Below are 57671 nucleotides of genomic sequence, written 5' to 3' on the forward strand. Positions count from 1 at the left end.
CGCTCAGTCAGATTACCGCCCATAAGTTCACACCGAGCGAACTCCAGGAGGCGGTCGATGAACTCAACCGCGATTACGAGGCGACCGGCAGAACCTTTCGCATTCACGCCATCGCTGGCGGTTACCGTTTTCTCACCGAACCGGAATTCGCCGACCTCGTCCGCCAGCTGCTCGCGCCGGTGATCCAGCGGCGTCTTTCCCGATCCATGCTCGAAGTGCTCGCCGTGGTGGCCTGGCACCAGCCCGTCACCAAGGGCGAAATCCAGCAGATCAGGGGTGCGAGTCCCGACTACTCCATCGATCGTCTGCTTGCGCGCGGGCTCATTGAGGTGCGTGGCAGGGCCGATTCTCCCGGCAGGCCGTTGCAGTACGGTACGACAGAAGTATTTCTCGACCTGTTTCATCTGCCGAGTCTGAAAGACCTGCCCAAGTTGCGAGAAATCAAGGAGATTCTGCAGGAGCACGAGGAGCAGCAATACCTGGCTGCTGACGGCGATTTGCCGGTGGCCGCCGATGAAGATGAAAAACCACGAATGGAGAGGATTGAATGAAGAAACAGGTGCAGGAAGAGAAGGTCAGGATCAATAAATATCTCGCCATGTGCGGCGTGGCATCGCGCAGGGCCGCCGACCAGCTTGTGCTCGAAGGCAAGGTGAGCGTCAACGGCCATATCGCCGACGAACCGGGGTTCAAGGTCGATCCTCGCAATGACGAGGTGATCGTCGATGGGCGACTCATGGCAACACCCGAGGCCAGAAAGGTTTACATTCTGTTCAACAAGCCCCGGAACGTCATTACCACCAACCACGACGAGCGCGATCGCCAGCAGATTCTCGATTTCATCGATGTTCCCGAGCGGGTATTCCCGGTCGGACGCCTCGACCGGAAGAGCACCGGTTTGCTGCTGCTGACTAACGACGGCACACTGGCCCACCGCCTGATGCACCCGTCGTCACAGGTGCAGAAAGAGTACCTCGCTGCGCTCGACGCGAAGTTTCCGCCTGCGATGCTCCAGAAGCTGACCGGTGGCATGAGGCTCAAGGACACCGGCGAGAAGGTGAGTCCCTGCAGAGCCAAAATCCTCGATGATGGCATGAGCGTGCTCGTGAGCATTCACGAGGGCAAGAACCACCAGGTGCGGCGCATGTTCAGCACGCTCGGCTTCGAGGTCAAGCGCCTCGATCGCGTGGCCTACGCGGGCCTGACCCTCGGAGAACTCCGGCGCGGCGAGTGGCGCTTTCTCTCTCGCAATGAGGTGGAAAAACTCTATCGTTTGTGTGGCGGTCACTGATTATATTTAACAAGTCCCGTTCGACGTAACGGGCTTATCGCTTTTTTTCTCTCCAATTTTCATCGACCCCTTGCGATGAAACCGACATACACTACCTGGCTGCGCCGCATGACGGCGTCGGCTATGCTTTTGGCATCTGTGGCCTCACCGGTTCCGGCGCTGGCTTTCGACTCTTTCGAAGAGCTTCTCGACCGTTCCGATTCGATGGGAAATGCCGATGAGCTGTTCAGCGACCTCGAAGAGTTGCGCCGGAACAAAATCCCGGTCAATCGCGCCACCGAAGAGCAACTGCTCAAACTGCCGCTGCTGAGTGCCGCCGATGCTGCGAAAATCATCGAGTGGCGGGAGCAGCGCGGACCAATCGGTTCCGTCGCCGAACTCGAAGCGGTGATCGGCAAGGACACTGCCCGCCGTTTCGCCGCATACCTTTCATTCGAATTGCCCCCTGAGGTGAAGAAAAAAGCGCTGCCCGAAAGAGTCAAGGGCAGCGTGATCGGGCGGGTGTTCTGGGAGGATCCGCCACGTGCAGGGGTCACAAACGGCAAGTATGCCGGAGGCAACCGGCATGTCTACAGCCGCTTCCAGGCAGCTACGCCGCACTACGGCGTGCATCTCCTGTCAGACAGCGATGTCGGCGAGCCGGATATCGATGATTTTCTCTCGTTCAACGTTCATGCTGAAGGCATCGGCATGCTGACGCAGGCGGTTATCGGAAATTACCGGCTGAGTTTCGGGCAGGGGTTGGTTTTCGGCCAGGGGCGCTACTTTTTTAAAGGCTCGGACGCCGTCGATGGCGTACTGCTCTTCGCGCCGGCGCTTCGTCCCTACATCTCGGCGGGCGAGGACAACTTCTTGCAAGGCGTGGCCGCGACGCTTGCGCCGGGGCCGTTCGAGTTGACGGCGTTCACTTCAAGCAACAAGGTCGATGCGACCATCAAGAACGATGTGGTCACGAGTATTGCAACCACTGGCTATCATCGCACGGCCACAGAGCTTAACAAAAAGGACAACCTCACTCAGGAGGTCAAGGGCGTGAATCTCCGGTACCGCTATCGCGCCGGAGAGTTGAGCACCGCCATTGGCGCGACGTGGGCGAAATACAGATACGGACTTCCGCTCTCATGGCTCGATGACGGCAAAAATGGCGGCCAGCTCGGATCGGTCGAAGCGAGCGCCGTGTATCGAAACACACAGGTTTTCGGCGAGGCTGCATACGCAACCGAGCCCGGCGCCCTGTCATGGATATGCGGCGTTCAGTCCGATCTGGCAAAGGGAATTACCGGTGTTGTCTCGATGCGTGACTATGCTTTCGAATACTACTCTCCGTTTGCCGGAGCATTCGCCGAGCGGGGCGACAACGCATCGAACGAGTCGGGCCTTTATCTGGGCCTGAAGGCAAAAGTGCGTGATAACCTGACCCTTGCCGGTTTGTACGACAGGTTCAGATTTCCGGTGCTCGACAAGCGATATTACGTCTACCCGTCATCCGGCTACGAGGCGCGGTTCTACGCGACCTGGAAGCAGAACCGCTGGATGACCTGGGACGCTATGTATCAGCACAAGGAGAAGGAGGAGGCCAAAAAGCAGTTCGATAGCAACATCGGAACATCGCGTTACATACCGGTGCCCAAAATTACCAACCGGGTGCAGCTCGGTCTGGTAGTCGAATGCTCTCCAGGCATCACGCTGAAATCGCGAGCCGCATTCAAGAGTCTCCGGAGCCACTTTGTCACCGGAGCCGAGAGCGAAGAGGGGTGGCTGTTGTACCAGCAAATCAATCTGAAGCGAGGCCCCTTTACCCTCAAGACCCGCCTTGCCCGTTTCGATACCGACAGTTACGATGTTGCCCTCTACGCCTACGAAGACGACTTGCCGCTGGTTTATATGCTCAACGCTTACTATGGCCGGGGCAAAGCGTGGTTTATTGTGCTCGATTTCGAGCCGGTGAAAAACTTCAATCTGACCGCCAAATACGAAACGACATGGTACGACGACCGCGACGTTTACAGCAGCGGCAACGACCTGCGCAATACCTCGTCACCGGGTTCGTACCACGTGGGGTGTATGCTGAAGTTTTGAGAGGCGGAGATTGACAGAATTGTTGGGTCGAGGGGGTTGGATGGAAGGATTCTGCCGGGCTATTGTCATTCTGAAGCGATGGCGGAATGCTTACATTGTCGGGAAAGCATGGGTTGAATGATAATGGGGAAAGCTCATTTCTTTTTTTGTAGAACGTTTTGGGATTTTTCCTGTTAACCCGGCAAGAACGGAGTAGAGAATGGCAAATTTGTGGATTCACGCACTTACGGTGTTCATGGGGTTTTTCGCGATTATGAACCCCATCGCCAACGTGCCGATTTTTCTGAGTCTGACGGAGGGCGACGATAAAAAGACGACGGCGATGGTAGCATCCCGAGCGCTGCTGCTGGCGTTTCTGATCGTGACGATCTTTTCGGTGGCCGGAAAACTTATCTTCGATCTGTTCGGCATCACGTTGCCCGCGTTTCAGATCACGGGCGGCCTGCTGGTTTTTCTGATCGGCTTTCACATGCTGCAAGGCGACCAGTCAAGCGTGCAGCACCCGAGTGAAACGGGCAAGAAAAAATCGCCCGAAGCGGCCCTCAGCGTAACGGTCTCCCCGCTGGCGATGCCGATCCTCGCCGGGCCGGGCACCATCGCCACGGCAATGAACTTCTCGACGGGCGAGAATTTTATGGAGATGGCCGTGACCATCGTAGTGTTCGGCGTGCTGTGTCTCATCACCTACGTGCTGTTCGTTTCGGGCGAAAAGTTCGTCACCTACATTGGAGCCAGCGCGTTGGGAGTCATTACCCGAATGATGGGCCTGATCCTCGCCGTCATCGGAGCGCAGATGGTGATTGCCGGAATCCACGGAGCGTTCGGGCTGGGTGCTGGGTGAGTTTGTTGGCAGCGGTTATCTTTAGCAATGTTTTAACAGCATTTTCATTGATTGGTTCGTTCAAACATATGACGATATGTGTTGGCTCCCGGAAGAATATATCTCTGTGAGAAGGGATGCTTGTTTTCAAGCAGACAGCTTCATAAAGGCAAACGGGAACCCCTGTGTACGGCCAATCGGTCATGCTGGTTAAACTTCACCAGAACGGGCGGGCAACACCGGCGATCCGTTGGGCAATTCAGAGCTCCAGCCTGTCAGCAAGTCAGCTGGCGGCCAGGCATGGCTGCTCTTGGCTCTCGATGAGCTTCTGGCCATCGTTCGCGAATGCATCAACCCAAAGGTCTCGCGTTCCGGACTCGACCGCTGTCTGCGCCGGCATGGTCGAGCGCTTTAACGGCCGGAGAGAGGAGATTCCCAGCGCCAACGAGCTTGCCACAATGATCGGGCACTGTGCAAAGCTCTCTGACGCCGGACTCCGCAGACCATGTCAGGCCATCGTATACCGCGGGATACCTTGCAAGCATGGCGTAAAGAGCGTCCGGATTTGTTTGTTAACAATAAACATAATCTGGCGGGACCTGATAGCTACCGGTGAAGGGTGGGATGGTAAGGCGTTGAGATTGACGAAGGTTCTGCCCTCAAAGACGTATTGAGTTTTTCGTGACGCATCAGTTTCGTCCACCTGCTCTTCACCATTCCGCTCCTGAGATTGGCATTCCCCATTCTGCGCCCCTCGCCTGAATTGCGTATATTGCCCGTCGAAAAAGCGTTATCCATCAACCTTATCCGAGCAATCAATGAAGAAAGTGCTTGTGGCCGGAGCGACCGGTTACCTTGGCCGGTATGCGGTGCAGGAGTTCAAGAATCGCGGGTACTGGGTGCGCGCGCTGGTGCGCAATCCCGAGAAGTTCAAAAAGCCGGGGCCGTTTTTCGCGCCAGAGATCGACACGCTCGTTGACGATGTGGTGTTCGGCGACGCTACCAAGCCGGAAACCATCGCCGGGCTGTGCGACGGCATCGACGTGGTTTTTTCGTCGCTCGGCATGATCAAGCCCGACTTCGAGCACGACAACTTCGACGTGGATTATCAGGGCAACATGAACATTCTCGCCGAGGCGCTGAAGGCCGGGGTGAAGAAGTTCGTGTACGTTTCGGTCTTCGACGCGCATCGCATGATGAACATCCCGAACGTGCAGGCGCACGAAAAGTTCGTCCGCGAGTTGCAGGCCGCGAAGATTGAGAGCACAATCATCCGTCCGAACGGCTTCTTTTCGGAAATCGGCCAGTTCGTGGCCCGTGCTCGCCGCGGCTTCATGCTGTGGATTGGCGACGGCTACAACCGTCAGAACCCCATCCACGGCGCCGACCTGGCCAAAGTGTGCGCCGATGCGGTGGACAGCAGCGAAAAAGAGATCGAAGTCGGCGGCCCGGAGGTGTTCACTTACCGTGAAATGGTCGATCTGGCTATCGAAATCGCCGGAACGCAGCCCGTACAGGTTTCACTGCCCTTCTGGCTGGCTGACGGCATCGTCGGCGTGCTGGGCCTCTTCAATCGCGATGTGCACGATGTCGCACTGTTTGCCACCACGCTCAGCAAGATGGATTTCGTTTCGCCGAAGTACGGCACCCACCGTCTGCGCGACTTCTTCAACGAGTGCAAATTGCTACCGCTGTAAGGCACCGGTTGTTATACGCGAGTGAAGCCGGATAGCCGCCGGCTTCATTTATCCGCCTTTCAACTCTTTTCAATTTGAGTCGCAAGATGCGGCAGCAGTTGACGTTAAGAGGAACCTCTTGTCATAAAACGAGGTTGCTCTGAGCAGAACGTTGATTCGTCTAATAGAAGTTGATGGCCTGCAACCGGGCCTTCGACATTTGATGAGGACCCCGCCTTTGCTTGCCCTGATCATCACCGGCTTTGCCGTTTCGGCAGCTGCTCCATATCTCTATCGTTTGCTGAAGGCCCGTTTTGTCTGGTTCGGAGTTGCCTTTCCGCTAGCTCTGTTCGCGAGCTTCATGCTCCGCTATCCGCAGGCGGCCTCCGGCGTGCCGGTGCGCGAGCGCTGGAGCTGGGTGCCGTCGCTCGGTCTTGACCTGAGCTTCGTGCTCGACGGGCTGAGCCTGACCTTCGTGATGCTGGTGACGCTTATCGGTGCGGCGGTGTTTCTGTACGCTTCGGTCTACCTGCGCCACCATGAAGAGGCCGACCGCTTTTTTGGCTTCATTGGCATGTTCATGACCTGGATGCTCGGCGTGGTACTGGCCGATAACATGCTGCTGCTGTTTCTCTTCTGGGAGCTGACCAGCATCAGCTCGTTCCTCCTGATCGGCTTCAACCACCATGCGGCTTCGTCGCGCGCTTCAGCGCTGAAGGCGCTGCTCGTGACCGGGGCGGGCGGCCTCCTGGCGCTGTTGGCCGGAATGCTGCTGTTGGGGAACGTGACCGGCAGCTTCGAGATTTCCTCGTTCTACGCGATGAACGATCTCATCACCTCGCATCGCCTCTATCCGGCCATTGTCGCGCTGATTCTTGTCGGCGCGTTCACCCAATCGGTGCAGTTTCCGTTCCACTTCTGGCTTCCCGACGCCATGGCCGCGCCTTCGCCGGTGAGCGCCTACCTGCACTCGGCCACGATGGTCAAGGCGGGCATCTATCTCATCGCGCGGTTCAACCACGAAATCGGCAGCACCGCGCTCTGGCAGGATACGATCCTCTTTACCGGCGCAGCCACCATGATTTTCGCAGGCTTGCTCTTCTACCGCCAGAGCGACCTGAAAAGGTTGCTGCCACTTCATCTGCCTGGTCTCGTCAAGCCATCGATCTGGTACGAAGAGGCGCTGTCGGGGATGCTGCGGTTTGCCGCCTGGCTCACCTCGGTGTTGCAGAACGGCGATTTGCGACGCTATCTCGCGGTCATCATCTTCTCGGCGCTCATTCCGGTTTCACTGATGCTTTTCAGCTCTGGCGGTTTTTCGGTAACGCTGCCCGCCGATCTTTCGGTCGCGTCGTATGAGGTCGCGCTTGCCCTGATTATAGTGCTGGCGACCGCCCTCTTGCTAACGAGCGATTCGCGCCTGAAGGCGATTGTGTCGATGGGCGTGCTCGGCTTTGGTGTTGGTATGATCTTCATCATCTACGGCGCGCCCGACGTGGCGCTGACCACTTTTGTTGCCATCGAGACGCTGAACGTCATTCTCTTTGTGCTGGTGCTGGCCCATCTGCCGAAGTTCACCTCTCGTTCGCGCACCACCGGGCGGATTCGCGCTGCTCAAACTCAGAACCGGTAAAACGGATTGTTAGGCGGACAATCACAAATCATAAGGAGATAAACATGAAAGAGTACAAAGTTCTCACACAGAAGGACCGCTTCTTCGGCGGCACGTTCGATCCCGAAAAACTCGAAAAGGCAATTAATTCGTACGCAACCGAGGGATGGGTTGTCGTCTCTGTTGCTACAGCCAGCATCCCGTCTCTAACAGGCGCACGCGAAGAAATGATTGTCGTGATGGAGAGAGAGAAGTAACCATGGAGAACCGCTTTGGAGTGAAGGGTAGCTTGTGTAATAGCCGCCGAGTCTCTCTCATGAAGATCGGCGAGGCCGATCCGAAGATGTTGACAGGCTAGCTCGAGCTGCTCGCCCGCGAAAGGGGTTACACCAAGGTTTTTGCAAAGTTGCTGAAAGGCCCGGAAAGGGAGTTTGTCGCGAATGGCTGCCGCGCCGCATCGCCGGACGCCGCCGAGATCGCTCGCATCGCCAAGCATGCGTCCGGCAAGCCAGCTTCTGCGCCGCCGCCGCTTCCGGCGGAGTTTATGCTTCGCGTCTGCACGCGCGACGACGTTGAGGCGATGGCTGGAATCTATCGCGAAGTGTTTTCCACCTATCCCTTTCCGATCCACGATTCTGTCTGGCTGCTCGAAACGATGCAGAGAGCCATATCGACTACTTCGGCCTCGAGCACGAAGGTCGTCTCGTCGCGCTGGCCTCCTCGGAGATGGAAGCATGAACGTTTGGCACAAGCGTCTGGGGTGAAAGCCGGCCTGTTCAGCGTTGCTGATTCTGTGCCGTTCTGATTCGAACCGGAATGGCTGGCGTTTCGTGCAAAGATTCCTGATGTTGTCTAATCCTGGGTGACAAATTCCAGAGCCTTGACCGGAAGTCAGCGTTGCCAACTCATATCCTGAATCGAACACAAGCTTGTTATATTCCGGTTACGGCTGTTTTTTAGCCGACTATCACGTATGTTCCCATTACGACAAATGGTGAAGTACTGAAAATGAAACTATCCATAGTAGCATGAAAAGCTTTATAGCCGCCATTCGTAACGGAGAAACGGGATTTGTCGTTCACAACTCCGTGTTTCTTCCTTTTCACTGCGAAATAATCAGAATCTGGATCGGCAAGGAGATGTCGCTTCTTTCGGTGCCTGACGAGATCACCGATCTTGGTGATGCCGACGTCATTTTCATCAGAGAGGGGGAGTCCTATACCAATCTTGTGTTCAGGAAATGGGGCGATCTGTCGAGGGAACTCGGCAATCACAAGGGGCACATCATCCTTCGCGCAGCCGAGAAGGGTGATGATATCTTCAAAAGCGAAAACCTCCATTACATAAAAATCGGTTTTCATGACCATCGAAAGGAGCTCTCTTTCGAGATTATCAACAATCCGTTCGATTTGTAGGAGGCTTCACGGAAGTTTTCCGGCACTTTCCCTGGTTTGTTTTGATTTCGGGATGCCGTGCCAGCCGCCGGTTTGATCAACTATCCTGTTAGCCATGCTTAAATCTTTGCTGCGTATTCTCAGCCTGCGTCAGGATGCGGAGGCATTCGATGCCATCCACAACGCGGTCGAGGCTGATATCATGTTCAGCGGGGCGCGCATCTGGGTGCTGATTTCTGCCATTATCCTCGCCTCGGTCGGCCTCAACATGAACTCCAGCGCGGTTATCATTGGCGCCATGCTGATTTCGCCGCTCATGGGCCCGATCAACGGCATGGGCTACAGCATCGCGACCTATGATTTCCCGTTGCTCCGGAAGTCTTTCAAGAACTTCTCTTTTGCGGTGATTTCGAGTCTGGTCGCTTCAACCCTCTATTTTGCCATCACTCCGGTATCCAGCGCTCATTCGGAGTTGCTTGCCCGCACGAGTCCCACCATCTATGATGTACTGGTCGCGCTGTTTGGCGGCTTGGCCGGGGCGATCTCCCTGACCACGAAACTCAAGGGCAACGTGGTACCGGGTGTGGCGATTGCCACGGCGCTCATGCCACCGCTCTGCACGGCGGGCTATGGCTTGGCGACCGGCCACTTCACCTTCTTTTTTGGTGCGCTCTACCTTTTTACAATCAATAGCGTTTTCATCGGACTTGCCAATGTCGGTTTCGCGCGAGTGATGCGGATTCCGCTACGAAGCTCTCTTCCGGAAGAGAAAAGAACCGGTATCAACCGTATCATCACGGCGGTCATTCTGGTTACACTGATCCCGAGCGTCTATTTCGGCTATGTGCTTGTCAAGAAGGAGCATTTTATTGAAACCGCCACAAGGTTTGTTCAAACGGTCAGCCTTTTCAAAGGGAATTTTCTGCTTCGCTATGACATTGATGGCGATAGCCGCACGATTTCAATGATTTATGCCGGCGAACCGCTGACCAGTGACGACAAGGTGGAATTGGGCAGGCGAGCGGAAAAATTCGGCCTCGAGCAGGTCACCCTGAAGTTCGAACAGGGGCTGGTAATCAGTAAAGACAAGGAATTTCAGGATAAGCTGAGTCAAATGGTAGAGACGGATCGTCAGAAAATTGAAATCGCTCGTCTCAATGCGGCGTTGCAAGCCAATCAAAGGCAGCAAGATAGTCTCCGTCAGGTCAAATACACCGGCCTGAAACTTCTCAATGAACTCAAGCCGTTGTTTCCGCAGATTACGAGCTGCCTTTATGCTGAGTCCTATCTTTTTTCAGACAGCACGGGCAAGAAACCTCTGCACAGAAGTTACGTTCTCCTTTCGGCGGCAAAACCCATCAGCCGGGTTGACCGCACGAAAATGGAGAACTGGCTCAAAGCCCGGTTGCAGAACGACAGCCTGCGGGTGGTGTTCGAGTGAATGTCAGCGCTTGATGGCCGCCTGGCTCTTTTTATCCGCGCTGTTTTCTTGATTGATGGAGCTGTGGGGAGGATTAACCGCAGTATTCTTTCTTCTCTTGTTATGGTTTTTTTTAGAAGAGTTTTAACAATAGTTAATATCTTGCTTAAGACTTGTCGGCTATTATTTGAATAGAGCAGAGCAGTTAACGTCAGGATGGCCCGCTGAAGCGGATGGTGGAAACGCTGGCCTGTTTTTGACAAACAAATCCGGACGCTCTTTACGCCATGCCCGCAAGGTATCCAGCAGTGTACGATGGCCTGACAAGGTCTGCGAGTCCGGGCGTCAGCGAGCTTTGCACAGTGCCCGATCGTTGTGGCAAGCTCGTTGGCGCCGGCAAATCTGGTCTGCCTGAGCATCTCCTCTATCCGACCGTTAAAGCGCTCGACCATGCCGGCGCAGACAGCGGTCGAGTCCGGAACGCGAGACCTTTGGGTTGATGCATTCGCGAACGATGGCCAGAAGCTCATCGAGAGCCAAGAGCAGCCATGCCTGGCCGCCAGCTGACTTGCCGACAGGCTGGAGCTCTGAATTGCCCAACGGATCGCCGGTGTTGCCCGCCCGTTCTGGTGAAGTTTAACCAGCATGACCGATTGGCCGTACACAGGGAGGGGTTCCGGTTCGCCTTCATGAAGCTGTCTGCTTGAAAACAAGCATCCCTTTTCACAGGTATATATTCTTCCGGGAGCCAACATTTAGGTAAAAAAAGTTCGTCGAATTTGTGGGCATCTGATCCATGTAAACAGGGCTTTTTCGTCTTAAACTTCTCTAAGTATTTGTCTTCTGAGTTGTGAAAATTGCCCAGCGCAAACTTTCTCGTATTGTCATTTGAACTGAATAGGAAATGAGAACCCTGATAAAAGAGCTTTCGCGTCTGATGGTCTTGGTCGTTCCAGTTGACAGCTGAAAGGTCCTCGTCAAAAGGTATTTGCCACGAAACTTTGACGGTTTTCCCTCAAGTACTTGTATTGCAGCGTTGTAGTCTACAACGGCATTCATCATCCCAATAAAGATGTCAGAGTGTTTTTGAAATCTTACGTGCTGCTCTTTGAGTTTATTGCCAAGTGCTTCCAAGTTGCGGCGAGTGACTGGCCATTTTTCATCTGGAGTGGCAGGGGCACCATCGGCTGAGAACTTTAGCTCTCGAAGAAAATCCTCTTCAATCGTTTCCGTCGGAACTGAGTCGGAGAAAAGGATGTGAAAATTGGCTCTCTTGTCGCGGTTTTTCCCTCAATATCAACATGCCGTACAATCGTAGAGGAGCGAAATTCTATGTTCGGCAAGACGAGTAGCTGTTTGGCGTAGTCGGCATATGGTGGATTGAGGAGAGCGTTCAGCCTTGAATCGTCGTTGATCAGCTCAATCAATCGTTTGTAACTGTTGATGAGAAAATAATCCGTGATTCCGACACAAGCGATGCCATAATCTTTCGCCTTGACGAGCAATTCCTCTTTGTGTAGGTGTCAAAGACTGAACCAAATCCATTGTTGAGTTCAGAGTATGGAGAGTGCACATGGAGGTCCCAGCGCCTCCAATAAGAACCTCTTGGATCATTCATGGTTGCTGTCTTACCAGTTTTAGAAAATGAACTGCGAGCTTAAGCTCCATAGCATTCGAGTGAATGACCATTTCCTTTTGCTCGATCAAATAGCGTTTAGGTCAAGGAACCCTTTCAGTCGAGCGGCACTGATATTGCTCTGCCTGTCTGCACGTGTAGCTGTTGATTACGCAAATACTCAATAATGTCAATGATTACATGCTTTTTTCGGCGTTTCTGCGCACAAAATCACGACGAGATGGCAATTGGGTGGGGTAAAGGGGATGGGAGTAAAAACCCATCCCTTTTTGTCTTTCTCAGGATTTGGGGGACAGGGGGGCGAGCGTCTTCTCCATCACCTCCCCCAGCATCCGGTAGCAATCCATCGTCGCCCCAGCTTTCAAATCTTCAATAAACTGCGGCACCCAGCGGGTCACGTGCTGCTGCATAAATGCTTTCGAGGCTTTGCTGGCGTTCTCGCTTACAGTGTTGTCCAGCGATTCTGCCGATGCGAGGAAGGCGAGGAATTCGAGTTCGGTGGCGAGGTGGTCGATGAGGCCTGGTTCGACCGATATCTCCCATTCGGTGTAAGCGGCGGCGACGGACACGGCGGCGTCACCGTGCATCCGCTTTTCGAGATAGACTGACTCATACGGCGGGCAGATGGTGTGCGGGTAGCCGTTGAGGAAAAGGCGGGTGTACTCGGCCTGTAGCGGTTCTGTCTCCTCCCGTTCGAATGCGGCGACGAGCGTTTGCCGCGGGTCGCGGTCGGCGTCGATCTTCTCCAGCACTTCGTTGAGAGCTGGGATGAACGCCTCGTTCGGATAAGCTAGGCACTGGCTCAGGAATTTGTAGCGGTAGGCTTTCTGGAGCGGCGTCATGATTGGTCGAACGATGGACGCCCGGTGATCCGTTTGAAGGCCGGGCGTCGGGGTTGTCGGTTCTGGCTCGCTTACCAGGGGTACTGGAACATGCCGGCTTTGAGTACGTAGATACGCAGGAGGTAGCCGCCGACAAGCACCAGAGCGCTGGCGAGCAGCATCGTCAGCTTCGGTTTGTCCTTCTCCGAATGGCCGCCGAAGAAGATGCCCCAGCTTTCAATGGCGAGCGGCACCAAAAGACCAGCCACGAAGAAGCCGACGATGAAGACCGGGCTGTGGAACAGGAACTCCGCCGAGGCGCGCGCGCTGGTGGGCAGGAACATGGCGAAGTTGAAGTATGCACCGAGAATAATAAGTTCTGTGACGATCAGTATGGCGTCGAGCTGTTCGAGCTTGGCGCTGATAGCCTGTGCGCCGGGGTTGCTGGAGAGCATCGAGAGCAGGAGCAGCCAGGCCGCGCCGGTCGAGAAGCCGGAGATCACGAAGAGCAGCGGCAATGCCGGGGTGTTCCAGAAGTTGATCGCTGGAGCGGCCGAGATCAACAGGCCGGTGTAGATCGCCACGAGGAATCCGGCTGCCGAGCCGCCGAGGGCGACCAGCTTGTTGAAGCGTTCGAGCAGGCCGAGGATCGGCGCGGGGATTTTCTGTATGATTGGCTGTAGCATCGGCCACTCTTCGAGCAGCGGAATCACATAGGCGATGGCTGCGACGAAGTAGGCGTTGATGAAGACCACACCCCAGAAAATCCACGAGCGCGGATTGGTCAGGGCATAGATTGCTTTCAGCGGCTGAAGCATGTCGGCGAGCAGGAACACAGTGCCGATGACCAGAAACGCTATCGACGACATGACGGCCACGGAAAGCATTTTGCGGTCGCACCCCTCGAAGAGGTGAAGCACCGCGCTGATGGCGAACGTCGCGCCGCCCAGACCGCCCAGAAACAGGTAGGTTGCGATCTGCCAGTGCCATACTTCCTGATGTACAAAGGTCATAATGAGTGCCCTCCTTTATGATGGGATGTAGAATACTTTCGGCGAGGTGCCGAGGCCCTGGTTGAGCGCCTGCGCCTTGCCGCTCGCGGCGAGCTTGTGCACCTCGCTCTTGCGGTCATCGAGGTCGCCGAAGATGCGCGTGTGGGTCGGGCAGGTGGCGACGCAGGCCGGTTCGAGTTTTTCCGACAGGCGCTGCACGCAGAAGGTGCATTTGTCCACATGTGGCACGTCGTGCGTGACCAGTTTGCCGTACAGTTCGCGCTCCTTCTGGACATCCTCGCTGTCGTAGGCGTAGCGGGCGTCGTACGGGCAGGCGATGCAGCAGGCGTAGCAGCCGATGCAACGGTCATAGTTGACCAGCACGATGCCGTCCTTGTTCATATGGGTCGCCCCGGTCGGGCAGGCCGACAGGCAGGGGGTGTTTTCGCAGTGCATGCAGAGGCGCGGAAGCTGCACCCGGCGTACATCGGGGAAGGCTCCTGTCTCCTTGTCCTCCACATGCGTCCGAAACTTCTCGCTCCAGAACGGGGTCTGGTTTTCGGTCGAACACGCCGCCATGCAGGCCTGACAGCCGACGCAGGTACGCATATCCATTACCATTCCATAACGGGCCATAGATACTTACTCCTCCAGTTAACTGTTTACAGGCTTGACGCTTACGGTGAACTCCTGCGACATGAACGACGCTGCGATCGGCTCGATGCTGTACGGCATCAGTTCGTTCAGGGCGGTGCCCTTGCCTCCGGCGATGCTGAGTTTTTTGTTCTTGCTGCCGTAAGCTGAGGGCAGGAACACCGTGTCGGGCCGGATCATTTCGGTGGTGAAGAGCGTCGCTTTCACCTTCGGACCGTAGCGCAGGTTGGTCACTTCGACCTCCTGGCCGTTCGAGAGGCCGAGCGTTTTCGCTTTCGCAGCGTTCATCCACAGACCCATGAACTGTCCTTTTTTCGGTTCAGTGACTGCGGCGAGCAGCGCGTTATTGCTGTTGGTCGAGGCGTGCGACACCACCGGCACCTTGCCGTAAGTGAAGTAGAACTCGTCCGCGCTGAGGTCGTTCTTGTCGCCCTGATTCGTGAGGACGCGCGGCACGTAGCCGAGCACCGGATTGAAGAGCGGCTGCTGGCCAGCCTGCTGTGCGAACGATTCGAGAATCGGGCTGAACAGCTCCAGACGTCCAGACATGGTCGGCACGGGAAGCTTGCGCGGCAGGTTCATCTCCTTAACCACCTCGTCGGCGTTTTTGAGCAGGAGCAGCCCTTTGTCCCTTATGGTCGCCTCGACCTGCGCGCCGGTCATCTCCTTGCCGGTGAGCTTGCCGGAGAATTTACCTATCGCCACGTAAGCGGTTTTGAGGAACGCCTCGTTGAGCGGCTTTTTCGCCCGTTGAGCGGCGGCCACTTCGTTCCGCAACAATTGCGGATCGAGGCCCGCGTACTCGGCGATGCCATCGAGGTACGGCTCCAGCCTGCCCATGCGGCGGGCGATTTCGCAGAGGATGTCGGTGGTGTCGCGCGTGTCGTAGAGCGGCTCGATGGCCCGCAGGCGCGTCGTGTAGCCGATACCCGTTTCGGGGCCGAGCGGGTAGAGCAGTGGCTCGTTGCGTTCGAGATAGGTGTGGTTTGGCAGAATCACATCGGCGTAGAGCGTCGTGTCCGAAGGCAGTACGTCGATGGCCACGACCAGGTCGAGATTGTCGTTGGTGAGAATCTCCTCCCACCGTTTGGCCGGGAAGTAGTGGCGCATCGGGTTGGCCGCGTTCATGATGAGCGCCTTCATTCGGTAGGGTTCGCCATTGAAAGTCAGCTCGCCCTTGACCGCTTCCAGCAGGCCGGTGTCGGCCATTGCGGGCAGGAAGGCCGAGGGCTTGCCCTGCTTCTGCTGCTCCATCGCCCAGGCGAACGACAGAGCCGGTTTGCCATGTTCCCACGCCTTCGGGTTGGCGAAGATGTCGAGCAGGGCGTGTGCGAAGCCCATGCCGGGGCGCTCGACCGGCGGCTCGTGGCTGCTGTCGATGCCGTGCTGCATGTTGTGCCATGCCTTTTCGGAGCGGTGGTGGTACTCGCCGCTCATCATCCAGCCGCCCGGCTTGTCGATGCCGCCGACGAGCGTCTGGATGATCGCCTGCAAGCGGCGCTGGCCGATGAGGTGGTGGTAACGTGCGCCCATCCAGCCTGGATCGACCATTGCGGGCCGTGCCTGGCCGAACTCGATGGCGATACGCCGGATCGTTTCAGCAGGCACGTCGGTGATGGCTGCGGCCCATTCGGGGGTAAAGGGTTCGGACTCCTCGATGAACATGTCGAACACCGTCTTGACCGCGTGGCCTTTCCATGTCAGCCCCGCCGGAGCGTTGAGCGCGGGCTGGATGCGTCCGCCGCCCGCTGCTTTCTCGTTGGTGTTGATGTAGCCCGGAACCGCGCGGACTCCTCCGCTGATCGAATCGAGCACGTAATATGATGATGGCTTGCCCCCGCTCATATCGGCGGCCAGATGTACCGCGCCATTTTTGTCCTTGTACGCCAGAAACGGCGCGTTGGTGTGCTTCGAGACGAAATCGGCGTCGTAGAGCTTTTCGCGAAGCAGCGTGTGCAGCATTGCGAGGAAGAAGGCGTGGTCGGTGCCGGGCTTGACCGGAATCCACTCGTCTGCCTTCGAGGCCAGCTCGCCCATGCGCGGGTCGAGGCAGACAACCTTCGCGCCGTTTTTCTTCGCCTGGCCGAAACGTACGGCGCGGGCGGTCGAAATCGCAGCCACCGAGGCATTGTTCAGACTGAAGAGAATGTATCGTGCGTTCTCGAAATCGGCGAGGATTTCGTCGTGCACGTTGAAATTGCCAGTCACGAGGTCGGTGCCGAGGTGTCCCGCTGTCACGCAGTGCTGGAGCGGCGAGGCGACGATGTTGGGAATCTGCATGGTCTGGCAGAAGGGGAGGCTGAAGTGCATGTACGATACACAGGCCGTCCAGCCGCCGATGAGGCTCGCTTCCCACGGGTTGATCTTCTGGAGACGGCTGACGATGTAGCTGTACGCCTCGTCCCATGTGGCCGCGCGGAAGTTCCACTCACCGCGCTTGCTGCCCGCGACTCGGATCAGCGGCTGCTTGAGTCGGTCAGGATCGTAGGTCTGGCGCAGCCCCGCCTGGCCGCGAGCGCAGATGCGTCCGCGATTCAGCGGGCTTTCGGTGTTGCCGTCGATTTTGACGATCCGGCGCACGCCATCGCTCTCTCTGGTCTGCACCTTGATGTCGCAGAACGAAGAGCAGAAGTTGCAGATGCTTGGCACCCAGGTGGTCGCGCCGCCTGCCGCCGTGCTTTCCGAAGTCGAGGCTGTCGCCAGACCCCAGATTGGCCGCAACAGCGACATACCGCCGAGTACACCAGCCGCCGCGAGAAACTGACGGCGTGAAATGATTTTTTTATGCATAAAACGTCCCTTCAGACAGATGGTTAATGCCGTAATTCCCTCACGGGAAACAAGAAGATAGCTGGATAGGGATGGTATATCCGCCGGGTATACTCCAAAGCAGACGAGTACTTAATATAGCGTCAGGTGGAAAAGGTTACAAAATTTATTTTCCCGTTAACTGTTTTTATAACAATTGTTTATTGGTTTTTTGTGTCGGTATTGAAGTGTGCCGTGCGGTGATTGTTAAGTCAACAATCGTTATAGTTCTGGTAGCAAAACCGGCATGATCGCTATATCTTTTTATGTATAACGGTGGCTGCTATTTCTAAAAATGAAAACAGCATAGACGAAACGATTTTCATGCGCTTATGGTGATGCCAATACGGTGATTTCTGGTTTGAAACGAGCGGCTGAAACAAAGACGCCGCCCGGTAAAAGGCGGCGTCGTGATGAACATGTTGTATGGAAGGATTATTTCGAAAGCGGAGTCTCGGAATTTTTGTCGAGCCTGATGCCGCAGTAGCCCTCGACACCCATTTCAGGAATGTCGAGACCGTCGAGTTCATCATCCGGGTTGACGCGGTTGCCGATGGTGACGTCGATCAGCTTGAAGACTACCCAGCCGATAGCTCCGACGTAGATGATGTTGGCGAGCACGCCGATCACTTCCGCATAGAACTGTCCGGGGTTGCCGTAGAACAGGCCGGTGACCGGACCGGCAACGCCGTTCCATCCGTCGCCGTAGGTGCCGTCAGCGAACAGACCGAGCGCCAGACAGCCCCACGCGCCGTTCACGCCGTGCACGGCGACCGCGCCGACCGGGTCGTCAATCTTGAGCACCTTCTCGATGAAGAAGGCCGCTTCGATCACCAGCACGCCGGAGATCAGGCCGATGAGCGCCGCCGCCTGCACGTTGACGAAAGCCGATGGAGCGGTGATCGCCACCAGACCGGCGAGCAAGCCGTTGATCATCATGGTCGGGTCGGGCTTTTTCGTTTTGAAAAGCCACATGTAGAGCATCGAGGCCGCCGCGCCGGTCGCCGAGGCGATCATGGTGTTGACCGCCACCACGCTGATGCGCAGGTCAGTGCCCGCGAGCGTCGAGCCAGGGTTGAAGCCGAACCAGCCGAAAGCGAGAATGAACGCGCCGACGATGGCCATCGGAATGTTGTGGCCGGGAATCGCGTTGGGCGAGCCGTCCTTGTTGTACTTGCCGATGCGGGGGCCGATGATGATCGCGCCGACCAGAGCCAGCACGCCGCCAGTCATGTGCACCACCGAGGAGCCTGCAAAGTCAACGTGGCCGTGACCAAGGCCGAAATTCGAGCCGAGCGTGGCCAGCCAGCCGCCGCCCCAAACCCAGTTGCCGTAAAGCGGATAGATGATGGTGCCAACGAAAATGCCGTAGATCGCGAAGGCCGAGAACTTCCAGCGCTCAGCCATCGAGCCGGTCGGGATGGTGGCGGTGGTGTCCATGAAGACCATCTGGAAGAGGAAGAGCGCGAACACGCCGACATCATACACATTGTTCAGAAAGAAACCTTTCATGCCGAACAGGCCGATGGTGTGCCCGAACAGGTTGATGGCGAACTCCTGATTGAGTCCCTCATAACCGCCCAGCGTTCCGAGCGTTCCGAGGCCGCCGAACATGATGGCGAAACCGCTCACGAAAAAGCCGAGCATACCGATTGGATAGATCATCATGTTCATCGACATGGTGTGCGCGGCGTTCTTGGCCCTGGTCAGGCCCGCCTCTACCATCGCGAATCCGGCCTGCATGAACATGACGAGGAAGCCGGTGATGAGCACCCACACCATGTTGATCGAGACCTTGTTCTTGCCGATCTGGTCGGTGATTTCTGCGGCGGTTGGCTTTCCCGGATTTGCCGCCGAGATGTCGGCGGTCACGCCGACCTTGGCTCCCGACGGATCGGGCTGCGTGTAGGCATGGAGATCACCCCCCATCGCAATGCCCAGCATCAGGAGGACTCCGGTCAATATGAAAATCAGTTTTTGTACCATGGTGGTTGTTGACTTACATGAATTGGTGATAATTTTTTTGTGTTTTAATCCTAGTCCTTGTTGTACAGCGATTCGTCGCCGCTCTCTCCCGTTCGGATCCGGTAGGACTGCTCGATGTCCGAAACGAAAATTTTTCCGTCTCCCACCTCACCCGTCCGGGCGTTTTTGATCAGGCAATCGACCGTTTTCTGGAGATTGACGTCGCGAACGACAATCGACAGGTAGCGGCGCGAGATGTACGAGGTGTCCCTGACGGTGCCCCGGTAGATCTCGGTGCGGTGCTTCTTGTCGTTGCCCTGCCCAGTCACGTCCCACCAGGTGAAGAAATCGATGTCGATCTCATGCAGGGCTTTTTTGACCGCTTCGTACTGGCTTGTGCGAATGATGGCTTCTATTTTTTTCATGGGTTTAAAGACTGCGTTAATTGTTTGATAGTAGAACGAAATGGCTCGGTAGCGAGCCGCGTTGGCAAGGTTGTTCAATCGTACTTCATAGGTCTCCTCCACATTGAGTGTTAAGTTGCTGTCTGATTTTAATATTTAAGGTATAATTCAAATTTAATCAGAATAATTTAGGTATAAAAATTAAATTTCAGTAAAAAATAAATTTTTGATATAAGTGTTTTTGCTGAATAACCAGAGTATTGCCAGTGTGTCGCAGGGTAAATCATGGAAATATTGTACCGGGGACGAACGAGGCTTCTGCGCGCAAGGTGTTCAGCGCATTTTTTCTGCGAAAGATCCGTTTTTGACCGACGTGATTTGGCGGATCGAAATGCGTAAAAAGGTGATTAGATTGTCTCTGAATTCATCTGCCTCGAACGCTCGAAAAACGGTAAGGCCGGTGAATTGTTATAACCATTCGGTACAGAAAATCAGGGGACCATTGATTCACAACTTCAAGGGCGGCCTCAGAGCCGTGTCGATATTCGAGGCCGGAAAGGGGATTCTGGTTTTGTCGCTGGCGCTGCTGCTGTCTACTTTCGTTTCCCGCGATCTTCCCGGTATTATTGCCGAGATCAAAACGCGATGGAATGTCGATCCGTCAAGTCACATGCCGCATTTGGCCAAGATGCTCATGCAGGACTTGACCGGAGCGCGGCTTCACTTTCTGATAATGCTGGCCGCCATCTATGCGCTCATGCGCTTTATCGAGGCGTATGGACTCTGGTTCGCGAGACGTTGGGCCGAGTGGTTCGCGCTGGTGAGCGGCGGGGTCTATCTGCCGATTGAGCTCTATGAGCTTGCCAAAGGCTTCAGCTGGTTGAAAATGGGGATTCTGACCATCAACCTCATTATCGTTGCCTACATGGCTTGGCTGCTGATTCGCGGCAAGAGCGTGCTGAAGAGCGATGAGGGCGACGCGTGACCCCGGTTGACCTGTATTGAAAAGATGGTGTGCCCGGAAGGTTCGGTTTTTAAGAAATGTTCAATGCAAAATGGCAGGTTTTTCAGTCAATAGTCCCAAAGCGAGAAAGAGCGACCAGGAACTGGTAGCCGGAGTGCTTGAAGACAAAAAGCAGTTCGCTGCAATTGTGCAGCGCTACGAGGAGCCGCTGTTCCGCTATATCGTCCGCCAGGGAGCCCGTGACAGGGAACTGGCCAGGGATATCCTGCAGGAGGTGTTCATCAAGGTTTACCTTCACCTCAATGATTACGATGCTTCTTTGCCCTTTTCCTCATGGATATACAGGATCGCTCACAACGAAACCATCACCCATTTCAGAAAGGAAAAGAATCGCCCGCTCGTATTGGATAAAGGGGACGATGACGAGTTTTTCGGAAAAATCGTTGACGATCTCGAACTCTCCCGGGCCGACGGTCAATATGATGTCTCCGACATTCAGACCGTCCTGGAAAGACTCGAGCCACGCTATCGGGATATTCTTGTCTTGAAGTTTTTTGAGGACAAGTCCTACGAGGAGATATCCGACATTCTCCAGATGCCTCAAGGTACGGTGGCAACGCTCATCAATCGGGCAAAAAAGAAAGTAAAGGCCTCTCTCGAAAAGAATTAGTTCTGAACAGTCATGCCGAATATCAGTTCTGACAAGATCATCGATGAAATCGAAAAAAGGAAGCTCGTTCCGATTCCGCGCTGGCATTTCATCCTGAAACGCTCCGTTTTCTGGGCCTTGGCCCTGATTTCGGTCATCACAGGGGCCGTGTCGATGGCTACGGCCATCTATGTGTTTTTCGATAACGATTACATTACCGATCGCGCCGGTATCCAGAAACTCTTCGAGCAGCGTCCGCTTGTTGAGGTGATCGTGCAGAGCATTCCCTACGTCTGGCTGTTTGCGCTCTTCTTGTTTATCGTGGCCGCTTTTTACGGATTTCGCCACACCCGCAAAGGGTACCGTTACCCGATGTTCCGCGTTATCGGCGGTTCGCTTCTGGTCAGTTTCCTGCTGTGCGGTTTGCTCAATGTTTTCGATATCGGAAAGTACGTGCACCGCTATCTTATTGATAACGTAGAGGGTTACGGTAGTCTGGTCTATACCAATGACGTGCTCTGGGCGCAGCAGGAGAAAGGGTTGCTTGGCGGCAAGGTGGTGCGCTACACGCCTGGCGACAGCACGCTGGTCATCAGGGACTACCGGCACCATTTCTGGACGGTCGATCTTTCTCGCGCCAGGGCGCGTCCCGGCACGAAGATAGTGACCGGTAAATATCTGAAAATCACCGGCCTCAAAACCGGCCAGAGCACATTCAAGGCCCTAACGATCCGACCCTGGGTCAAAAAGAGCCACCATCGTCATCCGAAAGCTCCGAAGCCGACACCCGTGAAAAAGAGTTCGGCAAGCGGCAAGCCCGCGTCACCGCTATCTCCCGCTCAGCAACTGAAGTGAAACGGCGGCAAGGAGCGTCGTCGTGACTGGCGTGCGTTATTCCTGACACCCCATCGGGGTCGCCCACCTGAATGTTCCTTCCATTCGGGCAGAGCGAAGTCTTTATCTCATTCAAATTCAATTGTTTAATGGATTTTTTCCCTGTGCGCGTCTTTGCTTTCGTGTGCTGTTTCAAAACAATTTTTGCGTCGGGAGAAAAATTTTGAAAGAAAACTTTCAGGCCCGCGTATCAACAAACAGGAAGGCAACAAAGAGGCTTCCGAAAAACGCAATAAAAAAACAAAATCCAAATAAGGAAAAACAATGAAAAAGCATTTCATCATCAGCATGATCGTCGCTCTTGGCATGGCTGGTTTCACCGGTGTCACCTTCGCTGCTGACGCACCTGCTGCAAAGCCTGCTGCTACCGCACCTGCTGGCGAAAAGAAAGCCGAGGCTCCGAAGGCCGAAGCCAAAAAGAAGGCTGTGAAGAAAAAGAAAGCCGCCAAGAAAAAGGTTGCCAAGAAGGCTGAGGAAAAGAAAGCTGAAGAGGCAAAGTAACCTTGACGCTTCAGCCGCTGATAGACCGGATGCAGTGATGAAAAGTGTTGTATGGTTATGGTTATGAGCATCCGGGTTTTTTGGACTGCGGCAAATTGAAGGAGAGGCCCCTGAGTATGAGGGGCCTCTCCTTTTATATTTAATAGTGATGCAAGCTTCTTTTCGGGAAGGTCGCTTTTTGTTACAGACGCAAGGCGCTGGGCAATCGATGTTATGATGCCTGACACCTTTCAGTAAAGGATCAATAAGCGAAAGCATCGGGTTGTTAAGGGATTTTTTGGCAAACTGAGTGTTTGCATCTTTTCGCATGCCAAACGGTAGAATGGTATGGAAAGGAGCAAACATATCGCGCTGATTCCGCTCGGACTAGGCACCTTCGAGCTTACCTGGTCAGTATGGGGACGAAGGTCGAAACCGCCTTGATGGCGACGCTGCTCTTGCGAGGTGTTACCGTCTGGATTCCTGTGATCCCGGGCCTGCTCCTGACCAGAAGGGCGTTGCGATGATAGCTGTTTTTGTTATTAAAACAACCCGGCGAGAACAGGTCGGTCAGTGAACGGGCGTCGTCGAAAATATTATGGGTAACTCGCGTTTCGCAAGGTGTAACAATTAAATATGCTGGAAAAGGTTGTCATTTTGTTAAATTCAAAGCCTGTTTTTCACTCCCGTTCCTGTATGGCCGGACCAAAGGCCGAGACTGCCAGGTAACAATACCGGGCAATATTCGTAAATTGCATCCATGTCAACAGTACCGGCGCGATGGCGTTTTGCGTTCTGGATTGTGACGAGCAGAGGAGTTATTCCCGTAACATCGTGAATAGATTTGTACCAATCTTTCAATTGTAATTGAGTGGCAAGACAACGTAAGACTACCAAAACACGTCCCGAGAAGAAAAAGAAAAACAGACCGGCCCGGCAGGATGGCACGGAAAAGGTGCGGGCGAACGATCATATTCTGATCAACGAATTTCTTTTCAGGCGCGGTGAAACTTCGCTTGGCGCCGAGATCATTTCATTTCTGACTGACCACGAAGGCGAGCGTTTCCGCTCGGTGGAGCTTGCCCGCAAAATGGGCTACGGCGAGTCTCGCCAGCTTCCCGGCTTCTGGTATGTCCTGCACAAGTTGCAGGAAGAAGGCGTCATCGACAAGGACAGCGACCGCTGCTACGGTTGGGCTGGTTTCGAGGCCGATACCTATGAGGAGCACCTCATCGAGGGGCCTCACTTTCCGCAACCCGGCAAGGAGCGCTACAAGGTCGGTCAGATATACACCGGCAAGCTGACGACCCATCCGAACGGCTACGGCTTTGTGGATGTCGATGGTTTTGACGACGATATTTTCATCAGTGCCGACATGCTTGGCCAGTCGCTGCATCTCGACCAGGTCGAGGTGCAGGTCACCAAAGTACCCGAATCCTATGCTTCGCGCCAGTCGCCGCACCAGCGCTGCGAAGGCCTCGTCGTCAACGTGATCGAACGCAGGCTTGTGACCGTGGTCGGCACGCTGCACCGCGAGAATCGCCGTTTCCTGCTCAAGCCCGATCAGCGCAAGATTCTGCCCGAGATTCATATTCCCCTCAAGGCGGCCAAAAAGGCCAAGGCCGGTGACAAGGTGCTTGCCGGAGAGCTGGAGTTCCTCAAGAGTGGCACTATTCAGGCCAGGGTGATCGAGATTCTTGGCACGGCGGGCGAATCACAGGTCGAGGTGAGCGCTATCGCTCGCGGTCTCGGTATCGACGAAACCTTCGAGCCGGAGCTCTTGACCTTCGCCGAAAAGGTTCGCGAAGCAATTACCGATGAGGATCTGAAGGAGCGACTCGACATCCGCGACAAGGATGTTTTTACCATCGATCCGGTCGATGCGAAGGATTTCGACGACGCGCTCTCCATCGAGACGCTTGGCAATGGCGGCGGCTACAAGGTCGGCGTGCACATCGCCGACGTGTCGCACTATGTGCCGGAGAATTCGGCACTCGACAAGGAGGCCCGCAAGCGCGCGACCTCGGTCTATCTGGTTGATCGCGTGATTCCGATGCTGCCCTCCCGCCTCTCCGAAAAGGTGTGCAGCCTTAATCCGGGGGTGGATCGCCTGGCTTTCTCGGTCTTTTTCAACATCACCAAAAAGGGTGAGGTCACGAAGTTTGAGTTTCACAAGACGGTCATCCATTCGAAACGCCGCTTCACCTATGAGGATGTTCAGCAGATTCTCGATGCGGGCAAGGGCGATTACTTCAGGGAGTTGCAGGCGCTCGACCAGCTCAGCAAGAAGATCCGTGCCCAGCGCATGGAGTCGGGCGGGCTTGAATTCGAGACCGAGGAGGTGCGCTTCAAACTTGGCAGCAATGGCGAGCCTGTCGAGGTGATCAAGAAGGAACGGCTCGACAGCCACCGCCTGATCGAGGAGTTCATGCTGCTGGCCAACCGCACGGTGGCTGCTTACCTGACTGCCCGTTATGCCGAGAACGAAAAGAATCCCCATCCGGTGATCTACCGCGTGCACGGCGCGCCGCAGATGGAGAAGGTGCAGGTGCTGGCCAGCTTCGTGCGCAAGATTGGCTTTGACCTCAAGCTCGACCGCAAGGGCAAAGACAGCGCCACGGTGTCGTCCAAAGCGCTGCGCGAGCTGTTGCAAAAGGTGCGCGGCACCAACGTCGAGTTCCTGGTCAACGAGCTGGTGCTGCGCTCCATGTCGAAGGCGGTTTATTCGCCGTTGAACGACGGCCACTTCGGCCTCGGTTTCGAGCACTACACGCACTTTACCTCGCCCATCAGGCGCTACCCTGACCTGATCGTGCACCGCATTTTGTTCGAGTACGAAACGACGCGCAAAAAGCGCCGCAAGGTCACGCCCGAAAGGATCAGCCAGATCACCGCGACTATCACCGAGGTGTGCCAGATCACTAACGAGCGCGAGAAGATCGCTACCGAAGCGGAGCGCGAGTCGATCAAGCTCAAGCAGGTTGAGTACATGTCGGCGCATCTCGGCAACACCTACGACGGCGTCATCACCGGTGCCACCGAATACGGCATCTACGTGCGCATGACCGACTTTGCCATCGAAGGCTTGGTGCATATGCGCAACCTCAAGGACGACTACTATGAGTACGACGAGGCTACCTACTCACTTGTCGGCAGACGCAAACACCGCCGCTTGCAAATCGGCCAGCGGTTGAAGGTAAAGGTGCACGAAGTCGATCTGACAAGAAGAACAATCGATCTCACGCTGGCGTGAGGTAGGGTTGGATGGGCCACTTGAACACCCTGGGAACTGCCATCCCATTGCTGTAACTGTACTAATAACCATTGCTGCAAGCTCGCTAGTGTGTCTTTGGAGCTGATCAAGAAATTCGCAATCAATTGGAGTATCAAAAACCTCTTTTTTCGCGATTTATGAAAAATGGAATTGATGCTCCGTTTTGATTTTGATTTGGTGGAGGCTATGAACCATGGCAGATGATATTGCGTATTTTAGCGGCTTCTCGAAGACTAGATATGAAGTCATCAAAGTCTTCGATATTTGAATCAGGGTGATTCTTGACTGAATCAGGATGATCCTTGATAGCCTTTTCATACGAATCTATTAGCGAGCCGAACTGATCAGTCAACGTCTTTTCCAAAAAAGGAATCCACTGATCATATGCATCTTGTATCTCGGATTCTGAATAGTCTCGTGTCGCGGTTAACGCAAACACAGCTTTCGTGAGTATCTCTTCGAGAAATCCGAACGTAGCAACCACCCGCCCAAGGCTCTCCCAGAAGCGCGACGTATGAGTGTGAGTCGGAAACTTGATAGGAAGTTCGTCAATAGCTACAAAATATCTCTTCAATTCAGTCACTTAACCTCCGAAGCGAATCCTCTTATTTAGAGCGTTGCTTCTATGGTTTTCATCTAAAACTCTGATGGTAGGAAACGGCTTACAAGCGATTTTTTCTCTTTCCAGTTGTGGCTTTTATAGTTTCTAAGTAAAAATAGCGGAAAATATTCGATACCGCCAATTGTCCTCTTCTCTCAGAACAGTGTAGCCTGCGACTTGCCGGTCATTTCGGCGATATATCGGGGGACGTCGAATTTTCGTTTGCAGCCGTTTGAGTTCATGTAGCGGATGGTGCCATAGACCGGACGCTCGGTCCATGGGCGGTCGTGGAGGCCGCCGATTGACCAGGCGACGCCGACGTAGCCGTTGGGGTCGCGCCCGTCAAGGGCGTAGCGGTCGTTGAGCATGAGCGCGATATCGAAGGCTGCCGCCGGGGTTGCGCTCCATTCGAGAATCTTTTTTGCCCAGTACATGCGCATATATCCGTGGATGATGCCGGTTTCGAGCAACTGGGTCTGGGCGGCGTTCCAGAGCGGATCGTGCGTTTGCGCCCGCTCGAACTGCTCCGGCGTGTAGATGGCGTCGCGGTGGTCGCCAGCGTGCTCCATCAGCGTCTTTTTTGCCCACTCCGGAATGCCGTCGAACGAGTCGTAGCGCTCGTTGTAGTAGCAGTAGTTCTCCGACAGCTCCCGGCGGATGAACAGCTCTTCGACGAAGGCCTCGCGGTTGACCTCTGAAGCTTTGCTCCGGGCGGCCTCGAAGGTGGCGTGCTGGGCGCTGAGCTGGCCGAAGTGCAGGTAGGGCGAGAGGCCCGAGACTGCGCCGGAGTTGGGATCGTTGCGCTCGTCGGCGTAGCGGCTCAGGCGGCCAGTGACGAAGCTGCGCAGACGCGCTTCCGCTGCCGTTTCGCCCGGTTCCAGACCGGGTACTGCCTTGATTGAACGGTCAACCTTGAGTAGCGTTTCCATCGCATTCCACTGCACCGGGGGTGGCAATGTGTCGGGCTGATGCCGGAGTTCCGGTTCGGGGAAGCCGGTCAGGAACTCACCTTGCAGGGCATTGAGCTTCGGCCTGATCGTGCGCGCGGCGTACTCCTGCTTGGGCGAAGCCAGCCAGCATGGCACGATGTTGTGCGCATCGACTTCATAAAATGCGCACGAAAGCTGCTGTGCAACAGCCAGCTTCCAGCCGCGCACCAGCTTTAGCGGCGAGAAGTCCGCCACCACCACCCCGGCGTTTCGCTTTTCAGTATACTTCGGCAGTGTTTCGCCCGGTTCGCCGTAGAGTACAGTGAACGGTACGCCCAGCTCACGCAGTCTCGTTTCCACCTCGCGAAGTCCCCGGAACATGAAGTCGTAGTGGCGCATCGGCGCACCGAGAAAGCTGGGTGAAAGGGTGAATACCACTTCGAGCGGCTGGCCGAGCTGGTTCGCCTTCTGGCAGGCAAAAAGCAGCGCCCAGTTGTGGCGCACGCGCTGGTCGCGCGACATCCAATAGATTACCGGGCCTTGTCGATCCTCGCGCTGGTTCAGGCGGAGTATCCGGCGCTCGTCGATTGTTATTGCTTTGGCCATTAAAATGCTTAAACAATTGCCCCGGACTTTAGCCCGGGGTATACGGATAAAACAATATAAAATAAAGGTTTTAGCCCAATCTCTTTTTTTGACGTCGATTGGTGTTATGGCCGCATTAATACGTTCATCGCGTCAGCACGTTCACGGTTTGACAAGGCCGGTCACGGCGAGGAAGTTGAGCAAGATCGAGCGTCCGGTCTCGGTGTATTCCTCGCTGATGGCCTCGAACTCCGCGAGCAGCTCATCGCGGTTCATCGCCTTCAGGTCGGCGTCGATGCCGATCCAGCTTTCGAACATCGCGGGCGTCATCTCGAAGTGGCATTGCAGCCCCCAAGCGTTGCTGCCGACCCGCACTACCTGATGCTTGCAGCCGCGCCCCGTGGCGAGCAGCGTCATGCCCTTCGCCGGTTCCACCGTTTCGCCGTGAAGCTGGAACACGCGCAGCCGCTCCGGCATTCCGAGGAACAGTGCATCCTGCTTGCCGTCGCCGGTCAGTTCCACCATGAACGGTTCGCCGTCAGGTTCACGGAACCCGATTTCTTTCTGGTGGCACTTCACCACGCTGCCGCCGCGAGCTTTCACGAGAAGCTGCAAGCCGAGACAGATGCCGAGGTATGGCACGCCAGCGTCAAGTGCCTTGTCGATAGCCTTCAGCTCGCCGGTGATCTGCGGCGTCGCGTCGTTGGCGCTTTGCGGCCCACCCAGCACCACCATGGCGGCATAACCGGATGGATCGGGGATGGGTTCACTTTTTGAAAGATCACAGAGTTCAACATTGATGGCATGTTCTTCCAGCAGATTTGCAAGAAGTCCAGGGCCTTCGTGGCTGATGTTCTGAACGACAAGTATGGTACCAGACATGGATATTGGGGTTTATCTAAAACCAAAAAGGAACAGCATCCGTTCAGTCGTCGCCGGTATCTGAACTATTGTTTGCTTTTATAAAGTAAAGCTTTTTTGGAAGGAAAACGATTTTTCTTCGATAGTATTGTTGCTGAGGGTAAATCTTTTAATCGAAAGATTGTTCGTGGTCGGATCGTCTATAGTGCGGGAGATTGAGCATTCAGGCGGGAAGCGAGAGGTTTACAGCCTGATTGCCAAGGCGCGGTGTTCCAGCGTTTTGCGGAGTTTGGGCCTCAGTGATGCGTGCAAAGTTGCTGCTTGCGATGTTTGTTTTCGCCGTTGAGTGCAGGCCGAGAGCGTCACGAGAGAGTTCCTTTCCGGAAATATTCCGCTGGTCGATTTTTCTATGCTTCCGGCCTGCCTGTCAGTTCGGGAATGTTTCAGGCCTCTTTGCGGAACATTTGGAATAGCATGGTCAACGGGCTTGGTGACTCCTTTTTTCTGACCGGTAGCCCTTCTCGCTCCCAGCTGATGATGCCGTGTTGCAGGTTGTGCACCTTGCGGTGGCCGCTGTTGACCAGGATGCGCGAAGCTATGCTGCTGCGGTTGCCGCTGTGGCAGGCGAGGATCACCTTGCGCTCCGCCGGGATTTCGTGAAGGCTGCTCTGGAACCGGCTCATCGGAACCGACAGATAATCGGAGACGCCGAACGCTTTGCGGTTGATTTCCCGGGTTTCGCGGACATCGACCAGGAGCGCTCCTTTTTTTATCATCGAAAAGGCGGTAGAGGCATTGACCTCTTTCACATTGCTCATCTTGGACATAGTGCTTCGAGAGTTAGTTACTTGTAAAATGTACATCTGTTCAGTGCCTGTTTCTTTTCCGCCAGCTCTGGCCGTGGCGATAGCCATTGTGCAAACAGGCGGTTATCAGGCGCACCGGGCGGCGAGGGGCGGTTGCTTTTTCTGCCGATGCCCGTGCGGGTACGGATAATACAAAATATCGGAAAAAGAACCATGCGCCGATCCATCACGGTCATGACCGATGGCAAGGCGTCCCTCCGGAAGGATGAACTTGGCAAGCGGGACGACGGTTCCAGTGTGGCCTGAAAAGCAAAAAGCCCTGAACTTGCAGGGCTTTTCGGACTTTACTGTTCAGCGGAGAGGGTGGGATTCGAACCCACGGTACACTTGCGCGCACAACGGTTTTCGAGACCGCCCGATTCAACCACTCTCGCACCTCTCCGTGTTATAATGCAATCACTTAGTGATTTTTCTTCCCCATTTCCTGATCAATATGTTCAGTAAGCTGCATCTTTGATCATTCTCGCATTACTAAGGATTGTGATTATAAGCATTAGCGGGTATTTTACCAAGAAGTATCTGGTTCAAGGGCTTCGCCATCTTCAAGAAAATGCCGCATCTCCAACACGCTATCAGCTATGGAATACGCGAAATCAGTATCCGTATAGGTATCGTTGAACGGATTACCGGAGCGCATGTCGATTCTGGCATCGTTGGGGTTTATAGCAGTTAAAATGGGTTTCCGGAGATGCAGGTTGCTCCTGAAAAATAGCAGGAGTCGAAGGAGAATGAAGACGCTGTCTTTTTGTGGCTGATAAGGTGACGGTATAGGGGGAAAATAGGCTCACGAAAAGCCGTGCGTGATGGGGGAGAACTGATGGTAAGATGAAATAGGGCCAAAAAGAATTGACGGCATCAAAAGGTTTGATGCCGTCAATTCAATAGTCAAAGCAGGTTAGAGGTTGTAGCGCATTCCAAGGAGGATTTTGCTGCCTCCAAATGAGAGCTTTGTCTTATTTTCCAAATCAAGGTCTCCCGTTTTGAAATAACGGTAGCCCAAGTCAAGAGCTACATTATTCGTTATCTTGATACCTAAACCAGCTCCAAGTTGCCAGGCAAATACGGTCTTGTCGTATGAACTATCATACTCGACCCCATCGACTTTGAACGAAGTTCCCATATCCACAAACGCTGCTCCGAGACCTCCCATCAGATAGGGAGAGAGTATCCCTTTCATGTCATAATCAGCATAAACATTATACATGACCGTAAGTGCTGATGCCGTGACTGTGAGATCTTCGTAATTATCGATTTCACCCAATTGCTCAACGATGTCTGAACCTAATACCTTATCGACATCACTTGATTGGTAGCCAACGGCGATTTCTCCACGGAACACACCTGTTTTTTCGCCAAACGCGCCCTCCAGAGCATATCCTCGCTTGTACTCAACAGCATTTTTGATCGATGTCTCAGTGTCCGAAACCTTCGCGTCACTATTACTCATAAGGTTCAGTCCACCAGAAAGGCTGATATATAAAGGATCCGCTGTAGCTGTTATAGCTGGTGCCGATAGCATTGCTGCAGCTATAGAGGTAATTGCGTATTTCTTCATTTTACACTTGGTTGTGTTTGGTGGATTTCATCTGTAATGAGTGATATCCTGATTTTTTACGTTGTCAGCCGGTATAAATTCTTCTCTTCTGATTGAAATGTACATAATGGTGCACAAATAGCGAAATGGTGATGAATAACCCCCTCAAACCTGCCCTTGTCCCAGGTTTTTGTCATGTGATTCCGGTATGACAAAAGATTGGGTTCTTCGCAGAATATCGTGGGTAAAGGAGCGCTGGGTTACGTCATGATCCGATAGCCATGTTGAGTTTTCCGCAGTAAAACAAAATCCGGATTCGGTAACTCTCGAACCGGTGAAACCCTCTTGCAGAGGCCTTGACGATCTGAATCTTGCTGTTCAAGCCTTCGGAAACTGCGTTGGTGATCGGGTGTTTGAACCAGGTCAACAGGTTGCCGAAATGGCGCTGAAGCAGCTCTTTGACCTTCGTCAACGGAACCAGACCAACCTCATCGACCCGCTTCGACCAGTACTCGAAAAAGAACGTCCCGGCATCGGCGCAACCAAGCTGCCAGAAAAATCGAAACATATTTTTTAACGACCACGCCTGTCCGGTTTTGAACTCACCCTCCATCAATTCACTCAACTCGGCCTGTTGCGGTTCGCGCATGTTTTCCGGATTACGCAGCCAGACATATGTTGAGCCGATCAGGCGTTTGTCTCCGGCCTTGTCGAGTTGGCGACACTCCTTGCGACGCACCAGATCGACAGCCTCATTGAGATACTTGCTGATATGAAAGCGATCATGCACCAGATCGGCCTTCGGCAACAGCTCTTGAACGGCATGGATAAAGGGTTTCCACATATCGACCGAGACCGCCTTGACCCCTGCTTGCTGGCTGTCGTTCAGCGATGCAAGCAGCTCTTTGGTCGCCTCGGTCGTGCGATGCTCGACCACCTCAAGCACGCGCCTTTCGCCGAGATCAGTCAGCGTTGTGACGTAATGCTGGCCCGCCTTGAAGCTTTTTTCATCGATGCCCAGATACTCGACGGTTTCGGTTTTCCGGCGAACCAATCCTCGCTGAACGGCGCGTCGCATGATTTGATTGACGGTGTGCCAGTTCAAGCGCAACAGGCGCGACGCCGCCTTGATATTGGCACAGTGCAACAACAGCTCGACGGCGAAGCTCTCGAACAGCAACGTGAAACGAGAATGCCGTGCCGCCCATGGCGCCTGAACGGTTTTGACTCCATGCTCCTTGCATTGGCAACGAGGCAAACGGGCCACCAGGATCGTCTCGAACTGCATGGTATCAAGATGACGCCACCGCTGCTCAGCGGCATGGTCATAGATGAGGCATGATTGGCCGCAGATTGGACACTCGCCCTGCTTGCCGGTAAAGGCCAGTCTGATCTCCACTTGCCGGCTACTCATCGACAAGTTGACGTTCTCGACTTCCCAGTTTGAGGGAAGACCTAACAGTTGGTGGTAATGGCTTGACAGGCTCTGCATGGGCGGATCAATGTGGTTAGCTTGCTTGAATTGCACGACTACGCCAAGTTACCCATTACAGCCACAGCTTTCCACGATATTCTGCGAAGAGCCCAAAGATTGGATGTTGTAACGGCTTATTCTCCTTCTGGCGGTAATGTGATCGAGTAGTCTGATGCTGATGGTTTCGGGGCGCAGCATAAAACTTTGAACAATAGTTCAGGGGAAGACGCGTTATTGTTGGCTTGATGCGGAACGGGGAACAGGATGATAACGTACGTAAGCGTTAATGAGAATCACTTTCCTGAATAGATCTGCGAGAGTAAAAGGCGTTGATATAAATTCGTCCTGAATTTGAACAATCGAGCAAGCGTTGCAGCACAAATTCTACAACAGTGAAAGAGAGGGCATTGAAAGGGGTTTTAATAAAAAAAGCCTCCGAATTCGGAGGCTTTTTATCGTCGGAGCGGGAAACGAGACTCGAACTCGCGACCCCAACCTTGGCAAGGTTGTGCTCTACCAGCTGAGCTATTCCCGCTTGAGAGCCCTAATTATAGGGAAAATTCTTTTTGTGTGCAACAGGTAGGTGAATTTTTTGCCAGCGTCTATGGGGGTGTGGCAAGTGATTTGCGAATGGCTGTTTAGTCGTGTTCTGTGACGGTTGCCGGGCGTGGCTGAGTGTGGTATTGAAGTCGAGGGGGAGAGAAGTAAAAAAGCCTCCAGATTCGGAGGCTTTTTTATCATCGGAGCGGGAAACGAGACTCGAACTCGCGACCCCAACCTTGGCAAGGTTGTGCTCTACCAGCTGAGCTATTCCCGCATCTGGTTAAGTGGGCTTAATGTAGGGAAAAGTCGATTTCTACGCAACAGAAATGTGAAAATTTTTTTGACCGATAAGATTTCCTCCTGTGCCACCCGATGCCGGGCAGCCGCGAAGGCTGCCCCTGCTGTTCATCCTTACAGCTTCAGCTCCTGCATGATGGTACCCATGTCTTTGTCGCCGCGGCCAGAGAGGTTGACCACGATGATCGACTCTTTCGGCATTTCGGCGGCTCGTTTCATCGCATAATGCACGGCGTGAGCCGATTCGAGGGCGCAGATGATGCCTTCGGTTTTGGCCAGAGCGTCGAGCGCTGCGAGGGCTTCCTTGTCTGTCGTCGAGGTATAGCAGACCAGGCCGAGCTTCTGCAAATAGCAGTGCTCCGGACCGACGCCGGGGTAGTCGAGTCCCGCCGAAATCGAGTGCGCCTCCTGCACCTGACCGTACTCGTCCTGCAAGAGCTTCATCATCGAGCCGTGCAGCACGCCGATTTCACCCTTTGTCAGCGACGCGGCGTGCTTGCCTTCGAGTCCCTCTCCGGCGGCTTCGACGCCGATCAGTTCGACCTCTTTGGCATCCGGCAAAAACTCGTAGAACATGCCGATGGCGTTGCTGCCGCCGCCGACGCAGGCCACGATCACATCGGGCAAGCGCCCGGCCTGATCGAGCACCTGCTGGCGGGTTTCGCGTCCGATGACCGACTGGAAGTCGCGTACCATCATCGGGTACGGGTGCATTCCGATCACCGAGCCAACGATGTAGAAGGTCTCTTCGGGATTGTTCATCCAGTCGCGGATTGCCTCGCTGGTGGCGTCCTTCAGCGTTCTGCTGCCTGCCGTGACCGGGCGCACCTCTGTGCCGAGCAGCTTCATGCGCGCCACGTTGGGAGCCTGGCGGCGGATGTCCTCTTCGCCCATATAGACGATGCAGTCGAGACCGAAGAGCGCGCAGACGGTGGCCGTTGCCACGCCATGCTGGCCCGCGCCGGTTTCGGCGATGATGCGCTTTTTGCCCATCCGTTTGGCCAGCAGCACCTGGCCGAGGGCGTTGTTGATCTTGTGCGCGCCGGTGTGGCAGAGGTCTTCGCGCTTGAGCCAGATCTGGGCGCCGCCCTGCTTTTCGCTGAGCCGCGAGGCGTGATAGAGCGGCGTCGGGCGGCCAACGTAGTGGCGAAGCAGGTTGTCGAGCGTTTGGTGGAACTCCGGATCATTTTTCGCCTTGAGGTACTCCTCTTCGAGATCGGCGGCGTTTTTGACCAGGGTTTCGGGAATGAATTTGCCTCCGAAGGTGCCGAAGTGGCCGAATTCATCGGGTGCGGAGTAGATAACCTTCTGCTTCATAAAGCCTTACAAAGTGTTAAAGATGGCGTTGCCGTTCTGTTGCGAGCTAAAGTGCGGCGACTTCCTGTAGCTGTTGTGAATCTTTTTGCCCGTTGCCGGATGTCGGTGCAGGGTATTTGTTACAAAATATAGAAACCTTTCGATCAATTCTCCATCTGCCGGAGCCATTCTCTTTCCGTTTCCGCGGCATGAGTTGTTCCGGAGAGGTATCGATTAAGGAGAAAGGTTTTATATATTCATGTTCTGATTTGCATGACGAACATCATCAGCGCCCGCTAACCCAGCATGATCCGCCCGTGAAATTCACCAAGTCAATCAAACTTCTGACTCTGTTGCTCCTCGTCCAGTCTTTCGAGGGGATTTTGCCGCTGCGTGCGGGTGAAAGTGCATCGAAACCGCAAAAAGCAAAAGATGGCGCGTTGCCCGACAGCTTGTTGGAAAAGCGTGAGGATCTTGACTCGACTGTTGTGTACACGGCACGGGATTCGCTGATCTACAACGTCAGCAAGCGTACTGCCGACCTGTTCGGCAAGGCGAAAGTCAATTACAAGGACAGCCGCATCGAAGGCCCCAGAATCACCATTGAACAGGCGACCTCTACGGCGCGCGCCACGGCTTCACGCGACTCTCTTGGCCGTCCAGCCGAGCTTCCCGTCTATACCGGCAAGGACGGATCGTTCAGCGCCGAAACGATAGCCTACAACTACAAAACCAGAATCGGCACGGCGTCGGATATGTCGTCGAAGAGCGATCGGGATATCTATTCCGGAGGGAGCGATCAGGCTATCTATTCAGGCAAGGAGGTCAAGCGTATGCCCTCCGGAGAACTTTATATCGAGGATGGTGTCTATACGACCTGCGACCTCGAAGAGCCGCACTACTGGTTCGCGGGCAAGCACATGAAAATCATTCCGGGAGAACGCCTCATTTCCCGGCCGTTCGTGATGTACATTCATCCGGAAATCTTCCACATGCGCCTGCCGGTGTTGCCGGTCATGTATTTGCCCTACATGTCGGCCCCGATCTCCAACAAGCGCGCCTCTGGCTTTCTGTTTCCGAGGTTCGGCAACAGTGGCGACATGGGCAGTTACTTTTCGAATCTTGGCTACTTCTGGGCGATTAACGATTATGCAGACCTGCGGCTTGACGGCGATATTGCGTTCAAGGGAGGCTGGCGGCTTGGTGAGCGGTTCCGTTACAAAAACGGTGATCGCTACAGCGGTTCGATTTCAGGAGAGTATGCCAGGATTATTCTGAACAGCCCCGGCGATTCCAATTATGCCCGATACATCAACCGGGATTTACGGATCGAGCATCACCAGCAGTTCGACCCTACCGCCGTGCTCGATGTCAATCTTCAGTTTCTGGGCGGCGATCGCTACTATTACGGCTACACCTCGGTCGATCCTGAAAACCTCGTGACCGATCAGGCGACTTCGTATGCATCGTTCACAAAATCTTGGGACGAGAACAACCGGGTGCTGCTTGGCGGCTACCAGCGGGTGGACAATCTCTCCACCGACGAGCTGACCCAGAGGGTGACCCTGTCGCTCTACCAGAACCGCATCTACCCGTTCCGCCCGAGGCTCTCTTCATCGTCATCGGAATCACCTGGCTGGAGTTCGCGCCTATTTGTGCAGCCGACCCTGTCAGGCAGCGGTCAGTTCGATGCTGCTGGCGGAGTCAATACCGATTTTTACACGGGCAATGCCGGGCTGGAGCTGGGCTATCTGCAAGATTTTTCGCCAGGTAACCGGGCGCTGTTTACACAGGGGCTCAACATGCAGGCTCTTCGTAAAACAATAACCGGCGAGGATGACCTGAACGCCACCAGCGTGCAGCTTCCTTTCAAGATCCAGTCCACGCTGTTCAAGTACCTGCACCTGACTCCGGCACTGACCTTTACCCAGTACCGCGTCAACAGCACGGTCAACAAGTATTACGACCACATCGCTGGCAAAGTGGTGACGCAAACCATCAACGATTCCGACAGTTACGCCACGACGGTCTTTTCGCTCGACGCGCAGACGCGCCTTTACGGGGTGATGAACACCGGTTTTCTCGACAAGCTTGTCGGCCTTACCGCCATCCGTCACGTTTTCATTCCGACCGTTTCGTTCATTTACAATCCCGATTATACGGGGAGCGGTTACGGTATTTACGGCTCCTATTACGATCCGGTGCAGATGAAAAATGTGCAGTACAACCGGTTCGGGGAGTCGCTTTACGCTGATGTGCCTGAAAAGCGGACCTTTGTCGGCCTGAGTCTCCAGAACATTTTTCAGGGCAAGTTCCGGAGCAAAAAGGTGTCGAACGAAGATGGCAGTAACGCCGGAGCCGGATATAAAACGGTGCAACTGCTCTCCCTGACGGCCTCGTCCGGGTACAATTTTGCCGCCGACTCGTTTCCCATCGCGCCGCTGGTGCTGACGGCGTCGAGCAATGCCTTTGCCCCCGCGCTGATGTTCAGCGCCGGTGCGACCTACGACTTCTATACCTACGATCCAGCAACCGGCGATCGGGTGAATAAGCTCGCCATGGACGACGGCAAGGGCCTGCTCCGCTTTGTCAACGGGTTCCTCAACATGAGCGTGAGCGTGAGCGGCAGCCTGCACACCTCGTATGCCTCCCATGATGAAAGGGATGGCGAGATGTCACTTGTCCGGGAGAAGGCTTTGCCGGTCGAGCAGGCGATCTACAAGGAGCGGTTCAATAGCGATGAACGGACCAAATTCAGTGCATCGTTACCCTGGTCGCTACGCATGTCGCTTTATTTGATCAGCGACAAGAGTAATCCGCTTGATCCTTCCTCTGCTGCGCTGCTTAACACCGCGGCCCGGCTCTCTCTTTCGAGAAACTGGCAGGTTGGCCTTAATACCGGCTACGATCTCAGAAACAGCGAATTCGTCTATCCCGCGCTTATGCTCGACAGGGATTTGCACGATTTCTGGTTCAGCGCCCAGTGGGTACCATCGGGCGAGCACAAGGGCTATCTGTTCCAGATCGCCATGAAACCGGCCAACCTCAAGTACCTGAAGCTGAAGGCGGGAAGCGGCCATATTGTTCAGTCTCCGGAGTAGGCTGGGGCAGTATCAGCTACAGAACTCTGTTGTTACTCCAGCCGCTGGAGAAGCTGCGCGAGGCGGTTGTTGAAGGTCTCGTGCGCATCGTGATGGATGCAGTGGCCGGCTTTCGGGATGATGTATGCACCAGCCTGGGGGAGCAGCTCCTGAAACTCCGGAATGATCTTGTGCGGCGGCAGGGCGGTGTCCTCCGCGCCCCAGAGCAGCCACGCGTCGCCCTTGTAGTTGCAGGGCTTGAGGCCGTCGAGCATGAAGTCGTGCGGGCGTTTGGAGGGAGAGAGGTAGGAGAAGATCGCCCCGCGATCCTGCAACGGGCGTGAGAACTGGTTGATCAGGTTCAGATCAACCTTTTTCTGGTTGTAGTAGGTGGGGGTAAGGCTCTGGCTGACGCCGACGGGATTGGCGAAAGCTGCGAAGAGCATTTCGCCGATCAGGGGCGAACCGACCAGACCGAAAAAGATCTTGGCGACGCCGTCCATGCTGTCGCCGTACAGGCCGGAGGGATTGGCCAGCACGAGCGCCCGGACGCTGTCCGGATTGTGATGCGCGTAGATGATGCTGCTGGCCGCGCCCATCGAGTGACCTACCAGCGTGACCTTTTCAAGCTTTTTCAGATGCATGAACGCCTTGATTTGCGCCGCGAAGAGCGCCAGGCTGTAGCGCACGTTTGGCTTGCCGGACTGGCCGAAGCCGATCAGGTCCATGGCGTAGATTCTGTACCGGTCGTCGAAAGAGGGGATGTTGTCGTTCCAGTGCTCGATCATGCCGCCGTAGCCATGGATGAAAAGCAGTGGTGTAAAGGGGGAATCAGGCGGGCCGTACTCCCGATAGCGGATTTTCGCTTCAAGCTCTTCGGAGAGCTGCCAGATAAACCAGCGATCTTGCGATTGAGTTTTCATGCGTCGTATCAGGACATGGCCGGACAATGGCTGTTGGTGGATATTATTTCATAAAATATATCGGCAGCCCGAAAGAATAAAGGTAGATCGGGAATTTCCTGAAACAGGTGCGGGTTTATCCTGTTTTGCCATCACTCTTTTTTTTGTTTATGCTTCAGGTATCCAGAAAGTTTGAATACGGCCTGCACGCCGTCACCTATCTCGCCATGAAAGGCCCGGAGCAGGTTGTGACGGTCAAGGAGCTGGCCGCTGAAATCGGCTTTTCCCAGGTTTTTCTTGCCAAGGCGATGCAGAGCCTGAACAAGGCGGGCATCACCAGGTCGGTGCAGGGGGTCAAGGGCGGTTACACACTTGCCAGACCTGCCGAGCAGATTACCGTGGCAGACATCGGCGTGGCCATCGAAGGCGAGCCACACCTCATGCGCTGCTCTCAGGAGAATTGCCAGTGCGAGATCGAATCGAACTGCACGCACAAAGGTTACATGCTCAATCTCCAGAAAAGAATCTATGACCTTCTGGCCGAAACGACCGTGGCTGTGTTGCTTGAGAGGTACCTTTGAAAATTCAGTAATCGCGCAATTTTTCAGCTTTCTGTTCCGCCAAACCGGGATTGTTTTGTTTATTGCTTGACAGCCGCGAGTATTGCCGGTGTTCGGTCATGTTTCTGATTCCCGGTTATTCGTTTACAGCAAGTTATCAACGCTTTTCATGTTATCCACCGAGCGCCCCAACGCACAACCACCGGAAACAAATATAATATCCAGTCCGGATGACGGACATGAAACCCGCCTGCCGGACATCGTGCTTGGCGGCGTTTCGACACACAACCTCAAGCATGTCACCGTTCGCATTCCCCGCAACCGGTTCGTGGTTCTGACCGGCCTGAGCGGTTCCGGCAAGTCGAGCCTTGCCTTTGACACGCTTTACGCCGAGGGGCACCGGCGCTACGTCGAGTCGCTTTCGGCTTACGTTCGCCAGTTTCTCGAACGGATGCCCAAACCCGAGATTGAGACGGTCGAGGGGATCGCGCCTGCCATTGCCATCGAGCAGAAGGCGATTCCGAAAAATCCCCGCTCGACGGTTGGTACCGTTTCTGAAATTTACGACTACCTGCGGCTGCTCTATGCGCGTATCGGCAAGATCTATTCACGCGACACCGGCGAGCTGGTGCTCAAGCACACGCCCGAGGATGTGAGCTTGCAGGCGCGATTCTTCGACGAAGGCACGCGCTTCTACGTCGGCTATCCCTTTCCGAGCCACCATGATGAGCGTCATCACGACCGCACGGTGGCCGACGAGCTGAAGAATCTGCTCAAGAAAGGCTTTTTCCGCCTGCTGAAAGGGGAGAGTGTCATCGATATTTCCGACGACAAGGAGCGCGCCGGGGTGGAGATGATGAAGCGCGCCGAGCTGTCGGAGCTGCTGGTGCTGGTGGATCGCTTCGTCGCCAAAAAGGATGAGAAGGTTTACAGCCGCGTTGCCCAGGCTGCCGAAAGCTGCTTTGCCGAGTCGGGCGGTCAGGCGGTCATCCGCGTGGCGGGCGGCAAGGAGTTCCGCTTCAGCGACCGGCTGGAGCTGAACGGTGTTACCTATCAGGAGCCGTCGCCCCAGCTTTTCGCCTTCAACTCTCCCATCGGGGCCTGTACGTCCTGCCAGGGTTTCGGGCGCATCGCCGGGATCGACGAGGATGCGGTGGTGCCGGACAAGTCGCTCTCGTTGAAGGAGGGGGCGATTTCGTGCTGGAACTCTGAAAAGTATTCGTGGTACCGCAAGCAGTTGCTCAAGATCGCGCCGGAGGTGGGTATTCCGGTTGATGTGCCCTACGAAAAACTTGGCCGCGTACATCGCGAGATGCTCTGGAAGGGGATTCCCGAGCGGAGCTTCAAGGGTTTGTGGCCCTTTTTCGAAGAGATCGAAAAGGACGCGGGCTACAAAGTGCATTACCGGGTGTTCCTGAGTCGCTACCGGGGCTACGCCACCTGCCCGGAGTGCGAGGGGGCGCGGCTCAATCCCGACGCCTTGCAGGTGCGGGTTTCCGGCAAGAACATCGGCGAAGTCGTGCGCATGACCATCGCCGATGCGCAGACCTTTTTTGCCAGCCTCGACATTTCGCCTTTCGATCGCTCGGTGGCCGACTCGGTGCTGCGCGAGATCAACAAGCGGCTCGGCTACCTGATGGATGTCGGGCTTGACTACCTTACGCTCGACCGGCTGACGCACACCCTCTCCGGCGGCGAGTTTCAGCGCATCAACCTCTCGACCTCACTCGGCTCGCCGCTGGTGGGTGCGATCTACATTCTCGACGAGCCGAGCATCGGCTTGCACCAGAGTGACTCGGCGCGTCTCGTGGCGCTGCTCAAGCGGTTGCGAGACCTTGGCAACACGGTGGTGGTGGTCGAGCACGACCGCGAAATCATCGAGGCTGCCGACGAGGTGATCGACCTCGGCCCGCGCGCCGGGCGGCTCGGCGGCGAGGTAGTCTTCCACGGTCCGCCGTCAGCAATGGCCGGGGCGGAGGGGTCGCTGACCGCCGACTACCTCAGCGGCCGCAAGCAGATCGCCGTGCCTGCGGAGCGGCGCAAGCCGGACTTTTCGCGCTGCATCGAAATTATCGGAGCGATGCAGAACAACCTGCGCAACATCGACGTCAGGTTCCCGCTCGGCGTCATGACCTGCGTCACCGGTGTCAGCGGCTCCGGCAAATCGACACTCGTCAACGACATTCTCAAGCTCGGCATCATCCGTGCCAAGGAGGGATCGCGGGAGAAGGTGGGCACGCACCGGGCCATCAAGGGCGTCGAGTTCATTGAGAAGGTCGAGCATGTTGACCAGTCGCCCATCGGCAAATCGAGCCGCAGCAATCCGGCCACTTACCTCAAGATTTTCGACGATATTCGTCAGCTCTTTGCCTCGACCCGCGAGAGCAAGTCACGCGGCTGGAAGCCTGGCTACTTCTCGTTCAACATCCCCGGCGGGCGCTGCGAAACCTGTGCAGGCGAGGGGACGGTCAAGATCGAGATGCAGTTTCTGGCCGACATCGAGGCGGTCTGCGAGGAGTGTGAGGGCAAGCGCTACAAGGCTTCGACGCTTGAGGTGAAATACAACGGGCTCTCCATCTCCGAGGTGCTCGACCTGACCGTCGAGGAGGCGATCAGCTTTTTCGGGCAGGAGAAGTCGATCCAGAAAAAACTTCAGGTGTTGCAGGAGGTGGGGCTCGAATACATCCGCCTCGGCCAGTCATCGAGCACCCTTTCCGGCGGCGAGGCGCAGCGGCTCAAACTCGCCAGCTTCATCTCGCGCTCGGACGTGAGCAATACGCTTTTCATCTTCGATGAACCCACCACCGGCCTGCACTTCGACGACATCTCCAAGCTCGTGCGCTGCTTTGAGGAGCTGATGGCGCGCGGCAACACGCTGGTCATCATCGAGCACAACCCCGATATCATCAAGCAGGCCGACTGGATCATCGACCTCGGCCCCGGCGCAGGTGTGCGTGGCGGCGACATTGTTGCTGTGGGTACGCCGGAGGAGATTGTCGCTTGCGAAGCCTCGCTCACGGGGAGGCATTTGCGGGGGTATTTGTAGAAAGAAAAGGACTTCAGGGACGAAGAAACCGTTTTCACACTGTTGTCCTTCTCCTCAAATATTCATCTTCAGCGGATCATCATCTTCAGCGGATCATCTTCAAGCGCGCCGCCGTGGAGGCGGATGTGTGGGTAGTGTGATTCGGTGCGTTCCGTCCAGGCGCTGCCGCCCTCTTTGAGAATTGATTCGTTTTTTTCGACCGACACCCGGTTTGATGCGAGCGCTACGATTTCGGAAAGGATTTCATGGTTGACCCTGTCAGCCTCGGTCGCGACGTCATCCCTGATTTTCGAGGAGAGGCTTGCCAGTTTTTCCAGCGTAACCTTGCCAATAGCGCCGAGTGTTTCGGGATTTCTTTTGTTACGATCATCTGAAGTCATATCAAAGGCTCTGGTTTCAGGGTTTCGAGGTGTTTTCAGGATAAAAAAATATTTGCGCCCCGGAAAAATTTTTTTATAATTGTTCCTGTATTAGCACTCTCCCTTATTGAGTGCTAATAGCAGCTGAACCTCGCGTTCAGGCAGTTTCTGATGACAAAAGACGATCTATTAACCAAATCAAACGAGAAAGAAGACAATGAACTTGAAACCATTAGCTGATCGAGTTATTGTTAAGCCCGCTCCTGCCGAAGAGAAAACCAAGGGTGGGCTCTACATTCCCGATACCGGCAAAGAGAAGCCGATGTATGGTGAAGTCGTCGCCGTTGGTCCGGGCAAGGTTTCCGATGCTGGCCAGGTTGTTGCCATGCAGGTGAAAGCTGGCGACAAGGTCCTTTACGGCAAGTACTCAGGCACCGAAGTCCATGTCGAGGGCGAGGACTACCTGATCATGCGCGAGTCCGATATCTTCGCGATTCTTGGCTGACCAATTCACAAACAGTTTTTTTAAATCTTTAAGGAGGAACGCTTTACAATGACTGCTAAAGATATTCTCTTTGACGCCGAGGCGAGGACCAAACTCAAGGTTGGCGTCGATAAACTTGCCAATGCCGTAAAAGTGACCCTTGGCCCAGCCGGTCGTAACGTGCTTATCGATAAAAAATTCGGTGCTCCAACCTCCACCAAGGACGGCGTGACCGTTGCAAAAGAGATCGAACTTGTCGATCCGGTTGAGAACATGGGCGCCCAGATGGTTCGCGAAGTGGCTTCCAAAACCAGCGATGTCGCTGGCGACGGCACCACCACAGCCACCGTGCTCGCCCAGGCCATCTACCGCGAAGGTCTGAAGAACGTCACCGCCGGTGCTCGCCCGATCGACCTGAAGCGTGGCATCGACCGCGCCGTGAAAGAGGTCGTCGCCGAGCTGCGCAACATCAGCCGCTCTATCTCCGGCAAGAAAGAGATCGCCCAGGTTGGCACCATTTCGGCCAACAACGATCCGGAAATCGGTGAGCTGATCGCCGAGGCGATGGACAAGGTCGGCAAGGACGGCGTCATCACCGTCGAAGAGGCAAAGGGCATGGAGACCGAGCTGAAAGTTGTCGAGGGTATGCAATTCGACCGCGGCTACCTCTCTCCTTACTTCGTGACCAACTCGGAGACCATGGAAGCCGAGCTTGACGAGGCGCTCATCCTGATCCACGACAAGAAGATCAGCAACATGAAAGAGCTGCTTCCGATTCTCGAAAAAGCCGCACAGTCCGGTCGTCCGCTGCTCATCATTGCCGAGGACATCGAGGGTGAAGCGCTGGCCACCCTTGTGGTCAACAAGCTCCGTGGCACCCTGAAAGTCGCCGCCGTCAAGGCTCCTGGCTTCGGTGACCGCCGTAAGGCCATGCTCGAAGACATCGCCATCCTCACCGGTGGCACTGTTATCTCCGAAGAGAAGGGCTACAAACTCGAGAACGCTACCATGGCTTATCTTGGCCAGGCTGCCCGTATCACTATCGACAAGGACAATACCACCATCGTTGAAGGCAAAGGCAAGCAGGAAGAGATCAAGGCCCGTATCAACGAGATCAAAGGCCAGATCGAGAAATCGACCTCCGATTACGACACCGAGAAGCTCCAGGAACGCCTGGCCAAGCTCTCCGGCGGTGTTGCCGTGCTGAAAATCGGTGCATCGACCGAAGTCGAGATGAAAGAGAAAAAAGCTCGCGTTGAAGATGCTCTGCACGCAACCCGTGCAGCCGTTCAGGAAGGCATCGTGGTTGGCGGTGGCGTTGCGCTCATCCGCGCAGCCAAAGGTCTCGCCAAGGCTGTTGCCGACAACGAAGACCAGAAGACCGGTATCGAGATCATCCGCCGTGCGCTCGAAGAGCCGCTCCGCCAGATCGTTGCCAACACCGGCACGACCGATGGCGCCGTCGTTCTCGAGAAGGTGAAGAACGCTGAAGGCGATTACGGCTTCAATGCTCGCACCGAGCAGTACGAGAACCTCATCGAGGCTGGCGTTGTTGATCCGACCAAGGTGACCCGTAGCGCGCTCGAGAACGCCGCTTCGGTTGCCAGCATCCTGCTTACCACGGAAGCTGCAATCACCGATGTCAAGGAAGACAAGGCTGATATGCCTGCAATGCCTCCGGGTGGCATGGGTGGTGGCATGTACTGATCACCGATTGTTCATGACAACAAAAAAGGCCTGCGAAAGCGGGCCTTTTTTGTTGGGTGAATGGACTGGATTTTCATTTCTCCTCGTTTATCGCTGGTGACGTTCGATCAAGACTTCGTTTCCGTTTCGGGGTTCTGCGTGCCATGAGACTCAGTGAGTATCGCTTTGATAGTGGCGGTAAATTCGGCGAGCTTGAACGGTTTGCTGATGAAATACCTCTCGTGTTCAGTATCCTCCTCGTCAAACAAGTTTATTTCCTGTGGAAAGCCGGACATAAAAATGGTTTTCAGATGAGGGGATATGGCGCGAAGTTTCCTTGAAAGCTCTTTGCCGTTCATTTCTGGCATGACTACATCAGCCAGAAGCAGGTCAATTTTCTTTCCCGAATTTGCCACGATGTTGATCGCTTCGTTTGCCGAGGTTGTTGAAAGCACACGGTATCCCCTTTTTTCAAGAGCGGTTTTGACGATATAAAGGATCGCCTCATTATCATCGATTACCAGTATTGTCAGCTGATCACCATTACTGGTAGTATCTTTCCGCAGCCTCTTTCTGTCCGGCACGGTCGTTTCTTCAATCAAGGGCAGGTAAATCGTAAAGCGGCTTCCCTTGCCTGGAGTGCTTTCGCATTCGAGATAGCCGTTGTTCTGCGTGACGATACCATAAACGGTTGAAAGTCCCATGCCACTGCCATTTCCGACTTCTTTCGTGGTGAAAAAAGGTTCGAAGATGTGGGGAAGTACATTCTTGTCTATGCCACAGCCGTTGTCAATTACCGAAATCATGGCAAAATTGCCTGGAGTCTGGCAGGGATGGTTTGCATAGCAATCGGCGGGATACACTTTTATGCTTGAGGTTTCGATAATTACCGATCCCGTGCCATTGCTGGCTTCGCGCGCATTGGCGCACAGGCTTGTTAGCAACTGCTCGAACTGGGATGGGTCTATCAGAATTTTTGCTCCATGACTACCGGGGCGTAGCTCGAGGTGTATCTTTTCCCCGATCAGTTTTTGCAACATCGGCACTTCGTCCTGAAGGGCTGTGTCCAGTTCTAAAATTTTTGGCAGGATCGTTTGTTTTCGCGCAAAGGCAAGCAATTGCTGTATCAGTTGGGCTGCGCGCATGGTTGAGTCGCGGATGTTCAGCAGATTTTCGACATATGGGCTTTTGTCATTCAATTCCTCGATGACTATTTCAGTATGTCCTAAAATGGTCGAAAGCATATTGTTGATGTCGTGGGCAATGCCACCTGCGAGACGGCCGATCGAATCCATGTTCTGTGTATGCTGCATGGCTTTCATCGTCTTTTGTGCTGAATCTTCAGCATGCTTTCGGGCAATGATATCCCATGCCACTCCGCTCAACTCGTTGAGCAGCTGGATGTCATTCTGGTCATAGTTGGCGGGCTTATTGCCGACTTCGAGAATTGCCATCACCTTGCCGTTGCGGATGACCGGTACGATCAGCTCGCGTATGGCTTCCTTGTGCGATACTGATTTGCTGTTGCAGTGCCTCAGTGTTGCATGATCATTGTGGATTATTGCTCTCTTTTTCTGTAGGACGTCAGCTGGTGCTTTAAAGTTGATCACTATGGGATGTCTTGCATGGCCGCAGTTATCTTTTTTTGCGTTGCTCGAACAGGCGGATCTCATAATCGACTGATCATCCGAGATCAGATCGAAAAATCCGAGTGTGCTGCCAGTCAGCCGTTCAGCCTCATCAAGCGTATAGGTGAGTAAATCCTCGGTCGAAGCGTTGTCAGCCATTTCGAGAAGATGGTGCCTGAATTCGGTCAGCGCCGCGAAATTGTAGCGTTCGCTATTGTCCTGTATGATGGCCAGGATCAGCGTTTTGTTTTCCAGGGGGATTGTGCCGAAGTTCAGCTCAACAAAAGAGAGTGTTCCGTCGGCTTTCCGGTGCATCGAGAAAAATCGGTCCTCTTTTTCTTCCGACAGCTTTTTCAGCCAGGGGTGTTCATGTGCCCACGATGGTGCGTTAATCTCATCGATTTTCATCGAGCGGAGCTGGCTGACAGGCCATCCGTAAAATCTGGCTGCGGCCTGGTTGGCATCGACGATGCTGCCTGATTCAGCATCGATAAGCATCATTACAGCAGCATGGTTCTCAAAAATATTCTTGAAAAAATTATTGCCTTGGGGCGTGTCAACTGCGGGCATACCATCGGGTTGCGGTGATGGGGCCTGCTGTTCGTTTCTCTTATCAATACTGGGATCAGGCATGGCAAGGGATACTTTTTTGCAAAAAGGGGATTGATAACGCCGGATGCAAAACCATTTATGCTCCAATGATACCTATTTTTTTTGATAAATGTATAGCGCTATATCAATTATAACCTTTCACGGAGTTTCGTTCAGATCCCAATCTGCCTTTTTTATTTGTGTTATGGATTGATTACAATTAAAAACAAATTTTCGTTATTGACGAACCCTGAACCTATGAGAGCAGTACTACTGGTCAGCGGCGGGATGGATAGCCTGGTGGCTACCGCGCTGGCGCATCGTGAGGGACTCGAGCTGGCGGCCATGCATGTCAATTACGGGCAGCGGACGTGGCAGAAGGAGCTCGAGTGTTTCCGGCAGATTTGTGTCCATTACGGCATCGTTGACCGGCTCGAGGTCGATGCCATGTTCCTCAGCGCCATCGGCGGCTCGTCGCTGACCGACGCCACGATTCCCGTTGGTCCGGCTGACCTCGCGGGCACCGATATTCCAACCAGTTACGTGCCTTTCCGCAATGCCAACTTCCTCTCGATGGCCGTGAGCTGGTCGGAGGTGATCGGCGCGAACCGCATCTACATCGGCGCGGTCGAGGAGGATTCGTCGGGCTATCCCGATTGCCGCAAGGTGTTTTACGACGCTTTCAACCAGGTGATCGAACACGGTACGCGCCCTGAAACCCGCATTGAAATCGTGACGCCGCTTATCGCCATGAGCAAGGCGGAGATCGTCCGGCGCGGCATGGAACTCGATGCGCCGTTTCACTTTAGCTGGTCGTGCTACAAAAGCGAGGGCAAGGCGTGCGGCGTGTGCGACAGTTGCGCCCGGCGCTTGCGGGCTTTTGCTTCGGTTGGTATGGACGACCCTGTCGAGTACGAAGTCAGACCGAATTATCTGCAATAACTAAGAAGCCCTGATGTTCCATGGAAAAGGCATATTCGATTGATTCCGGTTCTGCTTCGCTGAACGAGCGTTTCAAACTCGCGTTCGGGCTGACGGCTCTCATCTGGATCACCGGCCTTGTCGGTCATTTCACCCCGCTGAAGGAGTGGCCCGCGCTAGTGCTCTACGTTGTCGGTGGCATGGGCGTTGTCGTCTGGCGCGGTGCGAGCAAAGGCGAGTGGGTCGAAATGTACCTCGCGGGCGGGGATCTGAAAAAATCCCTGAAGTGGGGTGGCATCGCTGGCGGCATCCTTTTCGTGCTCGACCTTGTCAACACGGTGATCTACTACTCGAAAGGCGCGCCGCCGATGGTTGACATGCTTGGCATTCTGGTCAACATGAATTTTCTTTTTCTTTTCCCGATTCTCGTGCTCGCCGAGGAGTTCCTGTGGCGTGGGCTTATGCTCTCATCGATGGTCGAGAAAGGATTCAATCCCCACCTGAGTGTTTTCGTGACTGCCCTGTGCTACGTCCTGAACCACTACGCTGTTGCGCCGGTCGGCATGTACGAGCGCGGGCTGATGGCGATGATGGCTTTTCCGATTGGCATTCTTGGCGGTTATATTGTGCTCAAATCGAAGAACGTCTGGGGAAGCGTACTGGTACACATGATTACCATGTTTTCGATGGTGCTCGATATTTTTGTCATCCCCAATGTGGTGCCTTCACTATTTCATCTATGAAAGAGAACCGAATTACCCGGCTGGTGAAGCAGGACAAGAAGCTGCTCATCGCCTATTATATGCCTGAATTTCCCGTGCCGGGCGCTACTTTGCCTGTGCTTGAAGCGTTGCAGGAGAGCGGGGTCGATCTCATCGAGCTCGGTATGCCCTACTCCGATCCCATTGGCGACGGGTCGGTGATCCAGGACGCGGCGCACAAGGCGATCAGCCATGGCGTGCATGTTGGCAGCATCTTCGAGCTGGTCAGAAGAGCGCGCAATGGCGAGGGGTGCAAGAAGATCACCACGCCGATTCTGCTTATGGGTTACTGCAATCCGCTCATCGCCTACGGCGGCGACTGTTTCATGGCCGATGCGGTGAAGGCGGGCGTGGATGGGTTGCTGATTCCCGACCTGCCGCCCGAGGAGTCGGAGGATTTCCTCGAACGCGCCAAACACTTCGGCCTGTCGGTGATCTACCTCATTTCGCCGGTGACGCCGCCTGACCGTATCGAGCTGATCGACAGCATGTCCACCGACTTTTCGTATTGCCTCGCGGTTAACGCCACCACCGGGACCGGCAAGCTCGACGTTGCAGGCATGGACGAGAAGATCGCCGAGTATCTAAAGCGCGTGCGGCAGCACACGAAAAAGAAGTTCGTCGTCGGCTTTGGCATCAAGGATCGCGAGCGTGTGCGCAAGATGTGGGAGCTGGCCGACGGCGCGGTGGTCGGCTCGGCGCTGCTGCAACACGTCGCCACAGCGAAAACCCCCGAAGAGACTGCGGAGCTGGCCGCCGGGTTCTGGAAATCGCTGCGGTGATCCACGTGGCGGAATCCCTTCCAGTGCTCCGCCATTTCCAAGCACTTCGATTCTTTCAACCATGCAAGCATCGGGCAAAACCACACCGGCGGTGACGGTTATCATTCCGCATCTCAGGAACCGCCCGACGCTCGATGCCTGCCTCGATGCTCTTCGCAAAACTACCTTCCGCGACTTCGCCGTGCTCGTCGTCGATAACGGCGGCGACGCATCTGATCTCGCGGGTCTCGAATCCTGCTATCCCGAAATCTCGGTTCTCCACCTGCCCGAAAACGCCGGATATGCTGGTGGCTGCAACGCGGGTCTGAAACTTGTGATTTCGCCGTATGTCGTTTTTTTGAATGATGATACCGTCGTCGAGCCGGAGTGGCTTGGTTGCCTCGTCGAGGCGGCGGAATGCGATCCGCAAATTGCCGCGTTGCAGCCGAAGATTCTTTCCCTGCCAGAGCATCGGCAGGGCCGGCGAGTGTTCGATTACGCCGGAGCAGCAGGCGGGCTGATCGACCGGCTCGGATTTCCGTATTGTCTTGGTCGAAGCTTCGGCGGGCGGGAGGTGGACGCTGGGCAGTACGACGAGATGTGCGACATTTTCTGGGCGTCGGGTGTGGCGCTCTTCGTGCAGCGTGAGGTGGCCGAAAAGCTCGGCGGCTTCGAGACGGAATTTTTCATGCACATGGAGGAGATCGATCTCTGCTGGCGGATGCTACTGGCGGGCTACCGGGTGCGGTCAGTGCCACAATCGGTGGTGTGGCATGAGGGCGGCGCGTCGCTCTCGGAAGGTTCGCCGCTGAAGGTCTACTACAACCACCGCAACGCCATGCTTACGCTGCTGCGCAACCGGAGCACCGTGCCGCTCGTGCTGCTGCTGCCACTGCGTATAGCGCTCGAAGCGGCGGCAGTGCTCTATTATCTCGCGGGTGGAAAAGCTGGAGTGATGCGGGCTGGGCAGGTGGCGCGGGCGTTCGCCGATGTGCTGCGGAGATTGCCGGAAACCCTCCGGCAGCGGCGGGAAATTCAGCGGTCGAGACGCGTCAGCGACCGGGAGCTTTTCCGCAATACGCCGCTCTCGATTTTCCTTCCGCGTCGTCCAGATTAGCCTTTGGCCCGCGCTTCGCAGTAGCTTCTGATTGCTCTCAGGATGGTCGGCAGATCCTGGCTCTGCACGAAACTCACCACGAACTGCGGTGCGAAAAAGTCCGGCTTGATCTCCGCCTGGTAGCTCAACAGCGTGGCGTGACCGTTCTTGCCCTCGACCGCTTCGAGTTGCCACTCGCCTTCATAGACCTGAAAATCTCCGCCGATCTGCGAAAACCAGAGATGTTCGGGAAAAACCTCCTCGACTTTGAGCGTGAAGTTCACCGTTTTCTCGAAAATGAAAATGCCCGATTTGCCCGACTGCGCGATGATCCTGGTCTGGTTGTTGGTTTCCAGCAGACGGCTTGAGATAACTTTGGGCATCGTTTCGTGAAGGTGGTCGTAATCGGTCAGCATCCGCCACACCACCGGCGGTTCTGCCTCGACGAATACGCTGCCCTTCGCCCCGATCACCCCATCCGGCAGCCAGTTGAGATCAATGAGAATCTCGCCTTGCATAACCCTTGCGCGTTTTTCCGGAGAGAGCGTCATGGCTGAAGAGGTTTGATTGCGAGGCCTTTCTCTCAATGTATCTCTCTTATCATTGCTCCGCAATGTTTTGTCAATATCGCACAGGCCCTCTTTGAGAAAGAGGTTATGCTTGGCTTCAGCTTTATCGCTTGCAAAAACTTCGAGCATCGACACCACAGCCCGTGCGTATCGATCAGCGTGCCGTAAACATCGAATGCAAGGATTGTTGGTGGCGTGTGCATGGGGGTTGTCAAGCTCGTGTCTCAATCCCCGGCGTTTACTGGCTCGGCGTGGACGATGATTCTGGATGTTTCGGGAATATCCCGGTAGATCAGGCATTCGAGGCGGCTGGTGAGCGGGTGGACGTCGGCGAGCACAGTGTTGTCGTCGAAGCCGCAATGCAGCGTGATGCAGAGTTTGTTGTAGCTCAAAACGTGGATTTTAAGGGCGTGCACGTTGAGGATGCCGGGAATCGTGCTGGCCGCTTGCCGGATGAGGGCAGTGATTCTCGCTTCGTTTTCGGGGTCGGCAGGCTGGACATTGCGTTCTTCGCTGTTGATCGGATCGAGATGGATGCAGAGGTCGATCTCTTCGTTGAATTCCCGGTGCAGCTCATTTTCAAGCTCCGTTACAGCGTCGTGCGCCTGCCTGATGGTCAGGCGACTGTCGACCTCGACGTCGAAGGTGATCTGCTTGTGGTCGCCCGAGAGCGAGGTGAGTATGTTGTGCGCGTGCAGGCCGTGGTTCAGGCCGATGGTGTGAATCCGCTCGGTGACGGTTTCGCTGTCGAGCACCACCGGTCGCGCGTTGACCGTGATGTCGCTGTCGGGAAGCGCTGCCTTCAGCCGCTGTTCGACTCCGGCGCAGATGGCCACAACTTTTTCCTGCGGCAAGGTGCGGCTGACCGAGATGGTGAGGTCGATAAAGACGAACGGTCCTCCGGCAGGTTTGATTCGCATCTTGTTGATGCCGATGACGCCCGGCGCATTCACGACGATCTCTTCGATCTGTTCGGAGAGTCCCTCGGGAGCGGTGTCAATCAGGACGTCAATGGTTTTCCGGCCCAGCTCCCATGCAGCCTTGCCGACCAGCACCGCCACAAAAATACCCGCGACAGCGTCCGCCCAGTGCATGCCAAGCGCGACGAAGCCAAGTCCCGCGAGCACCACCGCCGAGGAGACGATGTCGGAGGTGAAGTGCAGCGCGTCGGCTTCGAGGGCCTGGCTTTTGGTCTCTTTGGCCACTTTTTTCAGGGCGGAAGCTCTCGATATATCCACAATGATCGAGATAATGATAACGGCGATAGCGTACCAGGTGACTTCGATCTCCGTTGTGCCGGAAAGGAGTCGCGTCACGGCCTCATAGATAATCCAGACCGAGGTGAGTATCAGCAGGCCGGTTTCGATGAGTGCGCTGACGCTTTCGATTTTGGTGTGTCCGTAGTGGTGCTTTTTATCCGCCGGTTTGTCGCTGATTCTGACGGCGAACCAGGTCAGTGCCGCTGCGCCGAAATCTATCGCCGAGTGCGCGGCCTCGGAGAGGATGCCGATGCTGCCGGTCATGAGACCGACCACGAGTTTCATCGCTGTCAACAACAGGCTCGCCGCGACCGAACTGAGGGCGACATGTTGCTTTTTCTCTTCGTGGTTGCTCATCGGGTTAACGGGTGGAATTCCGGCTGATGGTGAATGTTGCAAGTTGACCGAACATAACGATTTGCTGCAAAATGGCAATCACCGTTTCTGGTGATTTCGACGGGGAGGCTGTCAGACTTCATCATGGCTTCTGTCGTCATCGCGAGCCTCCCGTATCCGGTTGGATACCGCGCATGAACCGTGAATATGATTATCTATCCCGCGAAAAACCCTGTTCTTCTCGATCGTAGGGGCGGGTTTTGTGCCCGCCCTTTTGCGTCAAAACGACGATGATTATTCAATCACAATCATTACATGAAGTATAATCGCGATGACCAGTTTCCGTCATTTTTCTCTTGGCACCCCACGGGTTTGGCGCAATGTTCAGCACACCCTGAATTCTCCGTCGGCGAGCTTCTGGCAGAAGGCGTCGATCCCGTCGAGTTCCCGGTCGATGATGCTTGTGGCGCGACTTTGCAGCTCCGCCATGTTGGCACCAGGTTCGGGCGTGATGCGGGCCGAGGCCATAAGCGGCCGGTCAACCGGTTTGCCGATCTGGCTGCAGAGGAACACTGTCACCGACACGACTCCTTCGATTTCGCGGTGGATACGACGGGCAAGTTCATGGCTCAGGACATTGTAGATTTTGCCGACATGGTTGACCGGGTTCTTGCCGGCGGCCGCCTCCATCGTCTGGTTGCGGTTGAACGCGATGAGGCCGTTGACCCGGTTGCCACGACCTACCTGTCCGCCGTCACCTCCCTCTGCCGAGGTGCCGAGTACCGTGAGGTAAACTCCCTCCTCGCCGCGCGACGGGTCGTCGAGGCTGTTGATGTCGATTGCGACGGAATCGATGTTGCAACTCTGGCTTTCGATGAAGGAAAGCAGTTCATGGCGCAATGCTGATTTTCGCTCGAAATAGTGATTCGCATTCGGGATAAAGCGATCAACGAAAGCCACGGCCACCGTTAGTTGCAGCTTTCTTCCGTTGCGGCAGCCCATGATTTTGACGTCTTCGCCAGCTTCCGGGAACCGTTCTTTCAGTGCGGGGGAGTTGAGGAACTGCTCGGTGGCAAGCACGATGCGCTCGGTTTCGCTGAAGGGCGCATAGCCGACGCCGACCGAGGTGTCGTTTGCGCCGATCACCTTCCGGGCGAAGGCGTCAGTCAGTTCTGGTGAACCGGGCTTGATTTCGTTCTGGAAGAGCAGGTGCTGGTCGGGATCGACGAACCGCAGGTTCTCTCTGATCCAGCGCTTCGCGGCAGCCTCGGCGATTTCGCCCACCGGCACGAGCTGGCCGTTACAGGTATAGGTGGCGCGGTCGCCAAAGATCAGCTTCATCGGTTCGAGAATCATGCCGCCGCCGGTTTTTGGAAGGCTCCGGCCTGCCACGAGCAAGCCCTTGTCGATGTTGTGGTGGCAGATGTGGCCGAACCGGCTGTTGTACTCGCGGCACAGGTCGATGCAGACCGCCTCCATGATCGAATCGCAGATTGTGTCGGGGTGTCCGATGCCTTTGCGCTCGACCAGTTCGAATGGCTGCTGGTCCATCGGAACGGCTTCGCTCCGCTCAATCGTGATGTTTCTTGGGACGCTCATGCCGACGGGTCTTTTCGAACCGCAGAATCAGGAGTTGCTCGATAAACGTTGTTTCTTGTAGAAAATGTACCGATAACAATTCTGTATGGCAACCCTGAGGCGCTCGCTGGTCAGGCGACCGGTTTTGGGTCTTCAGTGGGCTGATTATCGATTTTGGTGGCGAGCACCTTGTCGATGCGTTTGCTGTCCATGTCGATCACTTCAAGCCGCCAGTTCTCCCAGAAGGTGATGTCGCCGGTTTGCGGCAGGCGTCCGAGCAGCCACATGATCATGCCGCTCAGGGTGTGATAGACCCCTTTCTCCTCCTCCGGCACGGCGCGCAGGCCGAGCGTGTCTTTCAGCTCCGGCACGGCAATCAGGCCATCGAGCAGCCACGAGCCATCCTCGCGCTGCACAGCCCAAGCGTCTTCGAGGTTGAGCGGTGCGAACTCGCCCGTGACCGCTTCGAGCATGTCCTGTAACGTCACGAGACCCTGGATTTCGCCATACTCGTCCACCACGAATACCATCTGTGTTCCCGACGTCCTGAAATGGTCGAGCAGCTCCATGCCGGTCAGCGTTTCGGGCACGTAGACGCAGGGCTGAAGATGTTCAGCCAGGTTGGTGACGCCGCCCTTGATGGTCTGGGCGAGCAGCTGCTTGGCATTGACCACGCCGAGCAGCGACTGCAAACCGTTGTGGCAGACCGGGAAGCGCGAATGCTCCGACTCGACGACGCGCTTCATGTTCTCTTCGAGCGGCAGGGCGGTGTCGAGATAGATGATGTCCGCGCGCGGCACCATGAGCGAACCGAGCTGCCGGTCGTCGAGGCGGAAGACGTTGCGCACCATCTCGTGCTCCTGCTGCTCGATAATGCCCGCGACGGAGCCCTCTTCGAGCATGGCGTGAATCTCCTCTTCGGTGACGCTGGGCTGGGTTTGTTCATGCTTGCCCATGAGGCGCAGAATGGCATCAGTCGATGCCGAGAGCAGGCGTACGAATGGGCGGGTTGCGGTGGCGAGGATTTGCATCGGACGCGCAACGTTGCGGGCAATGCCTTCCGGGTCGGTCTGGCCGAGTCGTTTGGGCACCAGCTCGCCGATGACGATGGTGATATACGTAATCACGATGACCACCAGCACGGTGGCGATAATATGGCTCGTTTTCGGGTCCCAGCCGCCGTACAATTCGAGCGCGGCTGCCAGAGGTGGCGTGAATGATGATTCGCCGATGAAACCGTTGAGCACACCGATGACCGTCAGGCCGATCTGTACGGTTGAAAGAAATTGCGTCGGTTCATGGCCGAGCTTGATGGCTGCCGCTGCCGCCTTGTCGCCATCTTCGGCAAGCTTGGCGAGGCGCGAACGCTTCGCAGTAATCAGGGCCATCTCCGACATGGCGAAAAGGCCGTTGATCAGAATCAGCAGTAAGAAAAGAAAAAAGATTTCCATGGATTTAAGTCAGGTGCACAAACCGTAACCACCCCGCAAGGCAGTTACGCTTAACGGACATAATACGTTATCAACGGCAGATTGTAAAAAAGGGTTTCAGGAGAGGATATGGCAGGGGTTGAGAGTGCAAATGCTTGTCGCCAGGGCTTGGTAATTGATTGCCTTAAGCCGTGTGACTTTGCATGAAGATCGTGAACGTTCCGGTTATGTGGGTGTGGAGGGGGCTAAAACAGCGGCAAAAAAGAAGCTCCCCCGAAGGTAAAAGAAAAGAAAGGGGTCTGATCTCAAACCACTCCATCGAAGGAGCTATAATAAATACTACTTCAATTTAAGTAAAAAAACTTATTTATCAAGGGTTCTTTGCGTATGTCAAGATATCAAGGCCAATGAGCGTATGGTGCCTGGATATATACACGGCAAGTAAGGAACGGCATTCGATTCAGCCAGTTCCTCCTTTAACATCAGGGCCTGTAATGTTTAGCGTTCTTAAAGCTTTAGGCCAGTATTTTACGTAATTCCATAAAACATGGTACAAAAAAAGAGACAGAGTTGTCTCTGTCTCTTTTGTGCTTAAGTCCCTGTTCAGGAACTTATTTTTTCTTTTCGGCAGGAGCAGCCGGAGCAGCTTTGTCGGCAGCCGGAGCAGCCTGATCGGCCGGAGCAGCAGCCGGAGCAGCCTGATCGGCCGGAGCAGCGGCCGGAGCAGCCTGATCGGCCGGAGCAGCCTGATCGGCAGGAGCAGCAGCCGGAGCAGCCTGATCGGCAGGAGCAGCAGCCGGAGTCTCAGCAGCTTTCTGAGCGCAGCCAACGAAAGAAACAGAGCTCAGGAGAAAAAGGAACGCAAAAAGTTTTTTCATGATTCAAATGCGGTTTTGTTTTCAAATAAAAAAATGTTACAGCTTGTTCAGCTCACAAATAATAACAAAAATAACCGATTTTTCAAAAAAACACTCTGAACACACCGGTTCTTTTTCATTGGTGTTTTTTACAGTCATTATCCTTTCTTCCTTTTCTTCCTTGTGAAGACATCAGGCATTCAAAAACAAAGATCAGCAGCAAAAGGCATACGACAGAAGCGTCTCCACCTCCTCTCCTGCACAAAGACGGAGGGAGGTGGAAACCTGTAATCGATTAATCGACAAGCAGTTGTAGCTCCTGAGAGGTGACCTCATGGAAGTTGAGGTAACGGTAAACCTTGTCACTGTTCTTCGACAGCGAACCGGCGATCTCCATATACTCATCCTTGCTGGGCAGATGGCCGAGCAAAGCACAGACGGCGGCCAGTTCGGCGGAGCCGAGATAGACCTTCGCGCCCTTGCCCATGCGGTCGTCGAAGTTGCGAGTGCTTGTCGAGAAGACCACGGCGTTGTCGGCCACGCGAGCCTGGTTGCCCATACAGAGCGAACAGCCGGGCACCTCGGTGCGTGCGCCTGCGGTGCCGAAAATTGAGTAATAGCCCTCTTCAATCAGCTTCTTCATGTCCATCTTGGTCGGCGGCACCACCCAGAGCCTGGTTTTGGCCTGACCCTTGCCACGAAGCACTTCACCAAGCGCGCGGAAGTGGCCGATATTGGTCATGCAGCTTCCCACGAACACCTCGTCGATGTTTTTCGGGCGCTTCTCGTCGGCGAGAATCTCGCTGAGCGTGGCCACGTCGTCGGGATCATTCGGGCAGGCGAGGATCGGTTCGGTGATTTCGCTCATGTTGATCTCGATCACTGCCGCGTATTCGGCGTCAGCGTCCGGTTCGAGGAGCTGCGGATTGGCGAGCCACTCCTCCATCT

Annotated in this window: 45 protein-coding genes, 3 tRNA genes and 2 pseudogenes (2 of these 50 only partly in view); 24 read left to right on the forward strand and 26 right to left on the reverse strand. The window is 55.1% G+C overall.

The genetic code is table 11. The features are described 5' to 3' along the window. The 11 genes and pseudogenes from scpB to AYT24_RS02355 form a co-directional block, all read left to right on the forward strand. Positions 1-551 carry the 3' portion of an SMC-Scp complex subunit ScpB gene (scpB, locus tag AYT24_RS02305; RefSeq protein ID WP_010932165.1) on the forward strand. It extends 79 nt beyond the left edge of the window, so 551 of the gene's 630 nt are visible here — the last part of the coding sequence; the start codon falls outside the window, past its left edge; it ends in the stop codon at positions 549-551. Continuing rightward, positions 548-1291 (forward strand): pseudouridine synthase, encoded by a 744-nt coding sequence (locus tag AYT24_RS02310; protein WP_010932166.1) that lies wholly within the window; start codon positions 548-550, stop codon positions 1289-1291. The genes scpB and AYT24_RS02310 overlap by 4 nt, the downstream gene beginning before the upstream one ends. A gap of 75 nt (positions 1292-1366) precedes the next feature. Next, the gene (locus tag AYT24_RS02315) at positions 1367-3370 is read left to right on the forward strand and encodes a ComEA family DNA-binding protein (protein ID WP_010932167.1); all 2004 of its coding nucleotides are present in this window, start codon (positions 1367-1369) and stop codon (positions 3368-3370) included. A 199-nt stretch (positions 3371-3569) separates the two neighbouring features. Then, on the forward strand, positions 3570-4211 hold the full coding sequence (locus AYT24_RS02320) for a MarC family protein (protein ID WP_010932168.1): 642 nt from the start codon (positions 3570-3572) through the stop codon (positions 4209-4211). A gap of 182 nt (positions 4212-4393) precedes the next feature. Next, a pseudogene (locus AYT24_RS10445) lies at positions 4394-4593 on the forward strand (hypothetical protein); the annotation flags it as partial. Positions 4594-5008: 415 nt separating this feature from the next. Further along, positions 5009-5887: an SDR family oxidoreductase gene (locus AYT24_RS02330; RefSeq protein WP_010932170.1), complete on the forward strand. Its 879-nt coding sequence runs from the start codon at positions 5009-5011 to the stop codon at positions 5885-5887. Between the two features lie 202 nt (positions 5888-6089). Further along, entirely contained in the window at positions 6090-7499 is a 1410-nt protein-coding gene (locus AYT24_RS02335; RefSeq protein ID WP_010932171.1) for a proton-conducting transporter membrane subunit, read from the forward strand. A 44-nt stretch (positions 7500-7543) separates the two neighbouring features. Further along, on the forward strand, positions 7544-7735 hold the full coding sequence (locus tag AYT24_RS02340) for a DUF4177 domain-containing protein (protein WP_010932172.1): 192 nt from the start codon (positions 7544-7546) through the stop codon (positions 7733-7735). Positions 7736-7884: 149 nt separating this feature from the next. Next, a complete protein-coding gene (locus tag AYT24_RS02345; protein WP_010932173.1) occupies positions 7885-8283 on the forward strand; it encodes a hypothetical protein in 399 nt (132 codons plus the stop codon). Positions 8284-8506: 223 nt separating this feature from the next. Continuing rightward, positions 8507-8893, forward strand: coding sequence for a hypothetical protein (locus AYT24_RS02350; RefSeq protein ID WP_010932174.1), 387 nt, complete (start codon positions 8507-8509; stop codon positions 8891-8893). A gap of 94 nt (positions 8894-8987) precedes the next feature. After that, positions 8988-10313, forward strand: coding sequence for a DUF389 domain-containing protein (locus AYT24_RS02355; RefSeq protein ID WP_010932175.1), 1326 nt, complete (start codon positions 8988-8990; stop codon positions 10311-10313). Between the two features lie 426 nt (positions 10314-10739). Here the strand turns inward: AYT24_RS02355 and AYT24_RS02360 are convergent. The 7 genes and pseudogenes from AYT24_RS02360 to AYT24_RS02390 form a co-directional block, all read right to left on the reverse strand. Continuing rightward, positions 10740-10939: pseudogene (locus AYT24_RS02360) on the reverse strand (hypothetical protein); the annotation flags it as partial. Positions 10940-12206: 1267 nt separating this feature from the next. After that, entirely contained in the window at positions 12207-12770 is a 564-nt protein-coding gene (locus AYT24_RS02365) for a TorD/DmsD family molecular chaperone (protein ID WP_010932180.1), read from the reverse strand. A 71-nt stretch (positions 12771-12841) separates the two neighbouring features. Then, positions 12842-13762, reverse strand: coding sequence for an NrfD/PsrC family molybdoenzyme membrane anchor subunit (gene nrfD / locus AYT24_RS02370; RefSeq protein WP_010932181.1), 921 nt, complete (start codon positions 13760-13762; stop codon positions 12842-12844). A 15-nt stretch (positions 13763-13777) separates the two neighbouring features. Next, complete coding sequence (locus AYT24_RS02375) at positions 13778-14377, reverse strand: 4Fe-4S dicluster domain-containing protein (RefSeq protein WP_010932182.1); 600 nt, start codon at positions 14375-14377, stop codon at positions 13778-13780. Positions 14378-14395: 18 nt separating this feature from the next. After that, positions 14396-17185, reverse strand: a complete 2790-nt coding sequence (locus tag AYT24_RS02380) for a molybdopterin-dependent oxidoreductase (RefSeq protein ID WP_010932183.1) — start codon at positions 17183-17185, stop codon at positions 14396-14398. Positions 17186-17638: 453 nt separating this feature from the next. Then, positions 17639-19189, reverse strand: coding sequence for an ammonium transporter (locus tag AYT24_RS02385; protein WP_010932185.1), 1551 nt, complete (start codon positions 19187-19189; stop codon positions 17639-17641). A 50-nt stretch (positions 19190-19239) separates the two neighbouring features. Next, on the reverse strand, positions 19240-19593 hold the full coding sequence (locus tag AYT24_RS02390) for a P-II family nitrogen regulator (protein WP_010932186.1): 354 nt from the start codon (positions 19591-19593) through the stop codon (positions 19240-19242). A gap of 481 nt (positions 19594-20074) precedes the next feature. Here AYT24_RS02390 and AYT24_RS02395 point away from each other — a divergent pair, with 481 nt between their 5' ends. The 3 genes from AYT24_RS02395 (at position 20075) to AYT24_RS02405 (ending at position 22040) form a co-directional block, all read left to right on the forward strand. Continuing rightward, positions 20075-20557 carry a DUF2127 domain-containing protein gene (locus AYT24_RS02395; protein ID WP_164926869.1) on the forward strand — a complete coding sequence of 161 codons (483 nt, stop codon included), beginning with the start codon at positions 20075-20077 and terminating at the stop codon, positions 20555-20557. A gap of 70 nt (positions 20558-20627) precedes the next feature. After that, positions 20628-21206, forward strand: a complete 579-nt coding sequence (locus tag AYT24_RS02400; RefSeq protein ID WP_010932189.1) for an RNA polymerase sigma factor — start codon at positions 20628-20630, stop codon at positions 21204-21206. A 12-nt stretch (positions 21207-21218) separates the two neighbouring features. Beyond that, complete coding sequence (locus AYT24_RS02405; RefSeq protein ID WP_164926870.1) at positions 21219-22040, forward strand: hypothetical protein; 822 nt, start codon at positions 21219-21221, stop codon at positions 22038-22040. Positions 22041-22165: 125 nt separating this feature from the next. On the opposite strand, the gene AYT24_RS02410 is transcribed toward AYT24_RS02405, so the two are convergent. Continuing rightward, positions 22166-22807, reverse strand: coding sequence for a hypothetical protein (locus tag AYT24_RS02410; protein WP_164926871.1), 642 nt, complete (start codon positions 22805-22807; stop codon positions 22166-22168). A 623-nt stretch (positions 22808-23430) separates the two neighbouring features. Here AYT24_RS02410 and rnr point away from each other — a divergent pair. Continuing rightward, on the forward strand, positions 23431-25812 hold the full coding sequence (gene rnr / locus AYT24_RS02415) for a ribonuclease R (RefSeq protein ID WP_164926872.1): 2382 nt from the start codon (positions 23431-23433) through the stop codon (positions 25810-25812). 777 nt (positions 25813-26589) lie between these two features. On the opposite strand, the gene AYT24_RS02420 is transcribed toward rnr, so the two are convergent. The 9 genes from AYT24_RS02420 to trpB form a co-directional block, all read right to left on the reverse strand. After that, the gene (locus AYT24_RS02420) at positions 26590-27969 is read right to left on the reverse strand and encodes a deoxyribodipyrimidine photo-lyase (protein WP_010932198.1); all 1380 of its coding nucleotides are present in this window, start codon (positions 27967-27969) and stop codon (positions 26590-26592) included. Positions 27970-28110: 141 nt separating this feature from the next. Beyond that, the gene (locus tag AYT24_RS02425) at positions 28111-28830 is read right to left on the reverse strand and encodes a type 1 glutamine amidotransferase (RefSeq protein ID WP_010932199.1); all 720 of its coding nucleotides are present in this window, start codon (positions 28828-28830) and stop codon (positions 28111-28113) included. 422 nt (positions 28831-29252) lie between these two features. Next, entirely contained in the window at positions 29253-29627 is a 375-nt protein-coding gene (locus tag AYT24_RS02430; RefSeq protein ID WP_164926873.1) for a rhodanese-like domain-containing protein, read from the reverse strand. Positions 29628-29970: 343 nt separating this feature from the next. Further along, positions 29971-30057: transfer RNA gene (locus AYT24_RS02435), tRNA-Ser, on the reverse strand. A 513-nt stretch (positions 30058-30570) separates the two neighbouring features. Beyond that, positions 30571-31230 carry an outer membrane protein gene (locus tag AYT24_RS02440; RefSeq protein ID WP_010932204.1) on the reverse strand — a complete coding sequence of 220 codons (660 nt, stop codon included), beginning with the start codon at positions 31228-31230 and terminating at the stop codon, positions 30571-30573. Positions 31231-31474: 244 nt separating this feature from the next. Next, complete coding sequence (locus AYT24_RS02445; protein ID WP_010932205.1) at positions 31475-32701, reverse strand: ISL3 family transposase; 1227 nt, start codon at positions 32699-32701, stop codon at positions 31475-31477. A 444-nt stretch (positions 32702-33145) separates the two neighbouring features. Continuing rightward, a tRNA-Gly gene (locus tag AYT24_RS02450) sits at positions 33146-33218 on the reverse strand. Positions 33219-33427: 209 nt separating this feature from the next. Next, positions 33428-33500 (reverse strand) — tRNA-Gly (locus tag AYT24_RS02455). Between the two features lie 137 nt (positions 33501-33637). After that, positions 33638-34840 (reverse strand): tryptophan synthase subunit beta, encoded by a 1203-nt coding sequence (trpB, locus tag AYT24_RS02460; RefSeq protein ID WP_010932208.1) that lies wholly within the window; start codon positions 34838-34840, stop codon positions 33638-33640. A 296-nt stretch (positions 34841-35136) separates the two neighbouring features. Here trpB and AYT24_RS02465 point away from each other — a divergent pair, with 296 nt between their 5' ends. Further along, a complete protein-coding gene (locus AYT24_RS02465; protein ID WP_226986846.1) occupies positions 35137-37920 on the forward strand; it encodes a putative LPS assembly protein LptD in 2784 nt (927 codons plus the stop codon). A 32-nt stretch (positions 37921-37952) separates the two neighbouring features. Here the strand turns inward: AYT24_RS02465 and AYT24_RS02470 are convergent, their stop codons facing one another. Further along, the gene (locus AYT24_RS02470) at positions 37953-38822 is read right to left on the reverse strand and encodes an alpha/beta fold hydrolase (protein WP_010932211.1); all 870 of its coding nucleotides are present in this window, start codon (positions 38820-38822) and stop codon (positions 37953-37955) included. A 149-nt stretch (positions 38823-38971) separates the two neighbouring features. Here AYT24_RS02470 and AYT24_RS02475 point away from each other — a divergent pair, with 149 nt between their 5' ends. Together AYT24_RS02475 and uvrA are read left to right on the forward strand one after the other, a co-directional pair. Next, a complete protein-coding gene (locus tag AYT24_RS02475) occupies positions 38972-39382 on the forward strand; it encodes an Rrf2 family transcriptional regulator (RefSeq protein ID WP_010932212.1) in 411 nt (136 codons plus the stop codon). A 148-nt stretch (positions 39383-39530) separates the two neighbouring features. After that, positions 39531-42407 carry an excinuclease ABC subunit UvrA gene (uvrA, locus tag AYT24_RS02480; protein ID WP_226986847.1) on the forward strand — a complete coding sequence of 959 codons (2877 nt, stop codon included), beginning with the start codon at positions 39531-39533 and terminating at the stop codon, positions 42405-42407. Between the two features lie 68 nt (positions 42408-42475). Here uvrA and AYT24_RS02485 read toward each other — a convergent pair whose 3' ends face one another. Further along, a complete protein-coding gene (locus AYT24_RS02485; protein ID WP_010932215.1) occupies positions 42476-42787 on the reverse strand; it encodes a hypothetical protein in 312 nt (103 codons plus the stop codon). Between the two features lie 196 nt (positions 42788-42983). On the opposite strand from AYT24_RS02485, the gene groES reads away from it, so the two are divergent. Together groES and groL are read left to right on the forward strand one after the other, a co-directional pair. Then, entirely contained in the window at positions 42984-43271 is a 288-nt protein-coding gene (gene groES / locus AYT24_RS02490; protein WP_010932216.1) for a co-chaperone GroES, read from the forward strand. Positions 43272-43319: 48 nt separating this feature from the next. Then, on the forward strand, positions 43320-44957 hold the full coding sequence (gene groL, locus AYT24_RS02495) for a chaperonin GroEL (RefSeq protein ID WP_010932217.1): 1638 nt from the start codon (positions 43320-43322) through the stop codon (positions 44955-44957). A gap of 107 nt (positions 44958-45064) precedes the next feature. Here groL and AYT24_RS02500 read toward each other — a convergent pair whose 3' ends face one another. Next, positions 45065-47197 carry a GAF domain-containing protein gene (locus AYT24_RS02500; RefSeq protein ID WP_010932218.1) on the reverse strand — a complete coding sequence of 711 codons (2133 nt, stop codon included), beginning with the start codon at positions 47195-47197 and terminating at the stop codon, positions 45065-45067. A 216-nt stretch (positions 47198-47413) separates the two neighbouring features. Here AYT24_RS02500 and queC point away from each other — a divergent pair, with 216 nt between their 5' ends. The 4 genes from queC to AYT24_RS02520 all read left to right on the forward strand — a co-directional run bounded on the left by queC (position 47414) and on the right by AYT24_RS02520 (position 50715). Next, positions 47414-48097 carry a 7-cyano-7-deazaguanine synthase QueC gene (gene queC, locus AYT24_RS02505; protein WP_010932219.1) on the forward strand — a complete coding sequence of 228 codons (684 nt, stop codon included), beginning with the start codon at positions 47414-47416 and terminating at the stop codon, positions 48095-48097. 20 nt (positions 48098-48117) lie between these two features. Next, positions 48118-48819, forward strand: coding sequence for a CPBP family intramembrane glutamic endopeptidase (locus AYT24_RS02510; RefSeq protein ID WP_164926874.1), 702 nt, complete (start codon positions 48118-48120; stop codon positions 48817-48819). Continuing rightward, complete coding sequence (gene trpA / locus AYT24_RS02515) at positions 48816-49619, forward strand: tryptophan synthase subunit alpha (protein ID WP_010932222.1); 804 nt, start codon at positions 48816-48818, stop codon at positions 49617-49619. The genes AYT24_RS02510 and trpA overlap by 4 nt, the downstream gene beginning before the upstream one ends. Positions 49620-49680: 61 nt before the next feature. Then, complete coding sequence (locus AYT24_RS02520) at positions 49681-50715, forward strand: glycosyltransferase family 2 protein (RefSeq protein ID WP_010932223.1); 1035 nt, start codon at positions 49681-49683, stop codon at positions 50713-50715. Here AYT24_RS02520 and AYT24_RS02525 read toward each other — a convergent pair. From AYT24_RS02525 to acnB, 6 genes are all read right to left on the reverse strand, one after another. Beyond that, positions 50712-51245: an SRPBCC family protein gene (locus AYT24_RS02525; protein WP_164926875.1), complete on the reverse strand. Its 534-nt coding sequence runs from the start codon at positions 51243-51245 to the stop codon at positions 50712-50714. The two genes, AYT24_RS02520 and AYT24_RS02525, sit on opposite strands and share 4 nt — an antisense overlap. 242 nt (positions 51246-51487) lie before the next feature. Beyond that, on the reverse strand, positions 51488-52879 hold the full coding sequence (locus tag AYT24_RS02530) for a cation diffusion facilitator family transporter (RefSeq protein ID WP_010932225.1): 1392 nt from the start codon (positions 52877-52879) through the stop codon (positions 51488-51490). Positions 52880-53242: 363 nt separating this feature from the next. After that, positions 53243-54457 (reverse strand): methionine adenosyltransferase, encoded by a 1215-nt coding sequence (locus tag AYT24_RS02535; protein ID WP_010932227.1) that lies wholly within the window; start codon positions 54455-54457, stop codon positions 53243-53245. 110 nt (positions 54458-54567) lie between these two features. Beyond that, positions 54568-55887 carry a hemolysin family protein gene (locus AYT24_RS02540; RefSeq protein WP_010932228.1) on the reverse strand — a complete coding sequence of 440 codons (1320 nt, stop codon included), beginning with the start codon at positions 55885-55887 and terminating at the stop codon, positions 54568-54570. A 590-nt stretch (positions 55888-56477) separates the two neighbouring features. Next, entirely contained in the window at positions 56478-56744 is a 267-nt protein-coding gene (locus AYT24_RS02545) for a hypothetical protein (protein ID WP_164926876.1), read from the reverse strand. 274 nt (positions 56745-57018) lie between these two features. Continuing rightward, positions 57019-57671, reverse strand: the end of a protein-coding gene (gene acnB, locus AYT24_RS02550) for a bifunctional aconitate hydratase 2/2-methylisocitrate dehydratase (RefSeq protein WP_010932230.1). Its footprint extends 1912 nt past the window's final position; only the last 653 of its 2565 coding nucleotides appear in the window; the start codon falls outside the window, past its right edge — the gene reads right to left on this strand; its stop codon occupies positions 57019-57021.

Origin of the sequence: Chlorobaculum tepidum TLS (genome assembly GCF_000006985.1) — a bacterium.
GTDB classification, from domain to species: domain Bacteria; phylum Bacteroidota; class Chlorobiia; order Chlorobiales; family Chlorobiaceae; genus Chlorobaculum; species Chlorobaculum tepidum.

What these genes read in the sequence shown, in the direction of transcription:
- AYT24_RS02310 (WP_010932166.1), top strand. Translation starts at nt 548, where the DNA reads ATGAAGAAACAGGTGCAGGAAGAGAAGGTCAGGATCAATAAATATCTC.
- AYT24_RS02315 (WP_010932167.1), top strand. Translation starts at nt 1,367, where the DNA reads ATGAAACCGACATACACTACCTGGCTGCGCCGCATGACGGCGTCGGCT.
- AYT24_RS02320 (WP_010932168.1), top strand. Translation starts at nt 3,570, where the DNA reads ATGGCAAATTTGTGGATTCACGCACTTACGGTGTTCATGGGGTTTTTC.
- AYT24_RS02330 (WP_010932170.1), top strand. Translation starts at nt 5,009, where the DNA reads ATGAAGAAAGTGCTTGTGGCCGGAGCGACCGGTTACCTTGGCCGGTAT.
- AYT24_RS02335 (WP_010932171.1), top strand. Translation starts at nt 6,090, where the DNA reads ATGAGGACCCCGCCTTTGCTTGCCCTGATCATCACCGGCTTTGCCGTT.
- AYT24_RS02340 (WP_010932172.1), top strand. Translation starts at nt 7,544, where the DNA reads ATGAAAGAGTACAAAGTTCTCACACAGAAGGACCGCTTCTTCGGCGGC.
- AYT24_RS02350 (WP_010932174.1), top strand. Translation starts at nt 8,507, where the DNA reads ATGAAAAGCTTTATAGCCGCCATTCGTAACGGAGAAACGGGATTTGTC.
- AYT24_RS02355 (WP_010932175.1), top strand. Translation starts at nt 8,988, where the DNA reads ATGCTTAAATCTTTGCTGCGTATTCTCAGCCTGCGTCAGGATGCGGAG.
- AYT24_RS02365 (WP_010932180.1), bottom strand. Translation starts at nt 12,770, where the DNA reads ATGACGCCGCTCCAGAAAGCCTACCGCTACAAATTCCTGAGCCAGTGC.
- nrfD (WP_010932181.1), bottom strand. Translation starts at nt 13,762, where the DNA reads ATGACCTTTGTACATCAGGAAGTATGGCACTGGCAGATCGCAACCTAC.
- AYT24_RS02375 (WP_010932182.1), bottom strand. Translation starts at nt 14,377, where the DNA reads ATGGCCCGTTATGGAATGGTAATGGATATGCGTACCTGCGTCGGCTGT.
- AYT24_RS02380 (WP_010932183.1), bottom strand. Translation starts at nt 17,185, where the DNA reads ATGCATAAAAAAATCATTTCACGCCGTCAGTTTCTCGCGGCGGCTGGT.
- AYT24_RS02385 (WP_010932185.1), bottom strand. Translation starts at nt 19,189, where the DNA reads ATGGTACAAAAACTGATTTTCATATTGACCGGAGTCCTCCTGATGCTG.
- AYT24_RS02390 (WP_010932186.1), bottom strand. Translation starts at nt 19,593, where the DNA reads ATGAAAAAAATAGAAGCCATCATTCGCACAAGCCAGTACGAAGCGGTC.
- AYT24_RS02400 (WP_010932189.1), top strand. Translation starts at nt 20,628, where the DNA reads ATGGCAGGTTTTTCAGTCAATAGTCCCAAAGCGAGAAAGAGCGACCAG.
- AYT24_RS02405 (WP_164926870.1), top strand. Translation starts at nt 21,219, where the DNA reads ATGCCGAATATCAGTTCTGACAAGATCATCGATGAAATCGAAAAAAGG.
- AYT24_RS02420 (WP_010932198.1), bottom strand. Translation starts at nt 27,969, where the DNA reads ATGGCCAAAGCAATAACAATCGACGAGCGCCGGATACTCCGCCTGAAC.
- AYT24_RS02425 (WP_010932199.1), bottom strand. Translation starts at nt 28,830, where the DNA reads ATGTCTGGTACCATACTTGTCGTTCAGAACATCAGCCACGAAGGCCCT.
- AYT24_RS02430 (WP_164926873.1), bottom strand. Translation starts at nt 29,627, where the DNA reads ATGAGCAATGTGAAAGAGGTCAATGCCTCTACCGCCTTTTCGATGATA.
- AYT24_RS02440 (WP_010932204.1), bottom strand. Translation starts at nt 31,230, where the DNA reads ATGAAGAAATACGCAATTACCTCTATAGCTGCAGCAATGCTATCGGCA.
- AYT24_RS02445 (WP_010932205.1), bottom strand. Translation starts at nt 32,701, where the DNA reads ATGCAGAGCCTGTCAAGCCATTACCACCAACTGTTAGGTCTTCCCTCA.
- trpB (WP_010932208.1), bottom strand. Translation starts at nt 34,840, where the DNA reads ATGAAGCAGAAGGTTATCTACTCCGCACCCGATGAATTCGGCCACTTC.
- AYT24_RS02470 (WP_010932211.1), bottom strand. Translation starts at nt 38,822, where the DNA reads ATGAAAACTCAATCGCAAGATCGCTGGTTTATCTGGCAGCTCTCCGAA.
- AYT24_RS02475 (WP_010932212.1), top strand. Translation starts at nt 38,972, where the DNA reads ATGCTTCAGGTATCCAGAAAGTTTGAATACGGCCTGCACGCCGTCACC.
- uvrA (WP_226986847.1), top strand. Translation starts at nt 39,531, where the DNA reads ATGTTATCCACCGAGCGCCCCAACGCACAACCACCGGAAACAAATATA.
- AYT24_RS02485 (WP_010932215.1), bottom strand. Translation starts at nt 42,787, where the DNA reads ATGACTTCAGATGATCGTAACAAAAGAAATCCCGAAACACTCGGCGCT.
- groES (WP_010932216.1), top strand. Translation starts at nt 42,984, where the DNA reads ATGAACTTGAAACCATTAGCTGATCGAGTTATTGTTAAGCCCGCTCCT.
- groL (WP_010932217.1), top strand. Translation starts at nt 43,320, where the DNA reads ATGACTGCTAAAGATATTCTCTTTGACGCCGAGGCGAGGACCAAACTC.
- AYT24_RS02500 (WP_010932218.1), bottom strand. Translation starts at nt 47,197, where the DNA reads ATGCCTGATCCCAGTATTGATAAGAGAAACGAACAGCAGGCCCCATCA.
- queC (WP_010932219.1), top strand. Translation starts at nt 47,414, where the DNA reads ATGAGAGCAGTACTACTGGTCAGCGGCGGGATGGATAGCCTGGTGGCT.
- AYT24_RS02510 (WP_164926874.1), top strand. Translation starts at nt 48,118, where the DNA reads ATGGAAAAGGCATATTCGATTGATTCCGGTTCTGCTTCGCTGAACGAG.
- trpA (WP_010932222.1), top strand. Translation starts at nt 48,816, where the DNA reads ATGAAAGAGAACCGAATTACCCGGCTGGTGAAGCAGGACAAGAAGCTG.
- AYT24_RS02520 (WP_010932223.1), top strand. Translation starts at nt 49,681, where the DNA reads ATGCAAGCATCGGGCAAAACCACACCGGCGGTGACGGTTATCATTCCG.
- AYT24_RS02525 (WP_164926875.1), bottom strand. Translation starts at nt 51,245, where the DNA reads ATGACGCTCTCTCCGGAAAAACGCGCAAGGGTTATGCAAGGCGAGATT.
- AYT24_RS02530 (WP_010932225.1), bottom strand. Translation starts at nt 52,879, where the DNA reads ATGAGCAACCACGAAGAGAAAAAGCAACATGTCGCCCTCAGTTCGGTC.
- AYT24_RS02535 (WP_010932227.1), bottom strand. Translation starts at nt 54,457, where the DNA reads ATGAGCGTCCCAAGAAACATCACGATTGAGCGGAGCGAAGCCGTTCCG.
- AYT24_RS02540 (WP_010932228.1), bottom strand. Translation starts at nt 55,887, where the DNA reads ATGGAAATCTTTTTTCTTTTCTTACTGCTGATTCTGATCAACGGCCTT.
- AYT24_RS02545 (WP_164926876.1), bottom strand. Translation starts at nt 56,744, where the DNA reads ATGAAAAAACTTTTTGCGTTCCTTTTTCTCCTGAGCTCTGTTTCTTTC.